Origin of the sequence: Stieleria sp. JC731 (assembly GCF_020966635.1) — a bacterium.
In the GTDB taxonomy this organism is placed as follows: Bacteria; Planctomycetota; Planctomycetia; order Pirellulales; family Pirellulaceae; genus Stieleria.
Map to the genome: position 1 here is coordinate 1326446 of NZ_JAJKFQ010000011.1, position 57671 is coordinate 1384116.

The following is a 57671-nucleotide window of genomic DNA, read 5'->3' on the forward strand; positions in this document are numbered from 1 at the left end:
TGGAACGTTTCAGCGGGAAAATTTCAATCATCAAACCGCAGGCGGATTAGAAGCTAACTATGTGTCGTCACTGCATCAGCGCTACAGGGCAAGGGGTCGCTATAATGCTGTTTGCGAGCCTAACGCGTTAGCCAAATGCCCTGCACGAATATCGGTGATTGGCTTGGGGCCAACGCTTGTGATTCTATCGCTTTGCCACTCATATTCGAAGGATGAACGATGTCAGTTTGGTGCGTGCGATCGCGTGCGGCAGTTTTATCGTTTGCTGCAATTCTACTGTCGGCAACATGTCCAATTGGTGAGCAAATCGCACAGGCGGAAGACCCCGTTTTTTCAGGTCCACAAGTAGGCGAATCGCTGCCCGAATTTGAGCTGCGCGGAGTATACGATCAGCAGCGTGGCAAAACGTTTTCGCCAATCGCGATGGCAGAAGGCGGGCCGATCGTGATCGTCTTTGTCCACAAGCTAACCCGACCAGGTTTCTCACTGACGCGAGCGATCACCCGCTATGCGAAGTCCTTGGAACAGCCGAAAGTTTTTGTTGCTTGGCTGTCTGATGATCAGGCTGACGCGGAAGCTTATTTGAATCGTGCGAGAAAGTCGTTGAACTTGGACGTCCCTGTCGGAGTCTCACCCGACGGAGGCGAAGGACCTGGTGCCTATGGGCTGAACCGAAATGTTGAACTGACGATTCTTGTGGGTGATAAGAAAAACGTTGTCGCCAATTTTGCGTTGGTTCAGCCATCGCTGGTCGACGGCGAGAAAGTTGCCGCGGAAATCGCCAAGTTGGTGGGTAAGTCGGCCCCTAACGCGGACACGCTTGAAAAATTGGCTTTTCCAAACCGCCGAGAGATGATGCGACGCCGCGATTCAGCCAGAGAAAACGAAGGGAGATAACCGTACTCGGTAAATCGAATCCGCACCGTTTGACGATCCGAAGGCCTTTTTTAAAAAGCTTGTGCGACTCTGATCGCGTTCCGCCTCGCTGGCGATTCCGATGCGGCGTCAATTCTGCATCGAAAGCTGAACGTTAAAGCTGTCTTTTCGGTGGGCTGTCGCCGGACCGGTCGTGCAAGATTGTGGCAATCTGAATAACATACGGTAAAAGATCGCACGCCATTCGGTACAATTCTCAGTGCGGCGTTGGCGAAGTTTGCCCTCCAAACGCCTACCTCCCCGCTGTGTGGCTGCGTCCTACCAACAGATCGCCTCGGCCCGCCGCTTGACCTTCCGCTCGATCTATTCGCGTCAGTGATGACGCGGAATCTCCGACGATAGACTCATCGTGCCACCGTGACGGTGCCGCAACATATGATGCCAATATTCAAGATGACAATTAACTGGCTGCCTACAAAATCGCGATCCGCAGAAACGTTTTCCGTCATTGCCGCGATCGTCTTGGCGGCGTCAAGTTCGATGGCGGTGGCGGCGGATGGTCCACCTGAGGTCGACTTTAACCGGGACGTCCGTCCGATTTTCAATGAGCACTGCGTCGCGTGTCACGGTGGGGTCAAGCAAGCCGGTGACCTGAGCTTTGTCTACGAAGACAGCGTTTCCTACGTCGTCGAGCCTGGTGATGCCGAAGCATCATCATTGATCGAACGTGTGCTTTTGCCCGACGATGATGAATCTCGAATGCCGCCGCCAGAGCATGGGCGTTCGCTCAATGAAGAAGAAATCAAAATCCTTCGTGCATGGATCGATTCCGGCGTGAAATGGGGAAAGCACTGGGCATTTGAAACGCTACAGTCGCAATCATTGCCGAAGCTTGAAAACGACTCGTTCAGCCGAAACCGGATGGATCGCTTCGTTCTTGCCAAGATGCAGGAAGCCGGACTGGCACCCAGTCCAGACGCCGACGCGATTCGGTGGCTACGACGCGTGTCGCTTGAATTGACCGGTTTGCCTCCGACGCCACAAGAAGCGGAAGCTTTCGCGACACGCGCAAAACAGATGGGTGACGTTGCCTATCGAGAAGCTGTCGATCGCTTGTTCGCTTCGCCAGGCTTTGGTCAGCGTTGGGCAAGCGTTTGGTTGGACATCATCCGCTATGCCGACTCTCGCGGTTTGGGTTTGGATAGTCGCCGGAACATTTGGCAGTATCGTGATTGGGTGGTTCGGGCCTTCAATGCGGACTTGCCGTACGATCAATTTACCATTCAGCAAATAGCCGGGGATTTATTGGACGACCCCAGCCTTGAAGAACTGCTCGCAACCGCTTGTCATCGGACGACACAAACAAACGAAGAAGGCGGCACGGATGACGAGACGTTCCGCACCGAAGCGGTCATGGATCGGGTCAGTACGACTTGGCAAACTTGGATGGGGTTATCGTTCGGCTGCGTCCAGTGCCACTCGCATCCGTATGATCCGATCGAGCATGACGAGTACTATCGGTTCTTGGCATTCTTCAACAACACCGTAGATACTGATCTGGGAAGCGACGAACCGACCTATGCCTTTCCGATCAATCCGGACGAATTTGATGACGCGTTAAATTTGGATCGACAGATTGAACAGCTTGATCAACAGCGTTGGGATCAAACGCTTGAGGCTATCGCGAATGCCGATCAATGGAGTCCATGGCCGGTATCTGAAGCTTCAACAACGAACTCAAGCAGCGTTGAAGCCACAGATATTCAAGGGCAGTCAGGCTATGCAACTGTGGGCACCGTCGCCAAAAACACGAAAGTCGTATTGGAAGGCAAGCCGCAAGGAAAGCAAACCATCACGGCGCTAAAATTCGTCGGGCTGCCAAAGGATTCACAGCGTGCGATCGCGTATCCAGAATGGGGCTACTTGATCAGCTTTTTTGAAACCACTGTGGTCGACTCGGAAGGGAAGGAAACTCCCGTCAAGTTCTCTCAAGTAGTTTCTGATGAGCCCAATCCGATCTTGGACCCAAACCTGAGTTTGAATGCCAAATCTCGAAGCGGCGCCGGACCTTACTCGCGTATCCACTATCCTCGCGAAACAGTCTTTGTCCTGCAGCAGCCTCTGGAATTGTCCGAAGATGACGGGCTGAAGGTGACGATCACATTCAATGGTGTCGAAACCGGAGCATTTCCGCTGGTTGCACATCGTGGCTATCTCGAAGTCAGTAGCGATACGGCTTGGGCGAGTTGGTTGGAAGCTACAGAGCAGCTAAACCAGCAGCTCTCTGAATTGCGAGCACAACGTCGAAACATTCGTTCGACCAACACTCCGGTAATGTCCGAACGACCGCAGAAATTCTCGCGACCGTCATTTGTTTTTGATCGTGGAAACCAGATGACAAAGACAGATGAAGTCACGCCCTCGACTCCTGCGTTTCTGCCAGAAATGGAATCAGCGACGCCAAGTCGACTAGATTTGGCCCGTTGGATTGTCGACCAAAACAATCCTCTGACGGCGCGTGTCGCGGTCAATCGATTGTGGTCGCGGCTGTTTGGTACCGGGCTTGTTCTGACCGAGGAAGATTTCGGTGTTGCCGGCGAAAGGCCGACTCATCCGCAGTTGCTCGATGACCTGGCCTACCGATTTCAGACTGACATGAACTGGAGTGTCAAATCGTTGCTGCGAGAGATCCTAACCAGTTCGACCTATCGCCAGTCGTCGGTGGTGACAGACGAAAAATTGAAAGCCGATCCCTCGAATCAGTTTCTTTCACGTGGACCGCGGACACGCTTGCCTGCAGAAACCATTCGTGATCAGGCACTCGCGATTTCCGGATTGCTGAGCGAACAGATGGAGGGCCCTCCCGTCCATCCGCCGATTCCGAGTGGGATTTGGAACCCGTTTAATTCCGGTGATAAATGGCGTACCCCTGAATCGTCAGACCCCGATCGATATCGTCGCACCGTCTACACCTATATCAAGCGGACAATTCCTTACCCGATCATGGCGTCTTTCGATGCACCCTCGCGTGAGTTCTGTTCCGTACGGCGTTTGCCTTCCAACACGCCGACACAGGCACTGATGACATTGAACGATTCCACATTTGTCGAATCCGCAGCAGCGTTGGCTGAACGGATGCGACAGTTTGACGGCACGCTTCAAGAACAAATACAACACGGTTTCCGATTGGCAACTTGCCGTCGTCCATCGACTGATGAGCTGGACGCCCTTATCGGATTGAGTCGAGAGAACTCAACCGATTCAGACCCGAACGCATTTCGATCGATCGCGACCGTACTGCTGAACTTGGACGAGGTACTTTGCAAATGAGCATGTTTAAATCAACGCGTCGATCGTTGCGTGAAGAGGCAACCGGCGAGCAGCTGACACTGGATACACGTCGTCAGTTCATGCGAACCTGCGCGACCGGACTTGGAGCGACATGGCTGGCGCAGCAAAAAGCGATCGCCTCAGGAAATGCTGATGGATTTCGTCTGCCGATGGCAAAGGCAAAACGAGTGATCTTTTTGCACATGATCGGTGCTCCTAGCCAGCTTGAACTGTTCGACTATAAGCCCGAACTACAGCGATTCGACGGAAAGGATTGTCCCGAAGCGTATTTGAAGAACAGCCAGTTCGCATTTATTCAGGGAACACCGAAGCTGCTAGGACCCATCTACGATTTCAAACAGCACGGTGAAAGTGGCGCTTGGGTGTCGGACCAGTTACCGCACTTTTCGAAGATCGTCGACAAGGTTTGCTTTATCAAAACGATGCAAACCGATCAGTTCAATCACGGTCCGGCCCAGCTGATGGTGCAGTGCGGTCAATCGCGAATCGGATATCCTTCGATCGGGTCTTGGGTGACTTGGGGCCTGGGCAGCGAGAATGAGGATTTGCCGGGCTTCATCGTGCTGCTTTCCGGGGGCCGTCAGCCACGCGTTGGGAAAGCCCTGTGGGGGAGCGGTTTCCTGCCCTCGGTTTACCAGGGTGTGCAGTGCCGTTCCAAAGGCGACCCGGTACTGAATGTTTCCAATCCCGATGGTGTCAGCCGTGATGAACGCGCCGCGACTCTGCATGCGCTTGATCAATTGAACAAGATCAATCACGACGAGTTTGGTGATCCAGAAACGCTAACGCGGATGAAACAGTACGAACTCGCGTTTCGCATGCAGGTCGCCGTTCCCGACGCGATGGATCTGTCGCAAGAATCAGCGGCGACACATGAAGAATACGGCGTGGAACCTGGCAAGGAATCATTCGCCAATAACTGCTTGCTTGCACGGCGTCTGGCCGAACGTGGTGTTCGATACATCCAGCTTTACGATTGGGGCTGGGATACACACGGAAGCAATGCGAATGAAGCCTTAGAAAAGGGATTTGTTAGTAAGTGCCAGCAAGTCGATCGCCCGATGACTGCGTTGATCAATGATCTCGAAAAGCGTGGCATGCTGGAAGACACGTTGGTCGTTTGGGGCGGCGAGTTTGGAAGAACGTCGATGGCCGAGAATCGAGGCGGTGTGACTGCTCCCTTCAAAGGCCGCGACCACAATCCAAACGCGTTCACTTTCTGGATGGCCGGTGCCGGAGTGAAAACCGGAATGACATACGGCGAGACCGACGAACTCGGCTACCATGTCGCAGATTCACCGGTTCAACTGCGTGACTTTCACGCGACGATGCAGCATCTATTGGGCATCGACCACGACAAGTTGGTCTATCCGTTTCAGGGATTGGACCAAAAACTTGTCGGCGTCAAACCGGCGCGGGTGATCAACGAGATTTTGGCTTAGTTGCCAAACGTCAATAAGAATGTCGCGACGACGGTTCCTCGTTGGCGACTGGGCTGGTCAAGATACACGGTGAAGCGACCGCGTTTGCCAGTCTGCGTATTAACCATCTTCGGCACGTTTCGACGTGCCGTTTGTCATCAGAAGTTGACTCGCGTACGGTTTCTATCGTACGCATGCTTGTAACTTCTTCTTAGCGTTCGGGTGCGAACGCAGGTTCTTTCGATTCGATCTTTGCGCTCGGAATCGCGTCGGCTTCTAGGTCACCCAGTGCATACTGAATGCCATCAAGCATGTGCTTGACGATCACGGGATTTGCGAAGGTATCTTCGCGGTGTCCAAAGTTCGTGTAGAAAACTCGACCTTCGCCAGCGGTGCGAACCCAAGAAACGGGAACTTCACGAGGACCATCGTCGATGCGGCTCGATACTGGGTCTTTGGTCATGTCCAAGCTAACCAGGATTCGTAGAACCTCTGGCCCGACGTAGGACTTTGGGTTGTACTGATAGATCTCGTCGCTGTGCCAGAAGCCTTGTCCCTTAAAGGCGGCGTTCAGGGTGTGATCAGGATCATCAAGTTTGAACGCCCACTTTCCGCCTGCGCCCCAAGGGTGGCCCGCGAAGGTACCGCCAACGATAGCCAAGCAATCCGGGTGACGATTGAAGTTGTCGCTCGCCGCATGAAAGCCGACCAGCCCCTTTCCTTTCAGGATGAAGTCCATAAACGCGTCACGGGCGGTTGGCGTTGGGAACTCCATGTGCGTCGTGTTGTTCAGCAGAATGGCGTCATACTTGGCCAAGTTATCTTCGGTGAAGACATCGTACGTGTCTGCGAAGTCGACTTCGAAAGCGCCAGTCTTTTCACCCATCGCCCGGACACTTTCGTTAGCGTGTGGAATCGAGGTGTGAATGAATCCGTTGCATCGGTAAAACACCAGCACGCGTCGGTCTTTCTTGGGTGCCGCGACGGGTTCAGGAACGGCATCGCTGATGGCGTGTTTTTGCGTTTCTGAAAGCGCTTTAAAACGTTCTGCTTTTTGTTTTTCCCAAGAGTTGTCTTGTGCCGACGAAATGGTTGGAAAACCAACAGAGACCGCGGTCAACGCGAACAAGGAAAGTGCGAGTTTGATTCTTCCGAAAGCCATTGGGCAAACCTGGCGGGCTATGAATGAGAGGTGGGGGAGAAGCCTGGGCGAGGAGGGGGGCGTCAACGCATTCCAAGGTCAACGTGATCCCAGGCGAGGTAGCTTCCCATTCTAGTCTCCTTTACATATCCGACGCAAAAGCGCACGCTCACAAAATGATTGAGAATCAGCGTCCATTTTCTGAGCTTGGTCCGTACGAACTGGTCGACTTTGGCAACGGTCGAAAGCTGGAGCGGTTTGCCACGCGCTTGTTGGATCGGCCGTCGCCGGCTGCCGACGGTGTTCGGCCAAAGAATCCCTCGTTGTGGAATCAAGCTCAGTCGGTTTTTGATAAGCGGGGCAAGCAATGGCTTCACCGACGACGGTGGGCAGAATCCATCGGCTTGGATTGTGATGGCTTCGTAATGCCTATTCAGCCGACCCCCTTTGGTCACGTCGGTGTCTTTCCGGAGCAGTTTCAGAATTGGAGGTGGTTGCAGGAAACGACTCCGCCAATTCAGCAAGCACCTTCGCAAGCCGTCCGTCAAGGTTTGAATCTGTTTGGCTACACAGGTGCGAGCAGCATGGCGATGGCAACGACTGGATTGGCTGTCGCTCATGTCGACGCGGCAAAGCCCAACGTCAATGCGGCTCGCGATGCCGCCACCGCCAATGGATTGTCGGAACATCCGATTCGGTATTTGGTCGACGACGCTGTGAAGTTCGTTGCCAGGGAAGTTCGCCGTGAAAGACGATATGACACGATCGTGTTGGATCCACCTGCCTATGGGCATTCGCCAAAGGGAAAAACATGGCGATTGGAACGAGACCTGTGGCCACTGCTCGATCAGTGCATTGAGTTGATCGAACCGGATCGCTTTCGCTTGTTGGTGACCGGGCATTCGCCGCAGGTGGATGCCCCGGACGTGGTAGACTATCTCAAGAACGAATTGCCTTCTCAGGCGGGCGTCAGCCGCACTAAAGTTGCCAAAGGAATCGAATCGGGACGGCTAACGATTCAAGACCCTGCGGGGCGGCATTTGGATTTTGGCTTCTACGTTCGTATCGCCTTTGAATCATCATCAACGTGAATCATCCAGTCACCATCTCAGTCGCGAACGATCGGCAATCCGACGAACTAACCCGTTTGATTCAGTGGTTCGGCCAAAAGCAAGTTGTTGTTGCCTTTTCAGGTGGCGTCGATAGTAGCGTGGTGCTTGCCGCAGCACTTCGTAGTGAGGCCAAAAGCGTTGTCGCGATGACTGCGATTTCACCCAGTGTTGCCGACTGGCAGATTCAGATGGCAAAGAAAGTTGCTCAGCAGCTCGGCGCAGACCACCGCATTGTCCAAACCGGCGAAGTGGACCTGCCCCAGTATCGTGCAAACAACCAAGATCGATGCTTTCATTGCAAATCGACGTTGTATTCAACGTTGCAGGAAAGTTTGGGCGACGAGCAAACTTTGAAGAAAATGTACAGCGGCGTGGCGGATTCGCCGCTTTCAAGCAACTTTCAAATCGTCTCGGGAACCAACGCGGATGATTTGGGGGATTTTCGCCCTGGAATTGCTGCGGGAGACACGGCAGGAGTCCAGAAACCACTCGCAGAACTGGGGCTTGGTAAAAAGGCGGTCCGCCTGTTGGCTACCGAATTGGGGCTTTCAAACGCTGATTTGCCTGCATCGCCCTGTTTGGCCAGTAGAATTGCTTATGGTGTCGAAGTCACTGTCGAGCGATTGAAGATGGTGGAAGCCGCCGAAGGATTGCTACGAGAGTTGGGCCTGGGAACCTGTCGCGTTCGACTGCATGAAGGAGAACTCGGTCGGATCGAAGTGCCATCGGAAGCGGTTTCGACGCTCTGTAACGATCCGACTCGCGACTCGATTACCAAACGATTCCGAGCATTGGGGTTTCGCTTTATCACCTTGGATTTGGACGGTTTCCGAAGTGGTAGTATGAATCAGTCACTCGTTTCGATCGAAACGCCCGAGCCGAAAATCAAGTAGAGCTGGAGTCCTATAAGCCGCACCGCGTTAGCGGCGGTTGTCGCACGGACAACCGAGGCTAACGCCCATCGGCTAATCCCGAAAATCAAGTAGAGCAAGAGTCCTATGAGCCGCACCGCGCTAGCGGCGGTTGTCGCTCGGGCAACCAGGGCCAACACCCAATCGGCGAATCCGAAAATCAAGCTGAACCAATACACTATTCCGCACCGGCTGGTCATCGAGCAGACAGAAAGCCGTTAAAATTACGAAGGCTGCCCCCCTTTAGCGGTTTCCGCACTTTATCGAATATGAACGAATTCGAATCGCCATCGGACGAATCACGTCGTCAACAGAAAGACGCCGAATCCTCGGCCGACGACCGATCGGCGCAATACAACGGTAACGATCAACATCAGTCTGCCGACTCCACCGCGACTTCAGCGGCTACGCAAACCATGCCCGGCGACGCACCAACCTTGGCTTTGCCAACCAATGGAGCTGTCGGAGGCAGCTTGGTCGGATCGCACCTCGCAACCTATTTGATTCTTAGTCGTTTGGGCCGCGGGGGAATGGCTGATGTCTACGCCGCACGCGATATGAATCTGGATCGCGATGTCGCGGTAAAGGTGCTGCGTCCCGAGCTATCCAAGGACCGCGACTACATCGCTCGATTCAGACGCGAAGCAAAGGCGGCAGCAAAGCTCAATCATGCCAACATCGTCCAAATCTACGATGTTGGCGAAATCGACACTCGCTATTACATCGCCCAAGAACTGGTCCAAGGCCAGAACCTAAAGGAGTACTTGCTTCGCCACGGTCCTCTGACGCCAGAGCAAGCGATCGAGGTGCTCTATGGCGTTGCGTCGGCGCTTGATGCCGCGGCGATCGAAGGCATCACCCATCGCGACATCAAGCCAGAGAACGTGATGTGGTCCAAAAGCGGCGCAGTCAAAGTTGCCGACTTCGGATTGGCACGTTTAGGAAACGACAACGATGGCAGCCGCGCGGACTTGACCCAAGCCGGTCTGACGATGGGAACTCCGCGATACATGAGCCCCGAGCAGGTTCAGGGTCGTCCTGTCGATCCGCGAAGTGATCTCTATTCACTTGGCGTCATGATGTATCACCTGCTCGCCGGAAGCCCTCCTTTCGAAGCCGACGACCCCTTGGCATTGGCTTTCGCGCATGTCAATGAAACCCCCAAACCGCTTGATCGCGTTCGCGGAAACAATGACGTACCGGAATGGTTGATCGCGATTGTGCAAAAGCTACTTCGCAAAGATCCCAGCGAGCGTTTTCAGTCGGCAGCTGAACTGCTGGAGGTACTTTCGGGGGACGATTCACGACAAGGCGGTGCACGCCGGCTTGTTGGCGCAGCGACCGCAACCGCGCGATTGCAACGTGTCGCGGACGAACATCGTCGCCAAGCTGACTTGGCGCGTCGCAAAACTATCCTGTTTGGATTGCTGCCGATCGCTTTCTGCGGGATCGGTATCGCCGTCGCTTCGCAAATGAAGCAGCCAGAGCTAACAGACTTTCTTGTTCCAGACCAAGTCACGAAGTTGCAGACCGTTGAAGAGCAGTTCCTCGAAGCGGTGTCCAAAGACAAAGTCGCGTATTGGGAAGCGATTCCAAGATACTTTCCTGCATCAGAAAGCTCTTCCAACCGGGCGTATGCTGCAAAAGCGAATTTGCAACTTTCGCGTTGGTACATGGATCACGACCAGCCGCGCGCCGCAGATGACGTGCTCGCCAAACTAACAAGCGATCCCAACACGGACCGGAAGTATCAATTGGTTGCTTGGGCAAAGCGTGTTTTGGTGGCCGATCAACTCCGTGATCAGAAGATGCTTGACGAAGCAAAGCGACAATTCGATTCGTTGTATGCCGAACTGGTCGCAAGCAAGTCGGATGCGGTCTCAATGCTCGATCGACTATTTAGTTTTAGCGAGCAGTCCATCTTGGGAATGAATCGCGATTCGTAAAACCTGGTAGCTCTTTGCTGACCAGCGTTGCATCGCAGCGTCCGCCGGTTTCTGACGCGGTTACCTGCTCCGCGATCATGTCTATCAGCCGCCAGGTTAACGCGATTCTAATTTGCGATTCTCGCGATTGCGCGGCTGGCTCTTGTAGTGCTAGTTCCTATTCGGCTTTGATGCGAGACTGCGCCGCCAAAGTACCTTCGGAACACTCTACAATGTTGGGATCATTCTTTCCATTTTGATCTCACTTCTCGATCGAACATGCGTCCTATCAAAGCCGCTGCCGTCCAGTTCAATCATCGCCCTGGTGACAAAGCATTCAACCTAGATCGTGTTCGGCACTTTGTGACGCTCGCACATCAACAACAGGTTCAGCTGATCACGTTCCCGGAGATGTGTTTGACGGGATATTGGCATGTGCGAAATCTATCGCAACAGCAGTGCCTTGAACTGGCGGAACCGATCGAAACAGGTAAGTCGACTGAAACGCTGAAGCAACTGTCTGTTGAATTTGACATGACGATTGGGGCCGGGCTGATTGAGTTGGCTGACGACGGTCGAATGTTCAATAGCTACGTCGTCGCGATGCCCAACGGAGACATTGCCGTCCATCGGAAGCTGCACTGCTTTATCAGCGAACACCTCGATTCTGGAGACCAGTACACGGTCTTTGATATTCCCCAGGGTGCCAGAGTCGGTGTGTTGATTTGCTACGACAACAACATTGTCGAGAACGCGCGAATCAACGCATTGATGGGCGCTGAAATTTTACTGGCACCCCATCAAACCGGTGGATGTGATTCACCGAGTCCACATTGCATGGGTGTGATCGATCCGAAGTTATGGGAGCGGCGTCACGAAGATCCGGACACCATTGAGGCTGAATTCCGTGGTCCCAAGGGGCGAGAATGGCTGCATCGGTGGTTACCCGCCCGGGCTCATGACAACGGACTGTTTCTTTTATTCAGCAATGGAGTCGGGGTCGACGATAACGAGGTGCGTACTGGGAACGCGATGATATTGGGGCCCTATGGAGAAACATTGGCCGAAACATGGAAGGCCGAGGATGCGATGGTCGTGGCATATCTCGATCCCGCATTACAGCCATCCAGCACAGGCCGACGTTGGCTCAAATCACGAAGGCCAGACCTGTATCAAACAATCACCACACCAACCGGAATCGAAGAAGAAACCCGCACAGTTAGGTTTCGAAAAGCAGATCTGTAGCAACGAAGCTACTCGATCACTGTAAGCGATTGCGAGTCAGATGTACGCAGAAAAGATGGATACAATTCCATTGTGCATTTTGTCAGGAACATCGCGTTCTAGACTCCTTACATACAGTGTTGATCAGTCGTTTTGATCCGCTCCAGACCTGGGAATGCAATGCGACAAAGTGGCAAGTTTCATGAGTGCTCATTTTGCAGTAGGTCGCTCAAGCGATCGTAAGCCCGTGATGCGGCTTGAGCGCCAAATAGTTCGAAGTATCGGTCTGCAAACTCAACTTCATCTATTGATTTGTTCTGATTCAGTTTGGTTGTTAGTGCAAGGCAGCAACGTTCCGATGAATCGATTGGCAATCGTCTCCCAAGATTCAACTGCTCCATTCGTAGTGCTGTAATTCGTTGTTCAATAAATAGCGGGATCGTCAACACAGGCACTCCCCTTGCCAGCAGCCCTAGCGTAGTGCCATGGTTAGCATTCGTGATCGCAAAACAACATTCGTCTGCAACCTCATCTAAATCGACACCAGAAGGCTGAATAGCCACGCTACCGTTTCTGGGAAGTTGACTGCGTTTGATTTCACCGTCCGTCACAAGTGCAGTTGTAAGCCCGCAACGCGACAACGATGACAACACAGTTGGAAGGCTTGGGTGACGTTTTAGATACGCAAATGCTTTTTTGCCGCCAAAGTCCGGCCATTGAATGGGGGTCGCCGGAATCTGGTCCCAAATCCCTAAGTATTCATTCGAACCGGCTTTTCGATCGTAGTGGTCCAGCTCGGGAACGGTTGCAAGAAACGTTGATGACGGATTCTCGTTCAGTTCTGACAAAGAACTTAGGTTGATTTCTCGGCCTTTTTCCTTTGCGGCAACCTTGATCCATTGGGAAATTCTTGCATCAAACGACTTTTCCGCATCCATGTCACAATCCGTATGAAATCGCAACGGAGTAAGTGAACTCGATCTCGGCGGACATTCAAAACCGGTCCCGATTCTGACGTGACGGCAACCCAACATGCGTGCGGCAATGGCTGCGCCGATCCCGAAATCAGAAATCACAACCTCAGGACGACATAGCTTCGCCAAGGTGTACCACGCGGTGACCAGTCCCTCGACGCGTGTTCCGTTGCAGTAGCCTAAGTTCCACGCTAAAGCAGCCATCGTTGATGGGTTTTGATAACGTGTCATCGAGACCGAATCTGATATCGGCGACTGAATAATCTCAATGTCTTTCGTGCCGACCAGCCTCGCGGCCGTTGACACATCACGTGCTGCTACCGTGACTTGGTGCCCATCAGCGACCAGTCGCTCGGCTAATTCTATAAAACGGGCAAGATGCCCCAGTCCAGTACCCCATTCCCAGGCATATAGAATTTTAGCCTTCATCCGATGAGCCTCTAGTCACAGTGTCGGTGGTTAATCCACCATTGTGTGTAGTTTCCTGTCACACACAGGAAGGAATACACCAGTAGGTATTGGTGATACTTTTGCTTGGTGACAAATTGTGTCACAAGCATAAGGAACCACTTGTAAAACGGAAGAATTGTTCTTTTGAGAAGCAGATTGGTTGGTCTGCCTTGAACATCAACATTGATTGAAAATCATGCATCGAAACGTTGTGGCATATCAGATTGCGATCTGCTTGGCAATCAATGTGTGGGGCAAAAAGTTTATTTGATTATTGGCGCGAAAATAATGTTGGCATTCAACATGCGCCTTTTTCAGTCGTGTAGGATTCGGCGTCTCATCAGGTAGGCGGCAATGCAGCCAATCAGTCCTATCTAATCTAATCTCCGATTCTTCTTTGTTGGGCAGCAAGATGATCAGCGGTAAAGGTGGAAAGAGCCGTTTTGGGAGTCAGCGTACGTGGGTCGGCCGACTATGGAAACGGCGACAACGATTATCAAAAACGAGCCGCGACGCAGCAAAGCGGCGCCGAATGCTCAGCGAGCAGTTGGAAGATCGGCGGATGCTCGCTGCGGACATACAAGGTGATGGCACCCAGTCGGCGCAGGTCGTCACATTGACGCCGGGGACGCCGGAATCGATCAGTGCGACGATAGGCGATGGATATTACGGCCTGAAAGACGTTGATCTCTTTGAGATTTATCTTCAGGCCGGTGACGATTTTGTTGCCGATATCGACGCCTACACGAACGGCAGTTCGCTCAATAGCTACTTAAGGCTTTTCGATACCTATCCGTATCAAGTCGCAGTCAACAATGATGACCCTTCGTCACCGCTGGACTCGTTGCTGACGTACACGGCAGCAAACTCGGGAACCTATTATCTAGGCGTCTCCTCAGTCGGCAACACCAGCTACTATCCTAGCTACGCCGGTTACGCGTCCTATGGATCAACGACAGGCGACTACGAGTTGACGTTGCTCATTGATGACGGCAGCGGCGGCGTGTCGAATACGCCGCCCGATTCATCAAGTGACAGCTATTCGGTGGGAATCGGCACTGGGCCGTTGATTGTTGCTGGTGCGGGTGTGCTTGCAAACGACACCGACGCTGATGGTGATACTTTAACGGCCTCTATCGACAGCACGCCGGTTTATGGCACGCTGACTGAGTTCAATGCAGATGGGTCATTCACCTACACACCGGACCCAAATTTCTCAGGTACAGACAGCTTCACCTACTTGGCAAATGACGGCGACCAGAACAGTGACCCAACAACGGTCTTCATCACGGTGGTGCCCGCTGCCGTTCTGAACCAAGTTCCTATTGCCGTATATGACACATTTGAAATCAATCTCGACACACGTCGAATCGTTGCGGCGCCGGGCTTGTTGCAGAACGATACCGATCCAGATGATGACTCGCTCTTTGCTGAATTGGTTACTCCGCCTTCATACGGAGCTTTGCTTTCGTTCTCGGCAGATGGGTCTTTTGAATATCAACCCGATACGTCATTTACCGGAACCGACAGCTTTACTTATCGCGTTAACGACGGTACCGATGAAAGCGTTACCGCGACCGTCAATCTTATTGTTTCTGACCAAGGGTTTCGTGAAGACCTAATCATCGAAGAACCCGCCGCAAAGAACGACCACTTTATCGTCCACCGCGACTCGGCGCTCAGTGTTGCTTCGCCGGGGTATTTAGAAAATGATGCTCGAACTGACGGGGATATCGCAACGACGCAAATCCTTGCTCCGCCACGGTTCGGGACACTGACGCTGGGAGCATTGCGAGGCGAATTCGATTACGTTCCGTTCCCTGGTTTTGTCGGTACAGACTCGTTTCGATATCAAGTCACCAACGAAGCCGGTCAAAGCAACCCCGTCACCGTGGAACTGGAGGTGATCGAACCGCCGACTGTATTGGACTTGGAATCCAAGCCCAACGTTATCGTGGTTAATGCGTTGGCAGATGGTGTTTCGTCGAGCTACATGACGCTACGTGAAGCCGTTGAAGCGGCGTCGTTGAATGGACCGTCGTTGGACATCATCGAATACCAAGGACCCGATGGAGACTTTTTGGTCTATGACAATTTGGGACCGATCGTGATCGATTCAGAAATCGAATTTCGATTTCCGAATCGCACCCAAGTCATTCGTGCGCATAACAACCACGAAACGCCTCTGTTGCATGTCACATCGACCGGGATTGCAACCTTTCAAAATTTCACCTTTTCCGGTGGCATCAACAACGCCGGGAACGGCGGTGCGATCATCAATGAAGGGGTTTTAACTCTAGAAAACACCCACGTTACTGATAGCGTCTCAACGGCAGGCGACGGTGGAGGGATCTTCAACGCTGCCGGAGCGACTCTGAACTTGATTCAAAGTACCGTTTCAAACAATTCGGCTTACAGCGATGGAGGAGGTATTTTTAACGCTGCCGGCGCCACCCTGCTACTCAATTCCTCCACGGTATCAACGAACCAAGCCGGCCTTTGGGGCGGTGGTATTTACAACTCCGGAAGCGGCACAATCGCAGCCTCGACCGTTGCGCTGAATCAGTCTTCTACCGGCTCCAACATTGCTGCCGTGGAAAGTCTCGACTTGTCGAATTCGATCGTTGCTCTGGGTGTAGATTCCCCCGATATCGATGGTGCTGTTAGCTCACTGGGCGGCAACCTAATCGGCTCGGATTCAGGCACCTATTCCTATGATGTGACCGACCAGATCGGCGACTTGGCATCCCCGCTCGATCCCTTGTTGGGGGCGCTGCAATTCAACGGCGGTACCACTCCGACGCACATGCTGTTAACCGGCAGCCCGGCGATTGATGCAGGCACGACGATCCACCGATTCCAAGACCAACGCGGCGCCGATCGCATGTTGGACGGTTTGGATCCCAGCAACCTGACTGATTCACAAAAGCAAGTTGATATCGGTGCGGTCGAGTTCGGTACCTTCTTTGCCAACGTGCTGGAGGACGGAACGGATACGACACCCCTGGGCGATGGCAGAGTGGACATTGATCCGGCGACGCCCGGCGATCAAGTTTCATTGCGAGCGGCAATCCAGGAATTGAATGCGCTCGCCGGAGCGGGCAACACTGCCGCAGCCGGCGCGGGCGTGTTCGAGGCGGCTGTCGCGTTTGATCACTTCAGCTATCAGACGCTTGAGCTTGAACTTGCAGGCGGCAATGAAGATTTAGCGGTTGTCGGAGACTTAGATGTCCACGGTAACCTCTCCATTCACGGCGATCTTTCCGACAGCCTGTTGCCGTGGACTAAGATCGACGGCGGTTGGCGAGACGGCAATGCCTTTAACGTCTACCAACAATCCGACATGGAAGACCGAATCTTTCATGTGCATCCCGGTGCGACGCTGAATGCCTCGACGATCAAGATCACCGGAGGCCGCATGGACTATGACTATGGCTTCGGCGGCGCGATCTTAAACGATCAGGCCACGGTGCTACTCTCCGATGTGTCTATTGTGGCGAACGTCGCTCAACGTGGCGGTGCAATCGCCAACCTGGATGGGATGACCGTCATCTCTGGCGATTCAGATATCTCCTACAGCTTCGCCGGATTGGGTGGTGGTGTCTACGTGGACGGTGGATCTGTCACCGTCGATGACAGCGAATTCCGTGACAACGCAATTTTGATTGGTGGAGCAGCCTTCTATATCGATGACGGCGAATTGCTGATCACCAACAATTCTAACGTCACCTGGGGATCCATCCTGTACGGTTTCGATGATCCGCAAGGAATGGCGGTCTTTGCTGCCGGCGGTGTCGTCGACGTGACCGATGGAAGCACGTTCAAGATCAACGGTTATGAAATCGGTGACAACTATGCGTCCGGAAACCTGGGGGCTGATTACTTGCTGCCTGACCCGGCCCATCGAACAGCCAGTACAGCGCAATATCTTCCCAGAGCTGTTGTTTTCGTCACCGAAGACGCCGAGTTCAATCTGATTGAATCGTCGATTCGTGACCAATTTCAATACATCAACATTCCGGGCGGCGGAGCACAGTTGACTCAGGGAACGATCCCGATCATCAACCTGGGGCGCACCTATACCAAAAATGCCGAATTCCTGACCAACGATCTGACGCTTGCCAATTTTCAGTCCGGTACAGCGGTGATTGAAGGAGGCGAGATTCGTGATGTCGGCGGGCACTACAACTTTGGCGGTGCAGGCAATTACGAGTCCTGGTCGACGTTTGACTATGCGACCAGCAATATTACGGACGTACCGATTCAAAATCACAACGGTGACCTGACACTTCTCGGTGTCACGATGACCGACTTGAATCGAATCAATTATCTATCCGATGCTGTCGCCAACTACGGCATTCAAGCCGAAATGAACATCATCGGTACGCGAATCGAAGGCGGGTCGATACGCAACCAAAACGGAAATCTGAATCTTCACGATTCATTTTTGCACGGTGGTGAATACCTGTGGTACGACAGCGACCCCTACGCAGTGATCCAGCACAACGCTTGGGGGCAGCATATTTCCCAAGTCACTGCGGTTTCAGAGCTGATTCTGGACCAACCTTTGCAAGACTACGAACGTCAAATCGTTGTCCAAGACGCCGGTCCGATCACGCAATTCGATCTGCCTTGCAACATCGTCGTCAACGAAGAACGAATGATCGTTACCGACGTTGATAGCGACACCGACACGCTGACCGTATCGCGACCGCACCCGCAGTATCATGCGGTTGGATCCAAGGTGCTGCTGCGAAATGAATTCGTTGACCAAATCCCAGTCGATAGTGTCGAGGAATTTGCGCGATACGATCTGCCGTTGGATATCTACATGGCCGTATCAACCGGAACCTTGACGCACCAAAATCAAGGTGAAAGCCGTTACCCCGGCACCGTGTTTGAAAGTGACGCCAGTCAAGTCGAGGCAATGACCGTCACGTCGATCGATTATGAACGCGGCCTGTTGAACGTTATGCGCGGACGGTACGGCACGACTCCGGCTAGATTCACAGATGATCTCTCAACCACACATCAGGATGTCTGGTTGATGCCGGGACAAATGAGAATCTCCGGAACGACATTCACTGATAATACCGTCGACATCGGTCCCTACTGGTTGAACGCCGACAGTTCCGTATCTCTGGTCCGCAGTACCGTTTCGGAATTTGCACCGCCTTTGGTCATCGAAAATAGCACCTTCAGCAACAATCGCTCCAACGGTCCTGTCGCAGCACTGTTTGCCGAACGTACATCACTGACCAGCGTCGTTTCCTATCACACTATCAGTTATGAAATGATTTTGGTTGACGGTGCTGACGAAAGCTATGTCGTCGAACCTAATTCCGAAATCGCTCCGCCGGTGATCGTCGAAAACACTATCTTCGCTGATTCGACCAGCTTGATCGACGGGACGCCGATTGCCGACGCGACCATTTTGCAGGCCGCCGGCCAACATCAGAACTTTATTGAACTGATGACGCGCGACACGACTGATGTGCGATATATCGACCTAAGTGATGATCCGTCTACGCAACGAGATGTCATTTTGGCGAATATTCCACCGCTGGAAGCTGATCTGGACAACCGCCCCAAACGCATCACTCTGGACGGTGGATCGCAGACGGAATTTCTGGCACCCTCCACCCCGCTATCCGACGGCTACCTAGGCGACGGATGGTTGTTGAACTTCGATCCGGAACTGGATGAACAGCCGCGCGCACAGTACAGCCACTACGGCGTCGATCCGGCAACCTATTCCATTGCCGCTGTTTTCCGCAATGAATCCCAAGGTGCGATCGCGTTTCGCGTCAACAATGTCGAATCGGAGCTGGAGCTGACCAGCGAACTGGTATCCCCGGTATCCGCCGTTGACACACAAATTACGATTGAACGCTTCACGGTTCACGCAGGCGAATATCTGCGGCTAGGCGACGAAGAACTGTTGGTCACGGCGATTACCGAAAACGTCGATGGTACGTTGACATTGGATGTTGTTCGTGGCGCTAAATCCACAGCATCTGCAGCACACGACCCGAATAACTCGGGCACCGACAACCGAGTCATCCGCAGCGATTTTCTGTTCTTTGATGAATTCTCAAACCAGGAGTTCGTCACTCTGCTGGAAGACTACGAGTTTGACGACCGCGACGAAGGCGGGGAAGGAAAAATTGAAGTCGAAATTTGGTCTGCCGATGCTTCCTCGGCAGTGGTCGCCGACGCGATACAAATTCGTGAAAAACTAATCGGCGCGCCTGGTCAATCGACTTCCAAGTTGATCGTTACCGAGACGGAACTGGGGACTGTTCCTGCCGGTGCACATGTCGACTTTGGAACGACTCCGGTAGGGACATCGGTGACGATGAATTTTGAAGTCCTCAACGATTCGGAGTACACGTATTTCATCGATGCCATCACACCGCCCGCCGGATTTACGGTCTCCGGTGAATTAGCCGCCGACCTGGCGATCGAGCCCAATGAAACGCTCGAATTTAGTTTGACGCTAGATGCGGATGAAATTTCCCAGTCCCACGGTATCCTTCGCATTGATTACGGCATCAACCAATCGATCGAATTTGTCGTCAGCGGCGTTGCGACGATTCAAAATGCCGTCCAATATTTTGATAGCCAGAGTAGCTATTTCACCGGCGACGGACTCAGCTTTGCCGGCGGTTCGGGATACGCGGGCAGCTATTACTACGCGAACTCTTCCGGCGATAAATCAGGGCGATGGGCAATCGATGTCGACGAAGGAACCTATCGTGTTGCCGCAACGTGGCCCACACTTGGCGGACAATCCGCTGATACACCCTACACGTTGTATGACGAAGTCGATGTATATTCGCCGTACTGGTCGTCTGCGAATGCACCGGCGCCGACCCTGCCCGACTACTCCGCCGTGCCGACCTCCTATTTTGATCCCGGCGATCTGGTCATGGCATCGGGTGAATCAACGTCGGTTGGAAATCAGCAACCTTATACCAATGCCGACAATGTGGCCTTGGGAGCAACCATAACTGCGAGCAATTCGGACAGTAGCGCACCGCATCTGTACCATCCGGACTTTTTAACCGACGGGAATTATGGAAACGGTGCATCATTCAAATCGAGCGCTGCCGGTGTTCAATTGACGCTGGACCTGGGAACGCAACAATCGATTGATGCGGTCTTACTGGGTCGCGATCGAACCGGCGCGCTCAATGATTTGCAGTTCAGCGATTTCACTATCTCGGTGTCAACCGACGGTTTCAACTACACGCAAGTCTTTGATTCCGCTTCGATCAGCAACCCAGACCTGAGCTTGGGGTCGCTGCCCGCCGGCGAATCGGTTGAGGCACGTTTCACCGCCGCGTCGGCGCAGTACGTATTGATCGATGTTGATGCCTACGGATCTGTCGTCGTCATCGATGAAATCGAAGTTCTTGCAGCTGATAACGATTCACCGATGATCACCGCGGTGATTGTCGGTTCCGGTGATCCGAGCAACAATGCAGACGGTTGGTCGGATGCATTTATCGATTCCGTTGACGGCGGAGGTGCCGGTGCCGGCAATGGAATTGGATTTGATGTACTCGCCGGTGGAAGCGTCGTTCCCTGGAATGACGTCGATCGCGTCTATGTGCAATTCAGTGAAGATGTTGTTGATGTCACGGCAGCAGATATTGCGTTGATTGGATCCGCTGTGGATCACTCCGGGGTGATGACGGTTTCCTATGATCCGTTGACGTTTACGGCGATACTGGAATTGCCGGGTGCATTGGGGGTCGATGAACTGCGGCTGACCATCAACGAAACACTGATCGATGTGATGGGCAACCTGATCGACGGAGATGCTCAAGCGGGTGCCGGCGGTGTCTTTGATTTTCGATTCGATGTATTGCCGGCCGACGCGGACGGCGATGGCGTGGTTGACGGGGATGACTTGACGGTACATTCCGCGGCCGCAGGCACGCAGACCGGTGATGCATCCTACGATGCCTTTGCTGACTGGAATGCCGACGGGAACGTTGACTCGTCGGATCTGTCGCTCCATTCGACCTACTCCGGTACCGACCTAACCACAGTCGTTGACCCGCGTGAGTTGGATCCCGATACGCCGATTCCGGACGCCAATGACATTATCCTAGACAACGAGATCCTCGATCAATCGATCGCTCCGAATCATTTGTATGACGGGTATGCTCGCTGGCATTCATTCGGTCAATACACGATTTCGACGGATCTGCACGATAACGGTTCGACCACCGAGGCAACGTTGCTGGTCGAAATGACCAACGATACATCCGGTGGCAACGCGGTCGCCGACGCCATTCGTTTGCAGCGTGTCGCCGACATCTCCGTCACCGAATCGGACTTAACAGTAATCCCCGATGCTCACGTCGGTTTCGGAGTCACGCCAGCGGGAACCGCGGTCGAGAAAACTTATACCATCACCAATATTTCCAGTGGTGACTACTTCATGCGGGCGATCGTCGCCCCCGGCGGATTTTCGATCGTCAACAACATCACCGACGGACAAGTTTTGCCGGCCGGTCAGTCTCTCGATTTCACCGTTCGACTTGACGCCGATCGTCCGCTGAAAGCCTACGGTCAGTTGTCAATCGTGATGGACACCTCCGCCGGCGGGGACATTACACAAACAAAGCATCTGTACCAATTCAACATCAGCGGTACCTCTCTGGATCCCTGGGGTGCGCAAGACGTTCAAATCATTGACAACTCGGACCCGGGCGCAGGCTTTGTCGGCGATTTTGAAACGGTATCTGACGGCTTTCGCGAGCGGATGTGGCGTGCTCCTGTCAATAGCATCGAAGACCGAGCATTCTGGATAGTCGATGTCGAACCGGGCACCTACGAAATCTCCGCAACTTGGGCAGCGCTATCCGGAAACAGCTCGGCCGCCCCCTTCACAATCTACGACGGTGTCACCGGAGTCGCGTTAGGAACAACAACGGTCAACCAACGCGAATTGCCGTCCAGCTACGGCGAAAATCATGTTGCATGGAGTGATCTAGGGACATTCACGACAACCGGCAACACGATCCTGGTTGAACTACCTGCGACAGGCAGCAATCGCGTTGTTGCCGATGCAATCAGAGTCCAACGATCTGCCCATATCGCAGACATCTATCTTACCGATGAACTGTCCGAAATCGTCAACGACGGACAACTTGTCGGAATGGGGTTGGTGGAACTCGACGAAAACAATATCGAAGCCACCTTCACGCTGCACAATGACTCGGTGACCGACTACACACTCGCGCCGATTGTTCCGCCGGAAGGCTTCACTATCATCGACAACTTTTTGCCCGGCCAGGTACTCACCGCCGGTTCTTCCGTTGACTTTACCATTCACCTCAACACCGATCGCATCAACAAATCCTTCGGTGCGATTGAACTGAAACTGAACGACGGCAGTCTTGTCGACACCCTGTACGAATTAAAAGTCAGCGGAACCGTCGTGGCAGATCTCGATGGCGGTCAAGTCATCGATAACCTGGACGACGGTGTCGATTGGGTTGGGGATTTTGAACCGTCTTCGGTCGTTTACGATGCTGATCTCGGTAATGATGATTCATTGCTTTCGTCGCTAGGCGCCTCAGACACTGGCGAAAAATCCGCTGCCTCCTGGCATGTCGACATAGTTCCGGGAACCTACTTGGTCGATATCACCTGGGCGACCAATGGCAACGCATCCAATACGCCGATCACGATTCACGAAGGGCCCGAGAACCAAATAATCGTTACGGACTTTACGGTCAACCAAAGTTCCGTCCCGCTGAACAACGACGACGAACCCATCATGTGGCACTCGTTGGCGGAGATCATCGTCACTGGCGATTGGCTGACATTCACGATGGATAACACGGTCGGGGCATCCAACCGGGTTGAATTCGACGCGATCAGAATTCGACCGACGCAGTTGCCCGAAGCACCGGCTCGCGCGACAAAGGTGTCTAGCGACTTCTTCCGCATTCATGCCTTTCCTGGAATCAAGCCGGTCACGACCCAAGTTCAAACCGACTTCGTACGCTGGGACTTTGAAGAGGTGCCGAGCGGCACCTATAAGATTTTGACTAACTTTGACGGCACCGACGACGGGCGGCTGGTCATCGACCCAGACACGCAGTCGGAGTATCGGATCGATGATCCGCTCAGCATTCGCCAGTACTACGATAACGGCGCTGACATCCTGTGGTTCGAGGTGGGTGAGGTGACCATCGACTCGGACAATCTTTCGGTCGAAATTCACCACCCGGCTTACGCCCAAGGCCAGTCGCCGGACATCTTGCTGATCACTCCGGAGCAATTGCAAACCGTCGATGTGCAGCTACCAGCGCTGGCTGCCAATGCAATTGAGACACACCAGTCCAGGCACATCATCGACAACACCGACGCCGGATACCAAACAAGTAGCGCAGTTAACAACATTGAGCACGCATACGGATTTGCCGGCGACCGCGATGTCATTCCCGCCGGCACCACTGCGACCTGGCAGTTCGAAAACCTTGTCCCCGGAACCTACTTGGTCGCCTCCGTGCTGGATCCGTCGCTCGACACGTCGATGCCCTTCACCATTCGCGATAGCACCGGCGTGCTATCGGGCGGTACCGTGGACTACCTTTCCGGCAACCAAACTGTCTCGCGAACCTACAGTCAACGTATGTTTGGCGGCATTCAGGAACTTGCCTACGGCCAAGAAACCTCAACAACGATTCTGACCGATTCCCAAGCACAGGATTTCCGAAAAACAACCTTCTTTGACGTCGGCTATCAACAAGACGGCTTCAGCGGTGAAACCATCGGACAATACGACTGGATCGTGTTGGACCGCATCGTCATCACGGGCTCGGAACTGACTGTCGACTTTGCTGGCGGTAGCAACGTCTATGGTGACGCGATCCGAATTGAGCGATTCCGGGGTGCCGAAGCTGACTTGGGGCGGCCTGCTGATCTGGGAGGATTAACGGCGTCCCAATCGCCGAATTCCAACAGCCCGGTCATCGATCAGGGCAACGATACGTTGTTCAAAGGAATCAATACGGAGGTGTCACGCGACATTACCGACCAATACACCGATGGATGGCTGTTTGTCGATGACCTGACTCCCTTCATTCGCACCGAAAGTAACTTAAACGCACCGTTCTTTCCGTATCCTATCCAAGTCGGTCGCGAAACAATGCTTGCGATGGGATACGACTCATTGCACAGCGCGCTGATCGTCGAACGGGGCCACAATAGCACTGTTCCTTTAACGCATACTGCCGGCGAAAAGGTTCTGTATGGATTCGCGGGCCGAAGTACTACGCTGGCCCAGCATCTGGAAGATCCGTCGGCGACGGTGATCCGAGTTGATTGGATGCCCGCGCTGCCGACGACGCGGCAGTTTGATATCAGGTTGGGGCGAGAAGAGATGACGGTCACCGATGTCGTAGACAACGGCGACGGAACCTATTCATTTAAAGTCATTCGCGGTGTCCACGGCACGACTCCCGAATCGGTGCTGCCGGTTGATACCCATGTGCTGTTGCTCACCGATCAATCCGGTGGCAATCGCTTCTTTGATGGAAACGGCCTATTAACTCGCTCTGTCGACTACGGCGCGGTCGAAGCAGTCTACATCGATGTCAGCGGAACGACGGACCTAGTCGACAGCAATCCCGGCGACGGCTATGCCGCCACGTCCGTCGCAGGCACCGTGTCATTGCGCGCCGCGGTGAACGAAGCCAATGCGATCGGCGGGTTTGCTACGATTAACCTGCCGGCCGGGACGCATACGTTATCGCTAACCGATCCTGCCGATGGCAGCGATGACGAATTCTTCGGCGATTTGGATATCTATGGCTACATCCATATCATCGGATCCGGCGCCGATCAAACGACGATCGACGCCGACGACTTGGATCGCGTTTTCCATGTCCACCCTGGAGCCCGATTGATCTTGGAAGGCGTCACCCTGACCGGCGGACTGGCCGACCAGGGCGGTGCTATCTTGGTCAGCAGCGGCTCGCTGAACCTTGTACGGTCTGTCGTCACCGCCAACCAAGCCGTCTCGGGGGCGGGGATTTCGGTTACCGAAGACGGTTTCGCCGGGATCCTCATGTCCACGGTACATGCCAACACCGCCACGCTAGACGGTGGAGGCATCAACGTGTCGGCCGGCGAGATCGATGTCTTCGAATCAACGATCAGCGGAAACGTTGCTGCAAGTGGTGCAGGCATTTTCTTGGAGACCGATGCAACCGCATCGATCGATTCCAGCACGATCGTTCGCAACCAAAGCGATTTCGTTAGCGGCATTCATTCGCTCGGAACCACGACGATCGCCCACAGCGTTGTTGCGGAAAACACCAACGCCGGTGAAACACCCTACGTTGATCTATACGGGCGGTTTGCCTCTGACGGGTATAACTTTGTCGGTGTCGCCCAGGAACGCAGTACCCTGGTCTATGACTTTGATCGCAATACTTACGCCGATACCTACACCATCACGGTTACCGATCCCTTCGATTTACCAGCTGCACCGTTTGATATCCTGGTCGGCGACGAAGTGATGCAGGTAGCCGGAATATCCGGGAACGTATTGCATATCAATACTGATGTGACGCCGGTCACTTCGCTGCCAACAGTCGCGGTCGGCGACGAAATTCTGTTCGACGGTTTTTGGCAGGTTTCTGATCGCTTGGGAAGTGTTGCCCGCGCGGCCGATCCCAAGCTGGGTGATCTAGCCGACAACGGGGGCACGACGCCCACGCACCTGCCCGATGTCGACAGTCCATTGGTGGATGCCGGTCCGCGCCCCGAAGGCAGCATTCACCTGTACGATCAACGCGGGCGCGATCGGTACTTTGATGACGATCAAAACTCGCGGATGGAGCGCGACATCGGCTCCGTGGAACGAGACGCGGATTGGGTGACCATTGATTCGACCACTCTGGTCATGGTCGAAACCGAAACCGCCGGACAGACCTACGAATTTAAAGTGACCCGCAGCATGGCTGCTGATGAGCTAACGGTCTTTTATGCTGTCCGCGGCAGCGGACCCTATGCGGCGACGGAATCTGACTTTGTCGGCGGCGTCTTGCCGACCGGCTCGGTGACCTTTGCACCCGGTCAATACGAGCAAACCATTACGGTTGATGTTTCCGGTGACGACATTGTCGAAGCCGATCAGGAGTTCGAAGTCGTACTCAAATACGCTTCGCCGCTGACAATCATGCAGAACCGGATCGCCACCGGCGTTATCCGCAACGATGACAGTGCCGACGTCTTTGTCCAACCCGCGTTCTTTGTCGAAGGCACACCGCCGACCGATCCGGATCCCTATTTGGATGATGAAGGAAACATCGCCGGCGGCGACCGTCCCTATGAAGCAATCGAAACGACGCCAGCCGGCGCGACAATCACCTTTACGGTCGAACTGGATAACGACGTCGAAGGCGGGTTCGAAATCGACTACGCCACCGAGTTGTTGGAGTTGCTGGACGGCTATGCATCCGGCAATGACTTCTGGGAGACCTCGGGTTCGCTTTCATTTGCCGGAACCAAAGGCGAGCAACAATTTGTCACGGTAACAATCCGCGAAGACGCGACGGTGGAACTGGACGAAGAATTCGGGTTGGCTTTGGGAAGCGTCAACAATACCTCCACGACCCAAGCACAATCGCTCCGCGCATCCGGCGGTACAGGCACGATCGTCAATGATGACGAATTCACAATCACCGTTGACAATGTTCAAACGTGGGAAGCGAACGGTTCGTCCATATCAATCGGGTACGTCGTCTTGTCAGCAAACGTCGACCGTACCGTAACCGGCAATGTTGTGGGCGGATCACCCTTTGTCTTTTCCGGAGGCAAAGGCGAGTCGTTCGTCTTCTATTCGATGTCTTCCGGACCATTCTCCATCGACAATGTATCAGCCGTTGGCCGAGAAGAATCCTATGTATCCTCCGGGATGTCAGCCGGCGGCGGTGGTGAAGGCGAGTATGCGATGCCGGCCTGGTTCTTTGAAGACGACGAGCCCTATCAAGGGCTGGCCGCTGCTGGGACCGGAGAAGGCGAAGATCCCTACGGGGGCGGAGGAGGCTCCGGAGGATCCGGAAGCGGCGGTGATCCTTACGGAGGCGGAGGCGGAGGGGGAGGCGGAGGCGATCCGGGTTACGTCCCCTTCGACGTTGACTATGACGGCATTCCCGATCCACCGGTATTCACGGTTTGGGGAAGCCAAAATGAATGGGATCTGACCAAGCCCGTCATCAAGCCTTACCCGTTGGGCTATGGACAGTCATGGTGCGACCCGTCCAACCCTGACGCGGTGGATACCAAGGGACGTGCTCAAGACTTATTGAAGATGTCGACCTACGAAGCGATTGTTTCAGCGTTGGTCGGAACTATGGACGGTCTTCCGATTGCGACGGAGCATGACCAACATTTGGAATTCACTGCCCCCTGGCACGCACTCGCATCGGTAGCGAACAACCTTTGGGGTGAAGTGCTCAGTATCGATTACATGGTCCACTACGAAGGCTGCCGCATCAGCAACATGCCGCTTGCGCCGCCAGAGGACCCGGAAGATCCGATCCCCGAACCGCCGCCCGAAGACACCGATCCGGTGAATGTCAACGAGTACGGCACGCCAGTTTCCTCAGATAATTTCTGGGTGACACATGAAAGCCAAGCATTGGAATCCGGCGAAGAGTTTCAGTCGGGCCTAGAAGTTCTTGACTACCAAGTTTCCCACCGCAGCGAACTGACCTTCAATCCGATCGCTTCCTATGCAATCCCTGACGATATCAGGCTGTCCTCAGCGCCGGCTGTCTCGTTGATTGTTTCGGACCAGGCATTCCCGGCTCCCGACGTCAACGCGGAATTCAATTCCGTTGCGGGTCAGTTCGGCACCCTGATTGTCAACAGCGACTTCACGCTTACTTATACGCCCAAGAATGATGTCAGCTCCAAACTAGAGCCGAGACTCAATCCTCAGGGTGAAGTCTATCAGTACGACGGCATAGACACGTTCAAAGTTGCAATTGAACTCGAAGGTGGGGTTGATGAGCAGGGCCAGCCGGACCCCCGTTATCTCAACGAAATAGAAATTCAAGTGATGGTCACCGATTCACTTCCTGTGTTGATCGGCGATCGTATTCATTCGCCGGATCCTGGTACAGGCCGAATGTATCTGGACGCGCCGTTGTATGTTGATTTTGAGTCAACAATGCGGATCGATATCAACGACCTTTTTATCGATCCCGACAACGCATATCACCCAGATGAGCCCGACAAACAAGACAAACTGGAAATTCAAACGATTGCGTTTGAAAATTCAACGGCGCAGATGACGGATGATGGGATCTTGAACTTTTGGATCGGCGATGTGGTCGCGCAGACCTACAACGATGTGAATCCCAGTTTCCAAAGCGGTATCTTCAACGATACTCGTGGTATAGCCAACACGGCATCCGCATCGTCTCAGAACGCTAAGGATGAACGTCGACTCTTTGCAAAACTAGTCGACGCGTCGGAGTCAGTTGATGACCAAGATCCCGACATCCCGGAGACGCGCAAGGGTTCCATCGTTGATATCTACAACGAACTGTACGAAGGCGACGTGAACTCAACCATGGCCTCGGAAACACTATGGGATCCCGCATCGCAGCCGATCAAGCTGCAATTGGTGGTTACGGACGGATCACGAACCGATGAGGACGGCAAACCCGTTGCCCGTGTTTTGGAATTTGAAGTTGTCCCGAGAGGCAATGATCCCGACGGATGGATCGAAGCCAAAGCTCAGCCGACACGCAGCTTTGACCAAATTGTTACCCCGACGCTGCCCCAACGTGACCCCTCGCAGCAAACTGATTGGAAAGTCGAAGCCGTATACGCCGGTGAAAATCGTAGTTTCGAATCTGTTGGCGGCACGGCAGTCGATCTGGTCACAGGAACATTTCTCGTTGATCACGGTTTGATACTCGATGGTTCTGGAGGCATGTCCGAGTTAGCCTTGCCCGGTTTGATCTATGATTCCTCAACAGTGCACGTTGCCGGAAAACAAACTCCGGTTATTCAGGCGGAGATCACTAAACCGGAATCCCTCACTGCTCCAAGTTCAATCACTGCGACGTTGACTTGGTACGACCACACACAACCGGGGGCAACACGGGAACAAATCTTTGGATTAGAGACATCCGGACCTGAGACAACGTTCAACTTGGATTGGACAGACAACAAGGGAGTGATTGCATTGCAGTCTCCTGTTGCCCCTACCAAGACCGGTTTGTATTCGTGGAAATTAGAAGTTGATTTCGGCGACACAACGATCACCAACCACGGCCAATCCGCAATCGTTGTCAATCAAGGTGATGACGCAATCTTCGGCGACGGGTGGGCGCTTGCCGGTGTTCCCACACTGACCCTGGATCGACACGACAGCGCCGATTCAGAGGGACGATTCTACAACCCCGATGGCTTTGATGACCGCGTGATTCTGTCATTCCCCGGCAGCGAACCAATCCTGTTCGACTATAGCCCGATGACGATCCTCGACCCCAAATTCGAATTCGTCTCCGAGTTAGTCACGATGGCCAGTCTATCGGACCCATCGGATCCAGTAACTCGTGATGGGTATACAACGGTTTTGCCCTCGATTCAAAATGGTTCCAAAACAACCGGATACAACCGGGGCGGCTTCGCGGATGTTCAAGAATACGGAACCTTAACTGCGCGCCAAATCGACGACTGGGACTTCCCCGAAGACAGTGTCGACAACAAGCCTGATGAACTCGTTTACAAAGCCCCCGACGGTACTGAATACGTTTTCTATCGTTGGGAAATCGAAGGTGAAACGCAGTTTCTTCTCAACCGAATCGAACAGCCCGGGATCGACTTTGACCCGGACGTCAACCCGTATGAAACGGAGAGTGCTTCAACGGAACGGCGAGGGGTAAGCTTGAAACGCGTCGACGATGAAAACTCCTCCAACTATGGCCGACTTGACGAAATCCACTCGTCCGACGGAGCCATTTCGAAGTTGGTCTTTTCGGGCGGTGATTATGTAGACCGAATTGAGTTGACAGGCACGAGCGAAAGCGGACTTTCCCAAACGCGAAAAGTCGAGTTCACCATTGATACAGGTAGCAACTTGACGCAAATCGAGCATGTCAATGCGGCCCCACTCGATTATCCGACCCTCACGCCTGAGAACCAAATTCGCAACTTTGACTACAACCAAAGTTTGATGACTACAAATCAGTGGCTCGATTCCAGCAACGCTATCGTCAGGCATACCGAATACGCATATGAGCACAGGCACCTGGGAACCTCGGCTGTTAAGACGGGGTTGTCACAGATTCAACGCGGTGATGGAACTGGCGCGCCGTTCCTCCCTGGATTAGACGAGAACGTAATTACTTTTGAGATCATTCCGAGTGTCATCGTCGCACTGCAAACTAGCGAGTCGGATCGGACGACAGCAAATTTAGTCGAACTAACGTCAGAAGTCATAAACGACCCGAGATACCTGGATTACCCGAGCCAAGACATCCTTTCCGGACAGAATATCACCAAGGTGATTCATGGGGTGAGCGGCTTGCCACTAAAACGCGAAGAATACTTTGGCCAGCGAGGCCAACTGGGCGACCCACTCCGCGTGACGGAGTCCCAATACACCTCACTAGGTGACCTCTCGCGATTCATCGATGAACTCGGGCGAGTCACAGAATATCGCTACGACTACCAAATACCGGCATCGATAATCGTTGGGCAAAGTGACAATCCGGCAGGCCAAGATGGATACTATGTCTACGATTCAAACGACTACCGAGGAAACGTCACACACACAACGACGCCGGGAACGCTGACGCTTGCCCACTACGAAACGGATGATGAAGAACTCGACGCGGTCGGGAAACTTGTCGAATCAATGATTGTCTCCGGAGCCGTCAACTACCTGGCCAAAACTTACAAGTACGAGAAAGACGGTCGTATCAAAGAAATCACGGGAGGAAACGGGTACAAGGAGACTTGGGAATACCACGCTCCAAATGAACAACTCCATCGGTATATCGATGCAAACCAGCTTGAAACACTCTACATGACGTACTTTAACGGCAATGTTTGGGAATCAGCAGTTACCGATGACTACGGCGATGGCCTGACTGTCTTTACAACGAACGAGTATGACCCTCTAGGCTACCTCGATAAAGTCGTCACAGACTCCACCGTTACTATTTCAACCGAAGACTTTGATTTCGACGTCAATGGAAACCTGAGTCGTCACCAATTGAAGGACAAGGACGACGTTATCCTGATTGAACACGAATACGAATACGCGGCTGATGGACGGCAAATTAAACGGACTGACGCCGACGGAGTCGATTTCACAACCCGAATCGACAAAGCAGGCCTTGTCACCCAAACCATTGATGCGGTAGGAGCAACGTACACGTCCAAATTCCTACCCAACAGCTACACGATTGAACAGAAAACAATTTATTCATACTACGGCGATGGAACCGTGTTCCAAACCACTGCACCGGACAACAGTGCAACGACTCAATTCGTCAAACCCAATGACTTCACAACATGGACGCTCCAATCGAATGTCGCTGGTAACTCAACAATCAGTTCAGCCGGAGTCCTGACAAAAGAATTGACAAAGGAACAGGTCGTAAAAACTATTGTCGACAAGTATGGCCGAATCAAGATCCAGGAAAATCAACTAACAGGCGCAAAAACTACCTTTGACTACCTCGATAATCGTGTAGATCAACCAACCTCAACAGCTACCGATTATGTCGAAAGCGAAGACGCCTCTGCCAAGAAGCAGTCTGAAACCAAAGTTTCGTACGATGCGTTTGGCAATGCCCTGTCAGTTACCGATCCAGTTGGGTTAACTTCCACTAGCGAATACAACACGCTTCTGCAACTGGAAATGACCAAGGTCCAAACAGAGCGTGGGGCCGAACACAACTTCACCTATACAGCCGGAGGCCAAATCAAAACAGTCGCGGAAACTCGATCTGCCGAAGGGTCCTCCCTAAATTCGACATACACAACAACATACTGGTACGACGAATCTGGACGCCTGCGTAGGACAACGGCACCAATAAGCGAAACCGACGCGGTTGATGCAACAACCGATTACAAATACGAGGATGGACTCTTGAGAATTGAGTCCAACAGTCGCATCAACGCCAAGACAACCCGATGGATCAACGGAGCAGGACAAACCGTCATGGAATTGTCGCCATTACTCGGTGTAAGGCGATGGATTTATGATGATAAGGGCCGCCTAGAAGAACAGTATACTGCGACACTTGTTGATGGCGTGACCGTCAGTGCAACTGACACCTACCAGCAGATCATCGGTAAGCTCGGTGGAAAACGCCTTAACACGTATTTTGACTACGATGCTCTTGGGCGAGTTCGAAAATCAACTTCGGGGATGACCACGCCAGCAACTACTTTCACCGATTATTTCTTGCCATCAGATACAAACTTCAATTGGGATGTGGCAATCACTGATGAGCATGGCGAAACGAGTGCAGTGCTACTTGATTCCCTTGGTCAAACTGTGGTGACGCTATCTGCAAACACTGCGACTGACACCAATGACCAATACACGCGTGCATTGCAAGTCAATGGATACCAATACAACTTTGGAACAGGACTCGTCACATCGACAACGACGGTTACTGCAGCAACACTCAGCGGCGACACTCCGGCGGGGCGACCAAACTATGGCGACATGCGTAAATCCGTCATTGTCTCCTCAATGACTGGAAGTGCTCTTCGGTCAGAAGCCGACAATGGAGGTAACGCAACGCAGGTCGTCAAATCTAAATATGATGCTCTAGGTCGGGCGGTAGAATCAACTCGGTTCGCATACGGCTCCCAGGATGTCACCACGACCTACACGTATGATGACAATAAAACAGGGACGCAACAGATCCGCTCCCAAAAGACCTCAAATGACGGAGCCCAGCATTTCCGATATGATTCAGCGGGAAATGCAGTTGCCATTGCTGACCATAGTTCCTTTAGCCCGGCAAGCTCCACAACACTACAAGAACGCGAGTACGATGCGCTTGGACGCATTACAAAAATCGAAACCACGATTGACCAAGTTGGCACCAATGGGCTCCCTAACGGCGGAACGGAGAAGATTGAGGAAAAATGGACCTACGAAGGTCCAGTCACCAAGCATTCCAAAGGCGCTTCGGATCAGCCAAGCAGTCCCGTAGCTGAATCGACTTTGACAATAACTTTCGGTACGAACCCAACCAAAACAGAAGTAGGCACCTACACCGACCATCATGGACTGCGGACACAAACCACCACGACGTATCTGAACTCTGACGGTTCTGTTAAAAAAATTGCCTCCAGCGTTCCTGATTCCAGTGTGGCGGAAGACCAAACTCGCGATTCGCTAATCGAATATGCCTATGATGACCGCGGGCGTCTGATCCGCGACAAGCAGAGCGGGAAAATTGGCGAGTGGACGTTCCCTAAATTCTCTTTGGAATATAGCTACGAAGACGGTCAGTCACCAAATACGGACAAGGTCGTTCGCAAATTCGGCAGCCAGAATAAGCGATTCTCAGAAACCGTAGTCACCTACGATGGCGTTGGAAATATTTCATCACTTTCCAATTACATCAATAGCAACAACGATGGACATCAAGCGGATGGGCTGTATCCAGAATACCTATGGCGCCGCAACGAACCTGGACACGACAAATACGCCACCTTCAAATACGACGTCACGGGCAATATCAAACAGGTCGTCCGCTACAACGGAGATGATGATCAGGGCACCCGAGTCGGTGTCAGCATTTTTGCATATCGCAACGACGGATTGGTAAAAGACATTGACCATTTCGAAGGTGATTGGACATCCAAGATTGCAACGCATAACACACTCTACACTGACGGCGGGTTCGCGACCCAACGTCAGAACCATCTGAAATTTTCGGCCACAACATCGTTTTCTACCGAGGTGCACAACTACATCACGAACGCCGATGGCAGAATCAGTTCTTCAGAAATTACAGTTATCGACCCTACCTCGACGTCCCAAACTGAGACAACCACCATCGACAAGTTCGGCCATCCCGCATCATCACAACCCCAGGTTGGAAGGAACGGCTGGCTTTACGAAGAAACGCTAGCCGATGGGACAAAGCGGAGACATGAATATGACGATGCTGGACATCTGAAGAAAACCGTCCACTCAAAGACGAAGCTAATTAGCCCCTGGGGAGATCCGCCACACACCGAAACAACCACCACGACAACGGAGAATTTTTACGACCATCGAGGGCGAATCGTACAGTCCGTCACAACGATCAACATCCAGGAGTACTTGACTGGTACTGCGTTGGGCGATCCGCATGTTAAGACACGAGTAATTGAACAAGTCTATGACGGACTCGGTCGCAAAATGGGGCGATCGGAAACCGTGACCGATTCTGAATCGGTCACGCCCTTAGATAACGTAACGATTGCTTATGGCTATGATCGTTTCGGGAAATCGGTAGAAATCATCGCCACTGGCAACGATGTCACAGATGAAGCTTGGATCTATCGGCATTACTTCACCGGACCAGCAGGTCCGCTAGCACTAGACCAAGCCCAGCCCATTGGGACGGACGAACCAACACGAACAGTATGGCTCTACGCCGACTCTGTTGGGACGGTGATGACCTATGACGCCGATGGGAAACGCTTCTTCAGGGGAGCGAAAAGTGTTGGAGGCGACGTAGATGCCAACTCCCTCACACAATCCCCGGTAATCGTCTCTGGATTTATCAACGAAGTCTCTGAACGCAACCTTGGCAGTATCCTCTCTCCACAAGGAGAGAGCACTGGGTTCTTTCAAAATGCCTGGGATGCTTTCACGTATGAAGTTGATGTCAGCCAACAATACCAGGACGGCCACTACTGGAAAGCTGGCATTTACGGAACAGGTCAGGTAATGCTGGCTGGTGCTGGAATCGGGCTCGGCGTCGCATTTGGAGCCACTGCCGCTACCGGGGTTGCGGTCTGGGCTGGATTCGCACAAGGGACTGCCGCGACGATTGGCACGGTGGCAAGCGTTACCGGTGCAGGCCTCGGTGTGGCGTCAAGCGTCTACACGAATTCTGCAGGAAATCCTGATGCCGGCTTCACGTCGACAGTGCTATCAGCGGGGATGGGCGGCGCATTTGGTGGACTCAATCCGTTCGGAACAGCATTCCAAGTTGGAGCCGGCGTTGTGGGAGCGGCGACTGCCAACTACTACGGAATGGATGCCTCGCGTGGATACATGGTTGGCGAACTCGCTGGGGGAATTGTGGGAGGCGGTATCGATGATGTGCTACGAGCGGCATCCAAAGGCGCTAAATTCGGAGGAGCATTGAAGCACGCAGCCGGAATGGTTGGCTACCAAGCAGGCGGAGCCACAATCGGAGCCGCGATCGGTTACCAGCAAGGTGGATTTGATGGCGCACTTATGGGCGCCAATTTCGGAAGCATGGCTGGAGGGATTGGTGGTGCAGCTTTCAACAAATGCTTCGTCGCAGGCACGCCGGTTTTCATTCCTTCGATTCCGAATGATCGGCTGGCGACTTCACTGTTGGTCGAAGCCGTCGGACAAGACATTGCCGACGCTGGTTGGCGGCTGCCGATCTACGTCAGCGGTGTGCTTGTTGGGGTCGGCGCCTATGCACTGGCCGAAACGTATGCCGCAGTGGTCAAGCGAAAACACACTCAAGCATCGCAGCAAACTTGCGAGGAAGTGTTTAACGAAGATGATTTTTGGCTTGACGATGTTGATGTGCTGTGGGGCGAAGGCGGGCGATTGACATGCGACGTGGCTGCTGTGGCGACGAGGTCGTTTGTCGATGCCGCCGATCAGGTTGCCCGCGAGGTTTCGGAGATGCTCCGCCCCGGGAGGACACGATTTTCATAGCGATTGATTCAGTCTGATTGTTTTACCTCTCTTTCCGTGCGATCTCCTGCGAAAAATCAAACTCCATCATGCCAACTTCAAACTCCTCAAACAGCGTTCGTTGGATTCAATTCATCGGTCGTAGCATCTTCATCGTGTGCCTGCTCGTTTCCGCGCTGGCATGGCTTTGGCCCTCAGCGCAAGACGCGACGGCACCTCACCAGCAATCTGATGCTGCGACCAACGACCAACTTGTCTCGCTGGCACACGCCCAGCGAGCTCAGCAACAAAGCCCCGTTGCCGACCACTCCACCAAAGCAATCGAGCAAATCAGGGTCGGCGAGCGTGTGCTGGCTCGCAATCCGGAAGTCTCCAACGAAGAGCGCGCCTCGTGGACCGAGCCGGATTGGAGCGGTTGGCTGCAGCTTTCCCTGGTCATGCCCAAGGAGGACGGTAGTGAACTGCAGATTGAATTGCTGCGCAGCGAAGATTGGGTGCGTTCGCAAATCAATTTCATCGTCGACGTGCAGAACGACCTATCAACCGAAATCTCGCCGCCCCAGGCGCCGACTATCGATATCGGCCAAACAGAGTTGTCGGTGCCGCTGTCTCCCTTGCGGCCAATCTTTCGTGACTTGGCAATGATTGATTTCGTCATTGCCGATTCCGGGTTGGAGGTCGTCGGATTGGCCGCAGAGATGGACCTTCCGGAGTTGGCAATCACTGGGCCGGCGTTACTGGTTGACCTGCAACCCGCACCGCAAGTGCAAGCGGGTGCTGGTCGAGTCGTCACGGCGACTTTTCATCACACCAGCGGCGACGTCATCGATCTGACCATCGGCGAAAACGTTTCCACTGAAACCATCGGCACCACCGGCAACCACCCCTTCTGGTCCGAAGACCGCCAAGAATACGTCCAAGCGGCAACATTAGAAATCGGAGAACAAGTCCGCACCTACGCCGGCGACACCAAACAAGTCGTCGCCCTCCTACCAAGACCCGGCCCCGAACCGGTCTTCAACTTGGAAGTACACGGAGAGCACGTGTACTACGTGGGAGACGGTGGGGTACTGATTCACAATGCGTATGTGGATGACGCACTGATTCATAGTAACGGATTTTTCGGGCATCATTCAAACAAGCTAGGCATCTTGTCAAAGCGAGTGACTCGCGATAGCTTGGCAGGTGATCATGTGTTGCCCAAGGAGGCGATAAAACGAGCGTTGGCGCGAGCAGGGGTGAAAAAAGGTGACAAACTCTACGACCAAGTGATTGCATTCCAAGACAGTTCAAAAAACCTTAGGTTGATGGATCGCGGACTAAACAGTTCGAAGGGGCAACGGAACGCTGTGGAATGGATGGCAACTAAACAGGGCTCAAAGCAGTCAAGAAAATTTATCCGAAATATACTACGAAAACAATACAAGAATGCCCAGGAAATAAACAAGATACTTAACAATAGCGATGATTTAAAAATCGATTTCTTTGAAGACTTTTTCAGGCGTTAATTGAGAACAAAATGGATCGCTTTCAACGCTTGCGGCAGGCGATTTTTGATAAATCGCTTTCGAAGGCTACGCTCTTTATGCGTGCTGGCGCAATAGCCTCACCGGATCAAGCGACTGAAGCCCTGAATCTCGCAGCTTCAGTTGGTTATTTTCCAGTGTTCAAAGAAATCGCAAATGCCTTTGCTTCAGATCTTGAAGCAGAGACAATTGACTGGGCGGTGAGTGCGATCTCAACCAACGGTTCTCCATCACCTGAGATCTTAAAATATCTACTGGAATCGCTGCATGTAACGCGTTTTGACTTGTCAAGATCCCTTTGCTATGCTGCAACGTCGGGTAGTCTAGAATGTGTTCGTCTTCTTGTTTTGTACGGCGCTGATGTAAATTTTGTGAATGAGATTAGCAGGACCACGCCAGCTGAGAACGCAGTCAGAAATTTTCATCAAAGCGTTTTGCGTGAACTGTTGAGTAATGGCTGCCAGGTACAGCTCATAACTGTGTTTGAAGATGTTTCGAAAACGGACACCGAGCTGATTCAAGAAATGACCCTGCTGGAATTCGCTTGTTATATTGAAAACCACGATGCAGTTTCATTGCTTAGGAAATACAAGTAACTAGGGGAACGAAAAGGTCCATCCGGGTTTATTGTGGGTAGAGATTGAGTCCGCCGAATCAGAGGAAAAGTGTCGGGCCGGAATGGCACGAACTTAAGTAGGAACCAACAACATGCAGGCACTTCACTCGCTTACTTGCACTACCGGTAGTGCAAGCAAATGTTGGTTTCATTTTAAGTGCCAACTAAAGCTTGAAAGGCACGGCAGAATCCTTCTGAATAGGTGGTGATAACGCTACCCAATCAAGGAGATCCCGCCGTGCTTGCTGAGCTTACTGAATCCGATTTCGCGAATCAAACCAAGCTGCAAGCTACCTCCACGCTCATTCACCGAAAGAGAAAAGGGGGCAGGCCTCTGTTCTGGTCTAAACGGCTTTGATAGGCTGCGGTTTTGATGCCGACGCGATTCCGTAGGGCCTCGGACTATGCCTCGAGCTCCCCGTGCCGATGAAGCTGGTGGTCTTTACCTGTTCTCAACCGTGGCAATCTCCGAGCCGAGATCTTTCACAAGGATGAAGACTACGCCGCATTTGAGCGAATCCTCGGTGAGGCCCGGGAGATGAATCAGGTTGAATTGTTTGCATATCAACTGATGCCCAATCACTATCACTTGGTGATCCGACCGTTGGTCGATGGTGAAATGAGCCGCTTCAAGGGCTGGGTCGGCACACATACGATGCGGTACCACGCCCATTACCACACCGGTGGAACGAGGCACGTCTACCAGCAACGGTATAAGAGTTTTCCGATTCAGGATGATAATCACTTTCACGTGGTGTGCCGCTACGTCGAACGCAATGCACTACGCGCGGGCCTGGTCGAAAGTGCCGAGCAATGGCGATCGCTTCGGAGATGGCGCAATAGAAAGGACTCGGAGCCCAGGCTGCTGTCACGTTGGCCGCTTGCACGACCGCCGAAATGGGTTACCCGTGTGAATCAGGCCTTGTCGGAAAAGGAAATAGAAGCGGTGCGACGGTCTGCTCAGCGAGGTGCCCCGCTGGGTGACGAAGGCTGGGTTGAATCGATCGCATGACGGCTGAATCTAGAGTCGACGATGCGTCCCAGGGGCCGACCTGGAATCCGGAAACTATTCCAAGAAGCGAAGAAAGAGGCCTGACCCCTTTTGCACTGCCTCCGCCGCCTGGATCTTTCCGTTGCCAGTCCACACGAATAGATCGCCGGACCAACCGCCTAGACTGGCCCAACTCATCGCAGGCTTTTCCATCATCACAAACGTCTCGCCCGAATCGCCGGCCGACCGGAGGGTGATCTCGCGTGCGGTGGATGCATAGTGATTTCGAAGTGATGCCATCAGATCAGCGCCATTGTCTTCTGCAACACTTTGTGAAACGCCAAGCAACGTCACAAGCAATGCGAATAGAAACCGATGCGATCTCCCGAGCATTGTTTTTTTTATCATCAAGGAATTCCAATCGCATGCGGTGATTGATAGACGTTAAGTCTAAGATGGCTGCGAGAACCCGTCAATAAAGTCCAACGCCCCGTCAATCACTGGTCAGCATCAGCCGCAACGCGCCAGCGTGCGGTTCAAGGTGCTGATGCTGACCGGACGGAAAGCGCACGCTGGCGCGTTGCGGCTGATGATTGCTGAAAGATGGGAAACGCACGCTGGTGTGTGGTTCACGGTGCTGATGCCGACCGGATGGTAACCGCACGCTGGCGCGTTGCGGCTGATGATTGCTGAAAGATGGGAAACGCACGCTGGTGTGTGGTTCACGGTGCTGGTGCTGACCGGACGGTAACCGCACGCTGGCGCGTTGCGGCTGATGAGTGGTGGCCGCACGGGAACTACATGCTGGTGCGTGGTTCACGGTGATGGTGCTGACCGGACGGGAACCGCACGCTGGCGCGTCGCGGCTGATGAATGCTGAAAGTGCTAGCGTCCAACGAGCGTCGCTGCTAATGCGATCACTTCTCTTGTGACTTGAGAGTCGGCTCGCAACATCACAGCACCGTTGCCAGCCATCTGAATCTGACTCCTACCTCCGAGTGATTCCCAGCGGTCGGGCTTGATAGCGATTTGAAACACCAGCAAAAGACGGTTCCCAGCGCCTGGTGAACGAAAAGGAATCCGAGTCGGTAGCAGTTCCTTCTCGGCTTGATCGGTCGTACAAAAGATGATTTTCTTGTCTCGTTCGATCCACGTCGCCTCGACGCTGCCTAAGACCAAGTCCAAGACCTCGGCAGCCGAGCATCCCGGGAAGTCGACTTCGACGGATACGTCCGGGGAGAGACCGATATTTTTGAAACTGGCTTCATCGATCTCGACGGCGATACCAGTTTGCTTTTCAATCGAGCCCGCGAAACCTGTCAGTGGGAGCGATTGTTTCGGAAAGTTAACAACGACTTGATCCAATGGATGGACGTACTTCCAAACGGCCTGTCGTAGATTGAGTTCGCGTTCAATTCGACGATGGATTTCCGGCGTTTGACGCACGATGACGCGAGAACCAAGGATCCCAACCGATCCAGGGCCACCACGCTCTTCCCAACTGCCGGTTTCGATCGTTTTCAAACGCTCAATCAGAGCCTGCGGGTGTACACCATTTGCGAGATAAACTTGAGGATGAATCATCAGGCTCTCTCTGTCGCTCACACTAACGACCACCACAGTCTGCCGAGCTTGCCAACTAAGCGTAAGTGAGGCAAATGTGGTGTCCAACTGCTCGGCCAGCGTCGTTGCGTTGGCGTTTGGTCGGATCGATTGTGAGTCGGAGAGACCGATGGAACTGAGGCCCACCGAGTCCAAGTAGGTTGGAAATGGGAGTTTTGAGAGGAATTCCGAAAGAGGCATTTCGGATGGCGTCTCAGTCGGTTTCCCTCGCAGCGCGAGCTGGATGGATTTATGGATCTCAATTGCGGACTTGGGCTTCGACTCCCTTGAGGCGACGCGTTCGTTTGCAGGAGATTCGGATACCGAGCGTAAAAAGCTTCGATCCTCTTTGCTCAACCGAGTAAGAGGAACGTCGATTTTTCGCCCCGTTGGTGTTTCCAAGTAAACCGTTCCGGCGTCGACAGAGATCAAAGTCGCCTCGACAGAAAAATTGCCCGTGCTGTCTCGCCAGACTCGAAGATCATCGGCCACACTCGTGGAGCCATTTCCAAACAGGCCCACAGTCAATGCGAGCAGCATGCACGCAAGCCGCAGATTTTTGGTGTTATTCGTCGCACGAAACATGGTCAGTCACTCGTCAACGCGTTTGGATTGAGTTGGGCATCAAGCTTAATGAATGCAAGTTCGAATTGCAAAACGAGCATGACGACGTCGCTGCGATGTCCGTCAATCTGCTTGTGACGAGTGTTGATGGTGTGTCGAAATGTTGAGGCAAGAAGAAATATAAACACAGAAGAAGAAATTGAAACGCAGAGACGCCGAGTTCACAGAGTTGCGTTTGTGGCCAAGCTTACCGGGCAATTTGACATTCTCGTGGCACGTTCGCTCTAGGTAGCGTCGTCGTCGATTAGGAAAACGATCTCGGTCAAATACTTCTTTGGGTTGCCTTTAAAGATCATCCCGGGGCCTTTGTGATAGATTTCTCGGGTAGGCAACTGATAGTGGAGGTTGTGTTCTTTTGCGTAAGAAATGATACGTTCGTAGGATCGCCCGAGATCTTCGTACGGTCCCAAGTGCATTAGCGAGAGTGCCTGTCCACCGGGCAGTTCTTTGATGATGATTTCGTCTGTCGAATTGCCTTTTTTCACAGGCATGCATGCTTCGAAATCCGCATCACCCTCTTTGTATTCGCTGTCGTGATGCAGCAGCATGGGATTTCCTTGGATGTAGCGTCCTAGTTTGCGACCGATTTTCGCGAACCCTTTGCCGCATTCGTGATAGGCACCTTTCATACGAATGCTGGCGATCAAACAAGGGGCAATGTCTTTTTCTTCGACGGCATAAGTGGACTGATTCATCGTGCGTGTGGCCTCGGTTTCATGGGTGATGATTCGGTCGAGCAACTTAGCAATTTCGCGGTCCCTTTTCATACGTGACTCGATCGCATTACGCTGCGAAGCGAGTCGTTCCAGGATGTCCGCGTCATCGTTGTGTTCGCTGACCATGTCTCGAACTTCAGCGACGGAGAAATCAAGTTCGCGTAGTTGCGCGATCACCCGAGCAAGGTCAATTTTCGACTCCGAGTAGTAGCGGTAGCCGCTACCGGCTTCCACATAGCTTGGAGTCAGAACGCCTTGTTCGTGATAGAACCGAAGTGACTTGATCGTCAGTCCGGTGATCTTCGAAAATTCGCCGATGCTGAACATGCCAGCCATGCTACGGTCTCCTCCAAGGGGAGAGTCAAATGAAAAATTTCCATAAACCGATGGTGATTTTGCGTGACGAGAAGCAAATTCGGCAGGCGTCCCGGCTTTGTGCTCGTCGACGTTCTCTTCAATTCAATGGCAATCAATCTTCGCAAAATGAATGGAATTGTTCAGTTGTGCTCTCCACACGAGATTCTAATGAATGCAAGGACGTCGATTTATCGAGATCAACGAACTCGCTTCGCTAATGCGAAACGAGCCGATGCTATTTCCGGTGGAGACGACCTGAACCCGAATCGATGAGTCGTTTTCACGTAAGACACGGAGCTCAGAAATGGTTGGCATATTTTCCTTTGCTGCAACACAGCGGTTGGGAGATGTATCAACACTCCAGCTTCGGAAACCTCTTATGTCGAAGCGGCGGATTGGATCCTTGACTTGGCAGGCCAGTCCGCATCGTCATGCGTCCCGCTCGGCCTGTCGCTGCTTCACACGTGGTCGACGAATATTGCTTGGAGCGTTCTTCTCGCAGATTCTGTTTCGCTCTCTGCCGCAGTCAAAATTCTCAGTCGAGATCCGACGTGCACGTCGAATTAGACGATCGTCTTCTAAGTTGGCCACATTAATCTCGAATCCACGATGGCGATCAAATGAATGATCTACAATCGTCTGCAGATTCCAGTCAATCCTCTTCTGCCAAACACGAGGATTTGCCGGCCAGCCAGGAAAGCAACAAACAACGTCCCATCGTTGTCGGTATTGGTGCATCTGCAGGCGGTTTAAACGCTCTGACAGGATTCTTGGAGAATATTCCTGACGATCCGGGAGTAGCGTTTGTCATTGTCCAGCATCTCGATCCGAATCACTCCAGTTCTCTTGTCGATATTCTGCGTCGACGCACAAAGTTACCTGTGAATCAAGTCGATCAGGAAATGCTGGTCGAAGTCAATCAATTGTACGTGATCCCGCCGGGACGGTATTTGTCCATCAAAGATGGGCGTCTGCAGCTAAGTGAACCTCAGGACAATCGTGGTTCGCGGATGGCGATCGATTACTTCTTCATTTCTTTGGCTGAATACAGTAGCGAATCCAGTATCGGTATCGTCTTGTCGGGGACCGGAACCGACGGAACGGCAGGGCTTCGAGAGATCAAGCACTACGGTGGCCTAACGATCGTCCAAGAGCCAAACGAAGCCGAACATGCGGGGATGCCGAACTCGGCAATTGATGCTGTTCACATTGATTATGTGCTACCCGTAAATCAGATCGGATTCCGGTTGAAGCGGTATGTCGACTTTTGTCGCCGGTATGGACCGCTTTCTGCTCAGGTTGCCTCGAGGAGCGAAAACGCTGATCTCGCTCCGGTTCTTGATTTGATCCGAAGAGAGCTGAAACAGGATTTTCGCCGCTACCGGAAAAACACCTTGCTTCGAAGAATTCAGAGGCGGATGGGGCTTCTACAACTAGAAGAGCTTTCTGACTATGTCAAAGTCCTGGACGACAATTCAGCCGAACGCGAGGCCCTGCGGCGCGACCTGTTAATTGGAGTCACTCGATTTTTTCGAGATCAGATCGCATGGCAACAGCTAGAACAGCAGCTGGACGTCTTGGTCGAACGTGCCAGTCGCCAGTCACCGATTCGAGTTTGGTGTGCGGGATGTGCAACCGGAGAGGAAGCGTACTCCATTGCGATGCTGTTGTTGGAGAAAACAGAAGGACTTGGCAAGGACGCGCCTTTCCAAATCTTCGCAACGGATGTCGCTGAAGACGCATTGCAGATCGCACGCAGCGGCGTTTATCCGGAAGCAATCATGAAGGACGTTCCGCTGGGCAGGCTACGACGTTTTTTCAATAAAGAACCCGGGACATATCGAATCTCGAAGCAGCTTCGTGAATCAGTCGTGTTCGCAAGCCAGAACGTATTGGCGCAGCCGCCGTTTGCCAAGTTGGATCTAGTTCTATGCCGAAATCTATTGATCTACTTGGAGCGTGAAGCTCAGGATCGGGTTCTTGACGTCTTTCAATTTGGGTTGAAAGAGGGGGGGATTTTGTTTCTTGGGAACACGGAATCCGTCGGACGGGCCGCCGATTTGTTCTCCCCCATTTCAAAGAAGCTGCGGTTGTTTCGTCGCACTTCTGTTAAGAGCTGGCCACCAGTCGAAACGGGATATGAGTCCAACCAGCAGCCGCTGTTGCCAAATTCTGACATCGGTCAGGTGACACAGCGACAGGGACGGCGTGAATCAGGGCTTGGCGCTTGTGTGCAACGACAGGTACTGCAACAGCTTGATCGAGCCGTTGCCGTGGTCAACGAAAAGGGAAAGCTTTTGTTTGTCGAAGGTTGCGCCGACCTGTATTTGAAGCTCAATACCGGGGAGCTATCCACGGAGCTTCCGGATCTGATTGAAGTCTCACGTCGTGGGATCAAAGCCAAGCTTCGTGACGGGGTTCGAAAGGCATGGGATTCGAAACATCTGATCGATATCGAAGGAAGAGTTCAGCGTGATGGCGGATTCAAACGTTGCCATATGCGTATTAGCCGTTTGCTCGGACGCCCGGAAGATCCTGCTGTTTTGATCGTCTTTACGCCACTGGAAAATGTCGTCAGCAAAGAAGCTCTCGTCTTTCATGAATCACATGATTCGCTGATTGATGAAACAGTTGTGTCGGAACACACCATGATGGAGCTCGAACACGAGTTGGCGACGACTCGCGAGCAATTAAACAGTTCCATTGCGGAATTGGAATCAGCCAATGAAGCGCTGAAGGCTTCCAATGAAGAAGCAATGACGATGAACGAGGAGCTGCAGTCCAGCAATGAGGAATTGGAGACGTCCAAAGAAGAACTTCAGTCCTTGAACGAAGAACTGACGACGTTAAACAACCAATTAGAAATAAAAGTTGGTGAGCTGGAAGAGTCAACCAACGATCTAGAGAACATCATTGCCAGTACGGATGTCCCAACGATCTTTTTGGACTCTCAATTTCGAATCCGAAGGCACACACCTTCGTGCGTTGACTTGTTTCGGTTTATCGCAGGAGACCTGGGGCGACCTCTGGCGGACATCTCAACGCGTTTCGAGGATCCAAACCTAGTTGATGATGCCGAAAAAGTACTGCGAGATCTACGACCGCGAGATCGACAGATAAAAAGTCATGACGGGAACCGATGGTACCATCGGCGAATGCTTCCTTATCGGACGGAAGACGGGCGTATTCAAGGTGTGGTGATGACTTTCACGGAAATCACCGACTTACTTGAGGCCCAGCAAAAAGCGGAACAGCAGCTGGCTCAAAACAAAAACATCTATTCAACGGCACCGATCGGGTTGGCATTTGTCGACTGCGACCAGCGATTCATTAGCATCAATGAACGTTTAGCATCGCTAAGTGGCCTTCCCGCCGAAGCACACTTAGCGCAAAAGATTGTGTCGGTGATGCCAACTACCTTTGCCGAGGCTATTTCGGAGCTTTGTAAAAGGGTTCTCGCCAGTGGAAAGCCGGTCATCGATAGCGAAGTCACCGGCCCAAGCAATGCGTCAAACGATGGTCGAATCTTCTTAACCAGCTGCGTCCCGGTGAATCGCCCGAACGGGGAAATCGCAGGTGTGAATATTGTTGCGCAAGAAATCACGGAAAGGAAATTAGCCGAACAAAATTTGCGGCGAAGTGAGCATCGATATCGGACGGTGATTGATGCAACTAGTGCGATCACATGGGCCTGTCCGGCGTCGGGGTTGTACATCGAGCCGCAGCTTTCTTGGATGCGATTTACTGGTCAAACGGTCGAAGAGTCGCTGGGCAGCGGTTGGCAGAATGCCGTGCATCCTGAGGACGTCGAAGAAGTCATTCGAGAGTGGAATGAATCAATTAAAACGTTTCGTCCGTTTCGAAGTGAACATCGAATTCGTCGGCGTGATGGCCAGTACCGTTGGATGAGCACTTCGATCGCACCGATTCCAACCGATAAAGGCGAAGTTAAAGAATGGTTCGGAATGTCATTCGATGTGACCGATCGGAAAAAGTCTGAGCAGTCATTGATTGATCTAAATCGTCGTTTGGAGGTCGCGCAGCTCGCAGGCGGTGTCGGTGCATGGGAGTGGGATATCGACGCGGGCACGGTTCAGTGGTCAAACTCGCTTTTCGATGCACTCGGCTACGACAAGGATTCGTTCGACAATCGATATGAACAGATCATCGCGTTAATTCACCATGAAGATCGGTCGCGAGTCATCGGACATTTAAACCAAGTTGTAGCTGGTCATAAGTCGCGTTATCAAATCGAGCACCGTATTCTGCACCATGACGGTCACTTCGTTTGGCTAAGTGCGAGTGGGATTCCTACGAAGGACACTTCGGGCCGCGTGGTCAGTATTTGTGGTGCGGCGATCAATATCACCGAACAAAAGCTATGGGAAACACATCTTCGCGATCGTGAGGCTTACTTGCGACGCGTGCTGGATAACCAGCTCGCATTTGTGGCGTTGATGGATCCAGAGGGGACGACGCTTGAAGTCAGTCAATCGGCGCTCGATACAGTTGGGATCGCTCGTGAGGACGCGATCGGGCGAAAGGAGTGGGATCAACCTTGGTGGAATTTTGATGAGGCATCACGGCAACAGATCCTACAAGATTACGACAATGTACGACGGGGAGCGATCATTCGCCGAGACGCAATTTGGTGGACCAACGACAACGAATCGCTTGAAGTGGAGTACATGTTGTCGCCGACGTATGACGACGACGGAACACTTCGTCACGTGATCGCATCTGCCGTTGACATCAGTGATCGAAAACAAGCCGAATATCGAATGCGGCACAGCGAAGAGCGTTATCGGGCACTTATCGATGCGACTGCGGAAATCGTCTGGACGACGACGGCAAGTGGTGAAGTCGAACTGGATTCACCGTCTTGGAGAGAATACACCGGCCAAACCTTTGAACAATGGAAAGGGTGGGGATGGCTGGATGCGATTCATCCAGAGGACCGTGAAGTGACAGCCGAAAAATGGCGTCGAGCGGTGATCACCAAATCTGATTGCCGGATGGAATACCGCGTTCGGCATTGTTCGGGCGAATACCGGTGGACTGCAGTGCGCGCCGTTCCGGTGTTGCTAGACGACGGATCAGTTCGCGAATGGGTCGGTCTAAACGTCGACATTCAGCCACAGAAAAATGCCGAGGGACTGATCCGCAAGAGTGAAGGCCGACTTTCGAAAGCCATGGAAATTGCGAAGGCAGGTAGCTGGGAAGCAACTCCCGGGGCGAACGAATTTCGAGGGTCGGAACTGGCAATGCGTCTGTATGGTTTTGCCCCCGAAACTGAAACGACATTGGAAGATATTCTGGCGGTCGTTCATCCAAATGATCAAGCAACCGTTCGCTTGGCTTTGAAAGAGTCTGCCGACACAGGTGTTTCTTTCAACGTCGAAATGCGAATCGTGCAGCCTGACGGAACAGTTCGCTGGGTTGCTTCTCATGCCGAGGTTGACCGAGGAAGCGAGCCACCACACCTGATGGGTTTCGTTCAAGACATCACGTCACGCAAGCAGACTCAGCTGGAGTTGCTGGCAAGCGAACGTCGACTTGCCGCTGCACTTGAAGGCGGAAAGATGGGGCTGTGGGAATGGGATCTGCAGCGTGGAAGTTGTGTCTGGAATGATCGTGAGTATGAGATCTTTGGATTAGAGCCTGGCGATGGTGAAGTCGCGGTTTCAATATTCTTTGAACATGTCCATGAAGAAGATTCAGGTGAACTTCGTCGTGTGCTACGTCAAGTAACCGAAGACGCCCACGAGTTTTATCACGAGGCGAGGATTCGAAAGATCGATGGGCAAATTCGATGGATCGCCTTTGCGGGTCAAGTCGAACGCAACGAGCAGGGAATTCCACTGCGATTGGTTGGTGTGAACTACGACATCACTGAACCGAAGATCGCATCAGAAGCTCTACGCGAATCGGATCGTCGAAAAGACGAGTTCTTGGCAACACTGGCGCACGAGCTTCGTAATCCTCTGGCTCCCTTGCGGTCTGGCCTTGAGATCATTCGCACATCAGCGAACGATCCCGAGATGATTGCCGAAACTTTGCAAACGATGCATCGTCAGCTTTCGCATCTGGTCGCACTGGTGGACGACCTTTTGGATGTCTCTCGGATTTCCAAAGGCAAGCTTCGTTTGCGCCGAGAGAATTTGCGGTTCTTTTCTGTTGTGAAAGACGCGATCGAGATTTCGCGACCAATGGTCGAGATTGCTGGGCATCGTTTCCACGTCGATTTGCCAGACAGGGATGCGATGCTTAATGGTGATCCCCACCGCCTTTCACAAATCCTTTCCAATCTGATCAACAACGCAGCGAAGTACACTCCATCTGGAGGCAATGTGACGGTGACAGCACGGATCGAGGATCGTGAAGCGGTCATCAGCGTGACGGATGATGGGATTGGGATCGAGTCAGATCAATTGGTAAAGGTCTTCACGATGTTCGCCCAAATCGAACGTGAGGAGTCGCTGGGGTATGCGGGGTTGGGGATTGGGCTCTCGCTGGTGGAGTCATTGGTGGAAATGCATGGGGGAAAGATCAGTGTTCTTAGTCCCGGAGCTGGCAAGGGAGCGACGTTCACGGTTCGATTGCCAATCGAAAGAGTGCTGGAGGAACCAGTTGTTGAACGTGGCGACAATCAGGAACAGATGCTCTCGACCCTGCGGCGTGTATCGAAGGTGCTTGTCGTTGATGACAACTATGCTGCGGCAAAAACACTGAGCATAGTGATCAAAAAGCTGGGCAATGACGTTCGCATCGCATCCGATGGTGTGGAAGGCGTTCAAGCAGCCGAGGAATTTAAGCCGGACCTTGTCATCATGGATATCGGAATGCCTGTCATGGATGGATATGCGGCAGCCAGGGCGATGCGAGCTGAATCTTGGGGGAAGAAAATGCTTCTCGTCGCGTTAACCGGATGGGGACAGGACGAAGACTTCCGAAAAACGAAGGAAGCAGGGTTCGATCAGCATCTAGTAAAGCCGATCGAACCGGAAGTTATTCATCGACTTTTGTACGACTTGGGAAACAGTCATGAAGATCGACATGAGTCCGAACCAAACTAGACTTTGGAACCGCATCGATGTCTATCGACTGTCGTTTTGGCAAATATAAAAAATGGCCCAGTTCGATATCCTCGGAACTGGGCCACGGAACACTTCGTTTGCTGAGCGGTAGGCTAAAGCTTTCCTAGGTATCCGATGCTTTCGCGTACACTTTCGAGCGGGTGCGGTGAGTGATCTTGTTCGACGTGGCAATGTGCGACACCGGCTTTTTCGGCTGCGGCCAAGATGGGTTCCATTTTGATGACCCCGTTGCCCAATTCTTTGAAGGCTTCTTTAGGGATCCCATCGAACTTCGGTGTTTTGACCGTTGCGTCGAGATCTTTTAGGTGCAATTGAGATACACGTCCGCCTAGATCTCCGATTAACTTCGACGGATCAACTCCGGCAACGGCGACCCAGAACACGTCCACTTCGAATTTCATGTGTTCTGAGAATCGATCTTTGAAGATGTCGTAGCCAGTGGTCCCACCATCATGAGGTTCAAACTCGAAGGCGTGATTGTGATACGACAGTTGGATTCCAGCTTTTGAAGCCTTCTCGGCAGCGGCGTTACAGCGATCGGCGACCATCTTGTATTTGTCGAGCGAGTCTCGCATGTCACCCGAAAGGTATGGAACGACAAGATGGCTTAGGCCATGCTCGTGAGCTTTTTCGAGCAACGCATCAAATGGTTGAACACCTTTCCGATCTGGATGGAAGATGCCGTCGGTATTGCAGTGCGACGAGTTGACTTTCATGCCATTGGCTTTGGCTTCGCGAATCATGTCATCGGCACCAGGGAAGCCGTAGGGTTCCACCTGTTGGTATCCAGCTTCGGCGACGGCTTTCAGCGTTCCTGCAACGTCTTTGCCAATCTCGTTTCTTAGCGTGTAAAGCTGGATGCCGATGTTCTTGCGGTATTGATTGTCGGCATCAAGCGCGAGCAGCCAGTTTGGTTTGGCGATCAATGTGGAGATTGCGGCGCCCGCGGCAATAAATTGACGACGTTTCATTTGGAGAAGCCAATTGGAGGGAATGGATTAGTGAAGGAATAATTGTAGTCGATTGGCGATTTGTCAGTTTCGCAATAGAAAATCGTTCTTGCGTTTTCAGTCGATTGGCACGGCATCAAGCATCGCCACCGACTCGGTCACTCGGCGTTCAAGCTCTTTTCGAAATTCGCGAATGTCGGAGCCTCGGGTCTGCGTCAACATAATCCCAATCGTATCTTGTTCGAAATCGATCCAGACGTTCGTACCGCTTGATCCGGTATGGCTGTAGCGAGCTGGGTTTCCAAAGTCATCACGCCGACGAATAAACATGCCGCCTTTGGCTGCATAGCCGATTTCATGTTCGGTCACGAAGTGCGTGTGACTTTCTTTGGACAGATACGTCCCCCCATCATGTCGTCCCCCGTTGCGAATCATCAGCAACCATGTCAGCAGATCTGGTGCACTCGAGATGATCGATCCACCGGAGGAACTGTAACGGTTCGCTTCCGGAACGGGACGCTCGTTGGACCGGAACAGTTTTCCACTCTTTGCCCCTCGGTAGTATCTGGTAGCTGGTTGGACGTCCAGGCTTTCAAGTGCTGACCGGTCGCGATAGTACGTTGCTGTTAGGCCTAACGGGGCACAGAAATACTCCTGAAGCATTTCGTTGCGAGTGCGTTCTGTGACGACTTCGCCAACGCGAGCTGCGACCTCGGTGCCGATGCCACTGTAAGCGAACTTTTCGCCGGGCTGATGTTTAAACGGAAAGTCATCTGCGATTCGCTTGACAACGTATTCCAAGCTCTGATCGGCTGTCCAAGATTGGTACCAGACACGTCCATCAGCCGCTTCATCCGGACGAATTCCTGAGGTGTGTGTGATCAACTCCGTCGTCGTCGGCGAGCGATCAAGGAGTGCACCCGATTCCAGCCGACATGATGAGAACTCTGGAAGATATTCCGCGATCGGCGCATCGAGATCTAGCTTATCTTGATCAACAAGATGGTGAAGGAGTGTCGAAAGGATTGGCTTACTGATCGAAGCGATGACGACCGGGGTGTCGATTTCAAAAGGACGATGGCTTTCTCGGTCTGCATATCCAAATGCAACCTGATGCACCACCTTCCCGCCGTGATAGACCAGCAAACACCCGCCTGCGACTTTGCCATCGTCGACGGCCTTTTGTGTGAAGCGATCGATCGAGTCAAAGGGAGTTTCTGATTGCGCCGTGTCTGTCCATGAACACATCAATGGCAAAGCAATCGCCAGCGCCGCGATCTTCAATGAAACTAGGTGCATCGGATGCTCAGATTGCGCTGCGGGGTCGATCGCTTTAGGGCAAGATCTTGCCTTCCCGAACCACTTCGGTTGTGTTTCAAATGAAGCGTGCGACATAAAAAACAAAACGCAGAGCCTCAGGAGATGGATGGCTCTCTCCGTCGGCTCTGCGTTGTTGTGCACGCTATATCGTTTCGATCGACTTAGACTTGCATGGTGGTGCCCATGGTAATCCCCGGGGCGGGCAATTGGCTTTCACCTTGCAAATATTGATCAATTGCACGGGCCGCTCCGCGACCTTCGTTAATCGCCCAAACGACCAGACTTTGTCCGCGACGGCAGTCACCTGCGGCGAAGACCTTGTCGATGTTCGTCGCAAACTTGCCATGTTCGGCTTTAAAGTTGCTTCGTGGATCGGTTTCCAATCCCAGCGACTCGGCGACGTACTGTTCCGGACCTAGAAAGCCCATCGACAATAGGATCAATTGAGCGGGCCATTCTTTTTCAGAGCCGGCAACTTCTGACATTTGCCATTTGCCTGCTTCATCTTTGGTCCATTCGACTTCGACAGTCTTGATCCCGGAAAGATTTCCGTCAGCGTCTTTCACGAATTCCTTGCTGAGGATTTGGTATTCGCGTGGATCACGGCCGAACTTTGCTTCTGCCTCTTCGTGACCGTAGTCAACTCGGAAGATGCGAGGCCATTCGGGCCATGGGTTTTCGGGAGCCCGGTCTGCCGGTGGTTTGGGAAGCAATTCGAAGTTCACAACACTGCGGCAACCGTGTCGCAAGCTTGTCGCGATACAGTCGGTGCCGGTGTCACCACCACCGATGACGATGACGTCTTTGCCCTCGGCGCTGATGAAGGTATCACCGATCTTGTCGCCATGAACCGATTGCTTGGTATTGGCGGTCAGGAATTCCATTGCCAGATGGATCCCTTTCGCGTCGCGATTACCGATGGGCAAGTCGCGCGCTTTGGTCGCGCCGCAAGCCAACAGTACCGCATCGTATTCGTTGACCAATTCCTTCGGGTCGACATCCTTTCCAACGTTGACGCCGGTTTTGAAAGTCACGCCCTCTTGGGTCATTTTGTCGATACGACGCTGAACCGCTTCTTTGGACAACTTCATGTTCGGGATGCCGTATTGCAGCAGTCCACCAGGACGATCGGCACGTTCCAATACGGTGACCGTGTGTCCGGCCTTGTTCAGCTGATCCGCAGCAGCCAGTCCCGAAGGACCGCTGCCGACAATGACGACGCTCTTATCGGTTCTTGACTTTGGCGGTTCGGGAACAATCCAACCCTCTTCCCATGCCCGGTCAACGATCGCGTTCTCGATATTCTTGATCGTCACCGGCGGGTTGGTGATTCCAAGAACACATGAGCCCTCGCAAGGCGCTGGGCATGTCCGGCCAGTGAACTCAGGGAAGTTGTTGGTCTTGTGTAGACGTTCGATCGCCTCTTTCCAGCGATTGTTGTAAACCAAGTCATTCCACTCGGGAATCAAGTTGTCGATCGGACATCCGGTTGCCGATTGGCAAAACGGAACGCCACAGTCCATGCAGCGAGCACCCTGTTCACGCAGGTGATCAACTTTGTGCTCGGTGTAGATTTCGTCGTAGTCGTTCAAACGAACAACTGGAAGACGCCAAGGTACTTTTTTACGATCGAACTCTTTGAATCCAGTTGGCTTACCCATTTCAGTCTCTTCTATTTCGGTGGTCGTTGTATTGTGAAGTCATTGATCGAACGAGCGATGGTTAGCTCGTTACGGCTGCGCTTTTCTTTTGCTCTTCGAGCACGCGTTTGTAATCGATCGGCATGACCTTCACGCACTGAGACAGGAATGTGTCCCAATCATCAAGAGCTTTCTTCGCCACTTCGCTGCCGGTGAAGTCGCGGAATCGAGTGATCATTTCTTTGACCTCTGCTTCTTCCTCGGCCTCTTCAATCTTTTCCAATTCAACCAATGCCAAGTTGCAGTTGAGGTTGAAATCTCCCTTGCGATCCCAGATGTAAGCGATACCCCCGGACATACCGGCGGCAAAGTTACGACCGGTTTCACCCAGGATAACCACACGACCTCCGGTCATGTATTCACAACCGTGGTCGCCGACACCTTCGACCACAGTTTTGGCACCACTGTTTCGAACGCAGAAACGTTCTGCAGCAACACCACGGAAGTAGGCTTCACCGCCGGTGGCACCGTACAAACAGACGTTGCCAATCAGGATGTTGTCCTGCGACTCGAATGTGCTTTCCTTTGGCGGATAGACAACGATGCGTCCACCGCTTAGGCCTTTGCCGACATAGTCGTTCGCGTCGCCTTCGAGTTCGATCGTGATCCCGTGTGCCAGGAAGGCACCGAGACTTTGTCCCGCCGATCCGTGCAATTTCAAACGGATCGTGTCGTCGGGAAGTCCACCTTGGCCATAAACCTTGGCGACTTCGTTGCTGAGGATCGTTCCGACAGTACGGTTGATGTTGACGATCGGCGATTCGATCACAACAGGCTTCTGGTCCATGATCGCTGGTTGTGCCTTGTCAAGGATCACTGACAGGTCAAGTGACTTGTCCAACCCATGGTCCTGAGCCATCGTGCAGATCACGCCGACTTCGGGGTGTGGCTTGGTGGCGACACGAAGGATCGCTGTCAAATCCAACCCATCTGATTTCCAGTGGCGAATCGCATCGTCGGTGTGCAGCATGTCACTGCGTCCGACCATTTCGTCGATCGTGCGGAAGCCAAGTTCGGCCATGATGCGACGAGCTTCCTCGGCAACCATGAACAAGTAGTTGACCACATACTCGGGCTTGCCGTTGAACTTCGCACGCAATTCAGGGTCTTGAGTCGCGATGCCGACCGGGCAAGTGTTCAAGTGACACTTCCGCATCATGATGCATCCCAGCGTGATCAACGGAGCGGTCGAGAAGCCAAATTCTTCCGCACCTAGCAATGCCGCGATCACAACATCACGTCCGGTTTTCAATCCGCCGTCGGTTTGCAATACGACTCGGCTGCGAAGGTCATTGAGCACCAATACCTGGTGGGTTTCCGCGATACCGAGTTCCCAAGGCAGACCAGCGTGTTTGATACTGGTCAACGGAGAAGCTCCCGTTCCGCCGGTGTCACCGGAGATCAAAATGTGATCCGAGAACGCTTTGGCCACGCCGCTAGCGATCACACCGACGCCGACTTCGGAGACCAACTTGACGCTGATCCGAGCACTACGGTTGGCGTTTTTCAAATCGTGAATTAGCTGCGCCAAGTCCTCGATCGAATAGATGTCGTGGTGTGGCGGTGGGCTGATCAAGCCGACGCCCGGCGTGCTGTAGCGGATGCGGGCAATGTTGTTGTCAACTTTTTTACCCGGCAATTCGCCGCCTTCGCCCGGCTTTGCACCTTGCGAAACCTTGATCTGAATCTCGTCCGCATTGGTCAAGTATTCGATCGTGACACCGAAGCGACCGGATGCGACTTGCTTGATCGCCGATCGTTTGCTGTCGCCGTTATCAAGAGGTTTGAAACGGACAGGGTCTTCACCGCCTTCACCGGTGTTACTCTTTCCGCCCAGACGGTTCATTGCGATCGCAAGCGTCTCGTGCGATTCGGCACTGATGCTGCCAAAGCTCATTGCTCCGGTGCAGAAACGCTTGACGATTTCTGATGCCGATTGCACCTCTTCGATCGGAATCGATTTGTCGCTCTTCTTGAATCCCAGCAGACCACGCAAGGTACAACGCAAACGGTTGTCCGCGTTAACCTTATCCGCGAATCGCCAGTAAGCGTCTTCGTTGTTATTCCTTGCCGCCATTTGCAGGTTGGAAATCGACTCGGGAGTCCAGGCGTGCTTTTCGCCTTCGGCACGCCAGTGGTATTCACCCAAGTTTGGCAATGCTTTTGATGCGTCGGTCGAACGTTTGGGATAACCGAGTTCGTGACGACGCAAGGTTTCTTCGGCGAGCACGTCAAAAGAGACGCCTTGGATTCGGCTTGCCGTTCCGGCGAAGCACTTCGCGATGACTTCATCACGCAAGCCCAACGCTTCGAAGATCTGTGCGCCTTTGTAACTTTGCAGGGTGCTGATGCCCATCTTGGCCATCACTTTCAGCATGCCCTTGGCAACACCTTTGCGATAGCCAGCAACGATCTTTTCGTCATCCAAAGTGGAATCCATCAGACCATCACGGCGTGCTTGCCAAAGTGATTCGAAGGCAAGGTAAGGGTTGATCGCGTCAGCACCGTAGCCGATCAGCAAGCAGTGGTGGTGAACTTCACGGGCTTCGCCGGTCTCGATGACAAGTCCGATTCGAGTTCGCTTCGCGGCACGAACCAGGTGGTGGTGAACAGAACCGGAAGCGAGCAACGCACTGACGGGGACTCGATCTTCAGAAATCTTGCGGTCCGAAAGAATCACCAACTGAATTCCGTCGTCTGCGGCCTTTTCGGCTTCTTCACAGATGCGGTCGAGTGTTGCGACCAGACCGGCTTTGCCTTCTTTGCGATCGAAAGTGATATCGATCACGCGGCTGTTCCAGCCTTCATAGTTGATGTGCGACAACGCGGCCAATTCTTCGTTGGTCAGAATTGGGTGTTCGACCAACAATCGGTGGCAGTGTTCCGGCGTCGCGGTCAGCAAGTTTTGCTCGGGGCCGATGTAGCATTCCAGCGACATGATGACTTCTTCGCGGATCGAATCGATCGCGGGGTTGGTCACCTGAGCAAACAGTTGCTTGAAGTAATCGTAAATCATCCGCGGCTTGTCACTTAGACAAGCGAGCGCGCTGTCGTTACCCATCGAACCGACGGGGTCACGCAAGTCGCGAACCAACGGACGAAGCATAAAGTTCATCGTTTCGGTGGTGTAACCGAACGCTTGCATTCGTTGCAGCAAGGTATCGCTATCGAAGCCGTGCGCTTCACCTTCGGGGTGCAGGTCAGCCAGACGAATACGTTCTTTACGCAGCCAATCGCCGTAAGGCATTGCATGTGCGAACGAAGACTTCAGTTCCTCATCGGGAATCAGACGACCTTCTTTGAAGTCGATCAGGAACATCTTTCCGGGCTGCAACCGTCCTTTCAATTTGACGTTTGCCGGATCGACCTTCAGCACGCCGACTTCGCTACCCATGATGACGCGGTCATCGTGTGTGACATAGTAACGGCTGGGGCGAAGACCGTTTCGGTCCAATGTCGCACCGATGTACTTTCCGTCGGTGAACACGATCGACGCAGGGCCATCCCACGGTTCCATCATGCAAGAGAAGTACTCATAGAAAGCACGTTTCTCTTCATCCATCGTGTCGTGTTTTTGCCAAGCTTCGGGCACCATCATCATGATGGCTTCCTGAAGGGTTCGACCGGTCATCAACATGAATTCCAGGACGTTATCGAACGTACCGGAGTCACTGCAGTGTGGTTCGACAACAGGGAATAGCTTCTTTAGATCGTCGCCGAACAGCTCGCTTTCGGCATTGCCTTCGCGGGCACGCATCCAGTTGCTGTTTCCGCGTAGCGTATTGATTTCGCCGTTGTGGCTCATGAATCGCAGCGGCTGTGCACGGTCCCAGCTGGGGAACGTGTTGGTCGAGAACCGGCTG

The 57671-nt window shown here is 53.0% G+C and carries 22 protein-coding genes (2 of these 22 running past the window's edge); 12 read left to right on the forward strand and 10 right to left on the reverse strand.

Features of this window, described 5'->3' with window-relative positions; translation table 11 throughout:
* A protein-coding gene (locus LOC67_RS21765; RefSeq protein ID WP_230264922.1) for a heme-dependent oxidative N-demethylase subunit alpha family protein crosses the window boundary here: on the reverse strand, positions 1–31 show its 5' end (the start). The gene continues 893 nt to the left of window position 1, outside the view; the window shows 31 of its 924 coding nt (coding positions 1–31); it begins with the start codon at positions 29–31; its stop codon lies beyond the left edge, outside the window.
* 188 nt (positions 32–219) lie between these two features.
* On the opposite strand from LOC67_RS21765, the gene LOC67_RS21770 reads away from it, so the two are divergent.
* The 3 genes from LOC67_RS21770 (at position 220) to LOC67_RS21780 (ending at position 5669) form a co-directional block, all read left to right on the forward strand.
* Positions 220–897 (forward strand): hypothetical protein, encoded by a 678-nt coding sequence (locus tag LOC67_RS21770; protein ID WP_230264923.1) that lies wholly within the window; start codon positions 220–222, stop codon positions 895–897.
* Positions 898–1329: 432 nt separating this feature from the next.
* Positions 1330–4206 (forward strand): PSD1 and planctomycete cytochrome C domain-containing protein, encoded by a 2877-nt coding sequence (locus tag LOC67_RS21775; RefSeq protein WP_230264924.1) that lies wholly within the window; start codon positions 1330–1332, stop codon positions 4204–4206.
* 2 nt (positions 4207–4208) lie between these two features.
* Entirely contained in the window at positions 4209–5669 is a 1461-nt protein-coding gene (locus LOC67_RS21780) for a DUF1501 domain-containing protein (RefSeq protein ID WP_230264925.1), read from the forward strand.
* A gap of 190 nt (positions 5670–5859) precedes the next feature.
* Here the strand turns inward: LOC67_RS21780 and LOC67_RS21785 are convergent, their stop codons facing one another.
* Positions 5860–6810, reverse strand: coding sequence for a ThuA domain-containing protein (locus LOC67_RS21785; RefSeq protein ID WP_230264926.1), 951 nt, complete (start codon positions 6808–6810; stop codon positions 5860–5862).
* A gap of 155 nt (positions 6811–6965) precedes the next feature.
* Between LOC67_RS21785 and LOC67_RS21790 the strand changes: the two genes are divergently transcribed.
* From LOC67_RS21790 to LOC67_RS21805, 4 genes are all read left to right on the forward strand, one after another.
* Entirely contained in the window at positions 6966–7880 is a 915-nt protein-coding gene (locus tag LOC67_RS21790; RefSeq protein ID WP_230264927.1) for a class I SAM-dependent methyltransferase, read from the forward strand.
* Entirely contained in the window at positions 7877–8794 is a 918-nt protein-coding gene (gene larE, locus LOC67_RS21795) for an ATP-dependent sacrificial sulfur transferase LarE (RefSeq protein ID WP_230264928.1), read from the forward strand. Before LOC67_RS21790 ends, larE begins: the two co-directional genes overlap by 4 nt.
* A gap of 287 nt (positions 8795–9081) precedes the next feature.
* Positions 9082–10758 carry a serine/threonine-protein kinase gene (locus LOC67_RS21800; RefSeq protein WP_230264929.1) on the forward strand — a complete coding sequence of 559 codons (1677 nt, stop codon included), beginning with the start codon at positions 9082–9084 and terminating at the stop codon, positions 10756–10758.
* 258 nt (positions 10759–11016) lie between these two features.
* Positions 11017–11982 carry a nitrilase family protein gene (locus LOC67_RS21805; protein ID WP_230264930.1) on the forward strand — a complete coding sequence of 322 codons (966 nt, stop codon included), beginning with the start codon at positions 11017–11019 and terminating at the stop codon, positions 11980–11982.
* Positions 11983–12161: 179 nt separating this feature from the next.
* On the opposite strand, the gene LOC67_RS21810 is transcribed toward LOC67_RS21805, so the two are convergent.
* The gene (locus tag LOC67_RS21810) at positions 12162–13364 is read right to left on the reverse strand and encodes a glycosyltransferase (RefSeq protein WP_230264931.1); all 1203 of its coding nucleotides are present in this window, start codon (positions 13362–13364) and stop codon (positions 12162–12164) included.
* 553 nt (positions 13365–13917) lie between these two features.
* Here LOC67_RS21810 and LOC67_RS21815 point away from each other — a divergent pair.
* The 4 genes from LOC67_RS21815 (at position 13918) to LOC67_RS21830 (ending at position 39463) form a co-directional block, all read left to right on the forward strand.
* Positions 13918–36330 carry an Ig-like domain-containing protein gene (locus LOC67_RS21815; RefSeq protein ID WP_230264932.1) on the forward strand — a complete coding sequence of 7471 codons (22413 nt, stop codon included), beginning with the start codon at positions 13918–13920 and terminating at the stop codon, positions 36328–36330.
* A gap of 68 nt (positions 36331–36398) precedes the next feature.
* Positions 36399–37817 (forward strand): polymorphic toxin-type HINT domain-containing protein, encoded by a 1419-nt coding sequence (locus LOC67_RS21820; RefSeq protein WP_230264933.1) that lies wholly within the window; start codon positions 36399–36401, stop codon positions 37815–37817.
* A gap of 11 nt (positions 37818–37828) precedes the next feature.
* Positions 37829–38431 carry an ankyrin repeat domain-containing protein gene (locus LOC67_RS21825; protein ID WP_230264934.1) on the forward strand — a complete coding sequence of 201 codons (603 nt, stop codon included), beginning with the start codon at positions 37829–37831 and terminating at the stop codon, positions 38429–38431.
* A gap of 537 nt (positions 38432–38968) precedes the next feature.
* Complete coding sequence (locus LOC67_RS21830) at positions 38969–39463, forward strand: transposase (RefSeq protein ID WP_315861082.1); 495 nt, start codon at positions 38969–38971, stop codon at positions 39461–39463.
* A gap of 54 nt (positions 39464–39517) precedes the next feature.
* On the opposite strand, the gene LOC67_RS21835 is transcribed toward LOC67_RS21830, so the two are convergent.
* From LOC67_RS21835 to LOC67_RS21845, 3 genes are all read right to left on the reverse strand, one after another.
* A complete protein-coding gene (locus LOC67_RS21835; protein ID WP_230264935.1) occupies positions 39518–39850 on the reverse strand; it encodes a hypothetical protein in 333 nt (110 codons plus the stop codon).
* Between the two features lie 477 nt (positions 39851–40327).
* Positions 40328–41629 carry an SHD1 domain-containing protein gene (locus tag LOC67_RS21840; protein WP_230264936.1) on the reverse strand — a complete coding sequence of 434 codons (1302 nt, stop codon included), beginning with the start codon at positions 41627–41629 and terminating at the stop codon, positions 40328–40330.
* A gap of 263 nt (positions 41630–41892) precedes the next feature.
* Entirely contained in the window at positions 41893–42720 is an 828-nt protein-coding gene (locus LOC67_RS21845; protein WP_230264937.1) for a MerR family transcriptional regulator, read from the reverse strand.
* Positions 42721–43361: 641 nt separating this feature from the next.
* Here LOC67_RS21845 and LOC67_RS21850 point away from each other — a divergent pair.
* Complete coding sequence (locus tag LOC67_RS21850) at positions 43362–49817, forward strand: PAS domain S-box protein (RefSeq protein WP_230264938.1); 6456 nt, start codon at positions 43362–43364, stop codon at positions 49815–49817.
* Between the two features lie 113 nt (positions 49818–49930).
* On the opposite strand, the gene LOC67_RS21855 is transcribed toward LOC67_RS21850, so the two are convergent.
* From LOC67_RS21855 to gltB, 4 genes are all read right to left on the reverse strand, one after another.
* Positions 49931–50809, reverse strand: a complete 879-nt coding sequence (locus tag LOC67_RS21855) for a sugar phosphate isomerase/epimerase family protein (RefSeq protein ID WP_230264939.1) — start codon at positions 50807–50809, stop codon at positions 49931–49933.
* A 96-nt stretch (positions 50810–50905) separates the two neighbouring features.
* Positions 50906–52087 carry a serine hydrolase domain-containing protein gene (locus LOC67_RS21860; RefSeq protein WP_230264940.1) on the reverse strand — a complete coding sequence of 394 codons (1182 nt, stop codon included), beginning with the start codon at positions 52085–52087 and terminating at the stop codon, positions 50906–50908.
* Positions 52088–52269: 182 nt separating this feature from the next.
* A complete protein-coding gene (locus tag LOC67_RS21865) occupies positions 52270–53769 on the reverse strand; it encodes a glutamate synthase subunit beta (RefSeq protein ID WP_230264941.1) in 1500 nt (499 codons plus the stop codon).
* Positions 53770–53830: 61 nt separating this feature from the next.
* Positions 53831–57671, reverse strand: partial view of a glutamate synthase large subunit gene (gene gltB, locus LOC67_RS21870; protein ID WP_230264942.1) — the 3' portion only. 737 nt of this gene lie beyond the right edge of the window; the window shows 3841 of its 4578 coding nt (coding positions 738–4578); the start codon falls outside the window, past its right edge; the stop codon is at positions 53831–53833.

Bases quoted from the DNA above. Each gene is read 5' to 3' on its own strand.
- LOC67_RS21840 (WP_230264936.1), bottom strand. From the start codon at position 41,629: ATGTTTCGTGCGACGAATAACACCAAAAATCTGCGGCTTGCGTGCATG.
- LOC67_RS21805 (WP_230264930.1), top strand. From the start codon at position 11,017: ATGCGTCCTATCAAAGCCGCTGCCGTCCAGTTCAATCATCGCCCTGGT.
- LOC67_RS21810 (WP_230264931.1), bottom strand. From the start codon at position 13,364: ATGAAGGCTAAAATTCTATATGCCTGGGAATGGGGTACTGGACTGGGG.
- LOC67_RS21820 (WP_230264933.1), top strand. From the start codon at position 36,399: ATGCCAACTTCAAACTCCTCAAACAGCGTTCGTTGGATTCAATTCATC.
- LOC67_RS21835 (WP_230264935.1), bottom strand. From the start codon at position 39,850: ATGATAAAAAAAACAATGCTCGGGAGATCGCATCGGTTTCTATTCGCA.
- LOC67_RS21860 (WP_230264940.1), bottom strand. From the start codon at position 52,087: ATGCACCTAGTTTCATTGAAGATCGCGGCGCTGGCGATTGCTTTGCCA.
- LOC67_RS21845 (WP_230264937.1), bottom strand. From the start codon at position 42,720: ATGGCTGGCATGTTCAGCATCGGCGAATTTTCGAAGATCACCGGACTG.
- LOC67_RS21780 (WP_230264925.1), top strand. From the start codon at position 4,209: ATGTTTAAATCAACGCGTCGATCGTTGCGTGAAGAGGCAACCGGCGAG.
- LOC67_RS21865 (WP_230264941.1), bottom strand. From the start codon at position 53,769: ATGGGTAAGCCAACTGGATTCAAAGAGTTCGATCGTAAAAAAGTACCT.
- LOC67_RS21790 (WP_230264927.1), top strand. From the start codon at position 6,966: ATGATTGAGAATCAGCGTCCATTTTCTGAGCTTGGTCCGTACGAACTG.
- LOC67_RS21800 (WP_230264929.1), top strand. From the start codon at position 9,082: ATGAACGAATTCGAATCGCCATCGGACGAATCACGTCGTCAACAGAAA.
- LOC67_RS21785 (WP_230264926.1), bottom strand. From the start codon at position 6,810: ATGGCTTTCGGAAGAATCAAACTCGCACTTTCCTTGTTCGCGTTGACC.
- LOC67_RS21770 (WP_230264923.1), top strand. From the start codon at position 220: ATGTCAGTTTGGTGCGTGCGATCGCGTGCGGCAGTTTTATCGTTTGCT.
- LOC67_RS21825 (WP_230264934.1), top strand. From the start codon at position 37,829: ATGGATCGCTTTCAACGCTTGCGGCAGGCGATTTTTGATAAATCGCTT.
- LOC67_RS21815 (WP_230264932.1), top strand. From the start codon at position 13,918: ATGCTCAGCGAGCAGTTGGAAGATCGGCGGATGCTCGCTGCGGACATA.
- LOC67_RS21775 (WP_230264924.1), top strand. From the start codon at position 1,330: ATGACAATTAACTGGCTGCCTACAAAATCGCGATCCGCAGAAACGTTT.
- LOC67_RS21850 (WP_230264938.1), top strand. From the start codon at position 43,362: ATGAATGATCTACAATCGTCTGCAGATTCCAGTCAATCCTCTTCTGCC.
- LOC67_RS21855 (WP_230264939.1), bottom strand. From the start codon at position 50,809: ATGAAACGTCGTCAATTTATTGCCGCGGGCGCCGCAATCTCCACATTG.